Annotated in this window: 48 protein-coding genes and 2 pseudogenes (2 of these 50 running past the window's edge); 31 read left to right on the top strand and 19 right to left on the bottom strand. The window is 61.8% G+C overall.

From position 1 onward, the window contains the following. Window positions 1-324, top strand: the 3' portion of a protein-coding gene (locus tag BG841_RS04670) for a spermidine synthase (RefSeq protein ID WP_070056588.1). Its footprint begins 402 nt before the window's first position; only the last 324 of its 726 coding nucleotides appear in the window; the start codon falls outside the window, past its left edge; its stop codon occupies window positions 322-324. A gap of 4 nt (window positions 325-328) precedes the next feature. Further along, window positions 329-1,126 carry an ATP-binding protein gene (locus tag BG841_RS04665; protein WP_070056587.1) on the top strand — a complete coding sequence of 266 codons (798 nt, stop codon included), beginning with the start codon at window positions 329-331 and terminating at the stop codon, window positions 1,124-1,126. Here the strand turns inward: BG841_RS04665 and BG841_RS04660 are convergent. Together BG841_RS04660 and pdsR are read right to left on the bottom strand one after the other, a co-directional pair. Further along, complete coding sequence (locus BG841_RS04660) at window positions 1,123-3,114, bottom strand: ATP-binding protein (protein WP_070056586.1); 1,992 nt, start codon at window positions 3,112-3,114, stop codon at window positions 1,123-1,125. The two genes, BG841_RS04665 and BG841_RS04660, sit on opposite strands and share 4 nt — an antisense overlap. Window positions 3,115-3,117: 3 nt before the next feature. Then, window positions 3,118-3,819: a proteobacterial dedicated sortase system response regulator gene (gene pdsR, locus BG841_RS04655; protein WP_070056585.1), complete on the bottom strand. Its 702-nt coding sequence runs from the start codon at window positions 3,817-3,819 to the stop codon at window positions 3,118-3,120. A gap of 211 nt (window positions 3,820-4,030) precedes the next feature. Between pdsR and BG841_RS04650 the strand changes: the two genes are divergently transcribed. The 5 genes from BG841_RS04650 to BG841_RS04635 all read left to right on the top strand — a co-directional run bounded on the left by BG841_RS04650 (window position 4,031) and on the right by BG841_RS04635 (window position 5,897). After that, window positions 4,031-4,288, top strand: coding sequence for a hypothetical protein (locus tag BG841_RS04650; RefSeq protein ID WP_070056584.1), 258 nt, complete (start codon window positions 4,031-4,033; stop codon window positions 4,286-4,288). Next, entirely contained in the window at window positions 4,285-4,437 is a 153-nt protein-coding gene (locus tag BG841_RS17025; RefSeq protein ID WP_158007596.1) for a hypothetical protein, read from the top strand. Before BG841_RS04650 ends, BG841_RS17025 begins: the two co-directional genes overlap by 4 nt. A 46-nt stretch (window positions 4,438-4,483) precedes the next feature. Continuing rightward, a complete protein-coding gene (locus BG841_RS04645; protein ID WP_070056583.1) occupies window positions 4,484-5,194 on the top strand; it encodes a lysophospholipid acyltransferase family protein in 711 nt (236 codons plus the stop codon). A 61-nt stretch (window positions 5,195-5,255) separates the two neighbouring features. Further along, entirely contained in the window at window positions 5,256-5,492 is a 237-nt protein-coding gene (locus tag BG841_RS04640) for a GlsB/YeaQ/YmgE family stress response membrane protein (protein ID WP_070056582.1), read from the top strand. 3 nt (window positions 5,493-5,495) lie between these two features. Then, the gene (locus BG841_RS04635) at window positions 5,496-5,897 is read left to right on the top strand and encodes an MAPEG family protein (RefSeq protein ID WP_070056581.1); all 402 of its coding nucleotides are present in this window, start codon (window positions 5,496-5,498) and stop codon (window positions 5,895-5,897) included. 30 nt (window positions 5,898-5,927) lie between these two features. Here BG841_RS04635 and BG841_RS04630 read toward each other — a convergent pair whose 3' ends face one another. Then, window positions 5,928-6,290 (bottom strand): OmpA family protein, encoded by a 363-nt coding sequence (locus BG841_RS04630; protein WP_228141597.1) that lies wholly within the window; start codon window positions 6,288-6,290, stop codon window positions 5,928-5,930. Between the two features lie 298 nt (window positions 6,291-6,588). Here BG841_RS04630 and BG841_RS04625 point away from each other — a divergent pair, with 298 nt between their 5' ends. The 4 genes from BG841_RS04625 (at window position 6,589) to BG841_RS04610 (ending at window position 12,151) form a co-directional block, all read left to right on the top strand. Further along, complete coding sequence (locus BG841_RS04625; RefSeq protein WP_070056580.1) at window positions 6,589-8,034, top strand: rhomboid family intramembrane serine protease; 1,446 nt, start codon at window positions 6,589-6,591, stop codon at window positions 8,032-8,034. A 44-nt stretch (window positions 8,035-8,078) separates the two neighbouring features. Then, the gene (locus BG841_RS04620; RefSeq protein ID WP_070056579.1) at window positions 8,079-9,296 is read left to right on the top strand and encodes a polyhydroxyalkanoate depolymerase; all 1,218 of its coding nucleotides are present in this window, start codon (window positions 8,079-8,081) and stop codon (window positions 9,294-9,296) included. A gap of 130 nt (window positions 9,297-9,426) precedes the next feature. Further along, window positions 9,427-10,170, top strand: coding sequence for a 3-oxoacyl-ACP reductase family protein (locus BG841_RS04615; protein ID WP_070056578.1), 744 nt, complete (start codon window positions 9,427-9,429; stop codon window positions 10,168-10,170). A gap of 85 nt (window positions 10,171-10,255) precedes the next feature. After that, the gene (locus BG841_RS04610) at window positions 10,256-12,151 is read left to right on the top strand and encodes a PHA/PHB synthase family protein (protein ID WP_070056577.1); all 1,896 of its coding nucleotides are present in this window, start codon (window positions 10,256-10,258) and stop codon (window positions 12,149-12,151) included. 27 nt (window positions 12,152-12,178) lie between these two features. On the opposite strand, the gene BG841_RS04605 is transcribed toward BG841_RS04610, so the two are convergent. Then, complete coding sequence (locus tag BG841_RS04605; protein WP_070056576.1) at window positions 12,179-13,633, bottom strand: hypothetical protein; 1,455 nt, start codon at window positions 13,631-13,633, stop codon at window positions 12,179-12,181. A 254-nt stretch (window positions 13,634-13,887) separates the two neighbouring features. Between BG841_RS04605 and acnA the strand changes: the two genes are divergently transcribed. Continuing rightward, complete coding sequence (acnA, locus tag BG841_RS04600; RefSeq protein ID WP_070056575.1) at window positions 13,888-16,653, top strand: aconitate hydratase AcnA; 2,766 nt, start codon at window positions 13,888-13,890, stop codon at window positions 16,651-16,653. Here acnA and BG841_RS04595 read toward each other — a convergent pair. Beyond that, window positions 16,625-18,886 (bottom strand): HAMP domain-containing histidine kinase, encoded by a 2,262-nt coding sequence (locus BG841_RS04595; RefSeq protein ID WP_070056574.1) that lies wholly within the window; start codon window positions 18,884-18,886, stop codon window positions 16,625-16,627. The genes acnA and BG841_RS04595 overlap by 29 nt on opposite strands. A gap of 137 nt (window positions 18,887-19,023) precedes the next feature. Here BG841_RS04595 and BG841_RS16695 point away from each other — a divergent pair, with 137 nt between their 5' ends. The 6 genes and pseudogenes from BG841_RS16695 (at window position 19,024) to BG841_RS04570 (ending at window position 23,678) form a co-directional block, all read left to right on the top strand. Next, on the top strand, window positions 19,024-19,779 hold the full coding sequence (locus BG841_RS16695) for an Hpt domain-containing protein (protein WP_158007595.1): 756 nt from the start codon (window positions 19,024-19,026) through the stop codon (window positions 19,777-19,779). 40 nt (window positions 19,780-19,819) lie between these two features. After that, window positions 19,820-20,697, top strand: a pseudogene (locus tag BG841_RS16690) (GGDEF domain-containing protein). Between the two features lie 7 nt (window positions 20,698-20,704). Continuing rightward, window positions 20,705-21,883, top strand: coding sequence for an HDOD domain-containing protein (locus tag BG841_RS04585; RefSeq protein WP_070056573.1), 1,179 nt, complete (start codon window positions 20,705-20,707; stop codon window positions 21,881-21,883). Between the two features lie 67 nt (window positions 21,884-21,950). Further along, window positions 21,951-22,337: a response regulator gene (locus BG841_RS04580; protein ID WP_070056572.1), complete on the top strand. Its 387-nt coding sequence runs from the start codon at window positions 21,951-21,953 to the stop codon at window positions 22,335-22,337. A gap of 53 nt (window positions 22,338-22,390) precedes the next feature. Further along, a complete protein-coding gene (locus BG841_RS04575) occupies window positions 22,391-22,711 on the top strand; it encodes a DUF2288 domain-containing protein (RefSeq protein ID WP_070056571.1) in 321 nt (106 codons plus the stop codon). 61 nt (window positions 22,712-22,772) lie between these two features. Further along, complete coding sequence (locus tag BG841_RS04570; RefSeq protein ID WP_070056570.1) at window positions 22,773-23,678, top strand: lysine exporter LysO family protein; 906 nt, start codon at window positions 22,773-22,775, stop codon at window positions 23,676-23,678. Here the strand turns inward: BG841_RS04570 and BG841_RS04565 are convergent. Beyond that, entirely contained in the window at window positions 23,675-24,484 is an 810-nt protein-coding gene (locus BG841_RS04565; protein ID WP_070058686.1) for a TatD family hydrolase, read from the bottom strand. The two genes, BG841_RS04570 and BG841_RS04565, sit on opposite strands and share 4 nt — an antisense overlap. A gap of 176 nt (window positions 24,485-24,660) precedes the next feature. On the opposite strand from BG841_RS04565, the gene BG841_RS04560 reads away from it, so the two are divergent. Beyond that, the gene (locus BG841_RS04560; protein WP_070056569.1) at window positions 24,661-25,932 is read left to right on the top strand and encodes a D-amino acid dehydrogenase; all 1,272 of its coding nucleotides are present in this window, start codon (window positions 24,661-24,663) and stop codon (window positions 25,930-25,932) included. 21 nt (window positions 25,933-25,953) lie between these two features. Here BG841_RS04560 and BG841_RS04555 read toward each other — a convergent pair. Together BG841_RS04555 and BG841_RS04550 are read right to left on the bottom strand one after the other, a co-directional pair. Then, window positions 25,954-29,087, bottom strand: a pseudogene (locus BG841_RS04555) (efflux RND transporter permease subunit). A gap of 10 nt (window positions 29,088-29,097) precedes the next feature. Continuing rightward, a complete protein-coding gene (locus BG841_RS04550; RefSeq protein ID WP_070058685.1) occupies window positions 29,098-30,288 on the bottom strand; it encodes an efflux RND transporter periplasmic adaptor subunit in 1,191 nt (396 codons plus the stop codon). A 153-nt stretch (window positions 30,289-30,441) separates the two neighbouring features. On the opposite strand from BG841_RS04550, the gene BG841_RS04545 reads away from it, so the two are divergent. Together BG841_RS04545 and BG841_RS04540 are read left to right on the top strand one after the other, a co-directional pair. Next, window positions 30,442-31,074, top strand: a complete 633-nt coding sequence (locus BG841_RS04545) for a TetR family transcriptional regulator (protein WP_070056568.1) — start codon at window positions 30,442-30,444, stop codon at window positions 31,072-31,074. Next, window positions 31,071-32,291, top strand: coding sequence for a methyltransferase (locus BG841_RS04540; RefSeq protein WP_198929152.1), 1,221 nt, complete (start codon window positions 31,071-31,073; stop codon window positions 32,289-32,291). Before BG841_RS04545 ends, BG841_RS04540 begins: the two co-directional genes overlap by 4 nt. A gap of 20 nt (window positions 32,292-32,311) precedes the next feature. Here the strand turns inward: BG841_RS04540 and BG841_RS04535 are convergent, their stop codons facing one another. Further along, window positions 32,312-34,570 (bottom strand): ATP-dependent helicase, encoded by a 2,259-nt coding sequence (locus BG841_RS04535; protein WP_070056566.1) that lies wholly within the window; start codon window positions 34,568-34,570, stop codon window positions 32,312-32,314. 206 nt (window positions 34,571-34,776) lie between these two features. Here BG841_RS04535 and BG841_RS04530 point away from each other — a divergent pair, with 206 nt between their 5' ends. Next, window positions 34,777-36,819: a tRNA(Met) cytidine acetyltransferase TmcA gene (locus BG841_RS04530; protein WP_322853356.1), complete on the top strand. Its 2,043-nt coding sequence runs from the start codon at window positions 34,777-34,779 to the stop codon at window positions 36,817-36,819. A gap of 1 nt (window position 36,820) precedes the next feature. Here BG841_RS04530 and BG841_RS04525 read toward each other — a convergent pair whose 3' ends face one another. Both BG841_RS04525 and ppnN read right to left on the bottom strand, forming a co-directional pair. Beyond that, on the bottom strand, window positions 36,821-37,924 hold the full coding sequence (locus BG841_RS04525; RefSeq protein ID WP_070056564.1) for an enoyl-CoA hydratase/isomerase family protein: 1,104 nt from the start codon (window positions 37,922-37,924) through the stop codon (window positions 36,821-36,823). A gap of 28 nt (window positions 37,925-37,952) precedes the next feature. Next, entirely contained in the window at window positions 37,953-39,335 is a 1,383-nt protein-coding gene (gene ppnN, locus BG841_RS04520) for a nucleotide 5'-monophosphate nucleosidase PpnN (RefSeq protein ID WP_070056563.1), read from the bottom strand. A gap of 153 nt (window positions 39,336-39,488) precedes the next feature. On the opposite strand from ppnN, the gene thiI reads away from it, so the two are divergent. Further along, a complete protein-coding gene (thiI, locus tag BG841_RS04515) occupies window positions 39,489-40,943 on the top strand; it encodes a tRNA uracil 4-sulfurtransferase ThiI (protein WP_070056562.1) in 1,455 nt (484 codons plus the stop codon). Between the two features lie 6 nt (window positions 40,944-40,949). Here thiI and BG841_RS04510 read toward each other — a convergent pair whose 3' ends face one another. Beyond that, the gene (locus BG841_RS04510; protein WP_070056561.1) at window positions 40,950-41,966 is read right to left on the bottom strand and encodes a histone deacetylase family protein; all 1,017 of its coding nucleotides are present in this window, start codon (window positions 41,964-41,966) and stop codon (window positions 40,950-40,952) included. A 185-nt stretch (window positions 41,967-42,151) separates the two neighbouring features. Here BG841_RS04510 and BG841_RS04505 point away from each other — a divergent pair, with 185 nt between their 5' ends. Both BG841_RS04505 and uvrD read left to right on the top strand, forming a co-directional pair. Next, entirely contained in the window at window positions 42,152-43,606 is a 1,455-nt protein-coding gene (locus BG841_RS04505; protein ID WP_070056560.1) for an NAD-dependent succinate-semialdehyde dehydrogenase, read from the top strand. A 91-nt stretch (window positions 43,607-43,697) separates the two neighbouring features. Next, a complete protein-coding gene (uvrD, locus tag BG841_RS04500; protein WP_070056559.1) occupies window positions 43,698-45,863 on the top strand; it encodes a DNA helicase II in 2,166 nt (721 codons plus the stop codon). Window positions 45,864-45,867: 4 nt separating this feature from the next. Here uvrD and BG841_RS04495 read toward each other — a convergent pair whose 3' ends face one another. Next, on the bottom strand, window positions 45,868-46,281 hold the full coding sequence (locus BG841_RS04495) for an acyl-CoA thioesterase (protein ID WP_070056558.1): 414 nt from the start codon (window positions 46,279-46,281) through the stop codon (window positions 45,868-45,870). Between the two features lie 231 nt (window positions 46,282-46,512). On the opposite strand from BG841_RS04495, the gene BG841_RS04490 reads away from it, so the two are divergent. The 5 genes from BG841_RS04490 to phoU all read left to right on the top strand — a co-directional run bounded on the left by BG841_RS04490 (window position 46,513) and on the right by phoU (window position 51,905). Then, window positions 46,513-47,571 carry a substrate-binding domain-containing protein gene (locus tag BG841_RS04490; protein WP_416202614.1) on the top strand — a complete coding sequence of 353 codons (1,059 nt, stop codon included), beginning with the start codon at window positions 46,513-46,515 and terminating at the stop codon, window positions 47,569-47,571. A gap of 71 nt (window positions 47,572-47,642) precedes the next feature. Next, the gene (gene pstC / locus BG841_RS04485) at window positions 47,643-49,031 is read left to right on the top strand and encodes a phosphate ABC transporter permease subunit PstC (protein ID WP_070056557.1); all 1,389 of its coding nucleotides are present in this window, start codon (window positions 47,643-47,645) and stop codon (window positions 49,029-49,031) included. Next, the gene (pstA, locus tag BG841_RS04480; protein WP_070056556.1) at window positions 49,024-50,304 is read left to right on the top strand and encodes a phosphate ABC transporter permease PstA; all 1,281 of its coding nucleotides are present in this window, start codon (window positions 49,024-49,026) and stop codon (window positions 50,302-50,304) included. Before pstC ends, pstA begins: the two co-directional genes overlap by 8 nt. A gap of 24 nt (window positions 50,305-50,328) precedes the next feature. After that, window positions 50,329-51,138: a phosphate ABC transporter ATP-binding protein PstB gene (gene pstB, locus BG841_RS04475; RefSeq protein ID WP_416202626.1), complete on the top strand. Its 810-nt coding sequence runs from the start codon at window positions 50,329-50,331 to the stop codon at window positions 51,136-51,138. 35 nt (window positions 51,139-51,173) lie between these two features. Next, complete coding sequence (gene phoU / locus BG841_RS04470; RefSeq protein ID WP_070056554.1) at window positions 51,174-51,905, top strand: phosphate signaling complex protein PhoU; 732 nt, start codon at window positions 51,174-51,176, stop codon at window positions 51,903-51,905. A gap of 65 nt (window positions 51,906-51,970) precedes the next feature. Here the strand turns inward: phoU and BG841_RS04465 are convergent, their stop codons facing one another. The 6 genes from BG841_RS04465 to BG841_RS04440 all read right to left on the bottom strand — a co-directional run bounded on the left by BG841_RS04465 (window position 51,971) and on the right by BG841_RS04440 (window position 57,414). Next, window positions 51,971-52,336 (bottom strand): histidine triad nucleotide-binding protein, encoded by a 366-nt coding sequence (locus BG841_RS04465; protein WP_070056553.1) that lies wholly within the window; start codon window positions 52,334-52,336, stop codon window positions 51,971-51,973. 53 nt (window positions 52,337-52,389) lie between these two features. Then, window positions 52,390-53,628, bottom strand: coding sequence for a UbiH/UbiF/VisC/COQ6 family ubiquinone biosynthesis hydroxylase (locus BG841_RS04460; RefSeq protein WP_070056552.1), 1,239 nt, complete (start codon window positions 53,626-53,628; stop codon window positions 52,390-52,392). Window positions 53,629-53,724: 96 nt separating this feature from the next. Beyond that, the gene (locus BG841_RS04455) at window positions 53,725-54,279 is read right to left on the bottom strand and encodes an aminoacyl-tRNA deacylase (RefSeq protein WP_070056551.1); all 555 of its coding nucleotides are present in this window, start codon (window positions 54,277-54,279) and stop codon (window positions 53,725-53,727) included. Between the two features lie 183 nt (window positions 54,280-54,462). Continuing rightward, window positions 54,463-55,296, bottom strand: coding sequence for a mechanosensitive ion channel family protein (locus BG841_RS04450; RefSeq protein WP_070056550.1), 834 nt, complete (start codon window positions 55,294-55,296; stop codon window positions 54,463-54,465). A gap of 109 nt (window positions 55,297-55,405) precedes the next feature. Beyond that, window positions 55,406-56,509, bottom strand: a complete 1,104-nt coding sequence (gene mnmH, locus BG841_RS04445) for a tRNA 2-selenouridine(34) synthase MnmH (RefSeq protein ID WP_070056549.1) — start codon at window positions 56,507-56,509, stop codon at window positions 55,406-55,408. 506 nt (window positions 56,510-57,015) lie between these two features. Beyond that, the gene (locus tag BG841_RS04440; protein WP_070056548.1) at window positions 57,016-57,414 is read right to left on the bottom strand and encodes a VanZ family protein; all 399 of its coding nucleotides are present in this window, start codon (window positions 57,412-57,414) and stop codon (window positions 57,016-57,018) included. A gap of 95 nt (window positions 57,415-57,509) precedes the next feature. Here BG841_RS04440 and cysZ point away from each other — a divergent pair, with 95 nt between their 5' ends. Next, on the top strand, window positions 57,510-57,671 hold the 5' portion of the coding sequence (cysZ, locus tag BG841_RS04435) for a sulfate transporter CysZ (protein WP_070056547.1). Its footprint extends 615 nt past the window's final position; the window shows 162 of its 777 coding nt (coding positions 1-162); it begins with the start codon at window positions 57,510-57,512; the stop codon falls past the right edge of the window.

Below are 57,671 nucleotides of genomic sequence, written 5' to 3'. Positions count from 1 at the left end.
CTGGCGCAGGACGGCTTCGATCCCGCCGCCCCCGGACGGCTGTTTGACGCGATTTTGCTGGATATCGACCATTCGCCCCGGGCCCTGCTCAACGATGCCAACGCCAGTTTTTATACCATCGCCAGCCTGACCCGGATGGCACGCCAGTTGCGCGCTCAGGGGGTGTTTGCCATGTGGTCCAACGACCCCGAGGATGAATCGTTCATGGCGCTGCTGCGCCAGGTGTTCGGCCAGGTCGAGGCTTCGGTGGTGTCGTTTTACAACCCCTTTCAGAACATCGAGTCGTCGAACACGGTGTATGTCGCCAGAAAAACAGGAGATTGAATCTATGGCCTTTCCCACTCCCATCGATTGGACAGCGACGGTGGCAGCGGTGTGGCGCCGCCACCGGCAGGGCTTGCGGGTGATCCGGCGGCTGGATACGGTGTGCTGGACGGACCTGACCGGAATCGAGCGCCAGCAACAGGCGTTGTTCCATAACACCGAGCGTTTCCTGCGCGGCGAACCGTCCAATAATGTACTGTTGTGGGGTGCCCGAGGCACTGGTAAATCTTCACTGATCAAAGCCTTGCTTAATGAGTATCACCCCCGGGGGTTGCGGATGATCGAGGTGGATAAGGACGATCTGGTGCATCTGCCGGAAATTGTGGACGACATCTGCGACCTACCCTACCGGTTCGTGATTTTTTGTGACGACCTGTCGTTTGAAACCGGAGAAACTGCCTACAAGGCGTTGAAAAGTGTGCTGGAAGGCTCGCTGGAATTGCCGCCGGAGAATGTGCGCATTTACGCCACATCCAATCGCCGTCATCTGATGCCGGAATACATGGCCGATAACCTCGCCACCACCGTGCGGGGCGGCGAGCTGCACCCGGCTGAGGCGATTGAGGAACAGGTGTCGCTGGCGGACCGGTTTGGCTTGCAGTTGTCGTTTTACGCGTTTCCGCAAGAGGTGTATCTGCAGGCAATTGATGCCCTGTTCCCGCACGTGGCCGATCGTGAGGAGTTACACCGGCGGGCGATACGCTTTGCCACCCAGCGAGGCGTGCGCAATGGCCGCACCGCGCAACAGTTTTTCCGCCAGTATGGGGGCAGTGGCGGGCTGGACCCGGCCTGCACCGGCTAGCCCGGATCGGCGGGCAGGGTGACAGTGAAGACCACCCCACCGTCACGGTTGGCGGCGCTGACGGTGCCGCCGTGAAATTCGGTAATCAGACGCACGATGACCAACCCCTGGCCGAGATGGCCTTCCGGTTGGTGCGGGCGCAAGGACACAAACGGGTTAAAGATTTCGCCGCTCAAGTGCGCCGGCAGGGGCGGCCCGTCATTGCTGACGGTCAGCGTGCTTCGGCCTTGCTGGTCACGGGTCACGCCAATCTCGATGCGCCCTTGCGGCGGGGTGAAATCACGGGCGTTATCCACCAGTTTGTCGAGCAGCTGCACCATCAGTTCCGCTGAGCCCGTCACCGGGCAACCCTCCGAACGACCTCGAAAGCCGATGCGGTGCTCCGGGGTGAGGGCCTGATAGGCGGCCGCCGCTTCGGCGACCACCGCGGCCAGGTCAAACCGTTCCCTTTCCGCGTGATCAAAGCTCTGTTCCAGACGCGCCGCTTCGCTCATGCCCTGCAAAATACCGCTCAAACGCCCGCTCGCCTGCTGGGCCCGGTTGATATAAAGGCGCTGGTTGTCGCTGAGGGGAGTATGAGTGAGGTTCTCCAGTGAAGACCGCACCACGGTGAGAGGGGTCTTGAGCTCGTGGGACAAGCGCTTGGAAAAACTTTCCAGATAGCCCGTGTACTCCTGCAATCGCGCAATCATCATGCTGAACTGGTGCCCCAGTTCACCCAGTTCGTCGCGGTGGCGGGGGGCGGGCAGCAAACGGATGATGCGGCCATCGTCATCGATGCTGGCGCGCACCGCAGCTTGCAAACGGGTGATTCGCCAGGACAGCCAGCCGGCGTAACCGAGTACCGCCAGCATGAGCACCACCACCAGTAACGCGCTGCGGGCGATGACCCGGCCCAGGGTGCTGCCCGACAGGGTCAGCAGCTGATCGAGGGACTGGGTCAGTATCAGCGTGCGGTTGTGGCTCAGGGGGTGTAGCGCCATCAATCGGGGAGCGCCGCCGGGGCTGCGCACCAGGCCTTCCCGGGGTAGCTGGGAGAGATCAATGCGGGTGTCGGCGGTGGGCAAGTCGAGGGGCTCCGGCTGGAACTGGCGCACCAGCGCTCGCAGGCCGTTGAGGTTAATCTGCTCGAGGATTTGCAGCGGGCCGAGGCTGTCAAAATCCCTGGCGGGGGGGTCGGCCGTCATGGCCACCCGGGCGTCCGCCCAACCACTCGGAGTGAGCAGGGTGACTTCTTGCCCCGGCAGCAAGTGGGTGCTGAGCCGCGCTTCCAGCTCGGGCCGGCGGGTGATCAGACGGGGCAGGGGGTTGGTGCCGGTGCCCGCCACAGCCCGGATTCCCGTGCCGTCGGCCTGGGGGCGCATGACCTGAAAACCAAAATAGCCGTTGTCGGCAGGTCGGGGCAGTCTCAGCTCGAGCTGATAGCCGTTTGCGCGGGCCCGCCAGAACCCTTTGATGCGGTAATCCGGCGTTGGTTCCAGATCCGCCTGCCAGCCCGTGACCGGGCCGGGGGCCGCGGTGCGTATGGTGCGAATGGTGGTGTCCTCCCCATCTTGCCAGATCAGTAGCACCGATTCGTAGGGTTGCGACGTGCGGCCCGGATCAAAGTAAACCGGGTGTGCCTGGTTCACCCGCAGCAGCAGATACAGATAGTCCGGGTCAACGCCAATTTGCCAGCTGACCGCCTCGGTGTGGCCGCTGGGTTCGGTGCTGCCCTCGCCGTAGCCCGGCCAGTCGTCGCTGTAACCATCGATGGTCGGGGTGTGGGGGAGGGGGCGGGCATAGATCGCCGGGCCGTGGGCGGGGCCGGGCGACTCGTCCTCCAGGCCGGCTGCGGCTGCGGCGGCCATGCGTTCCGCCTGCTTGTGCAGCTGCTCCAGCGCCTGCTGCCGTAACGCGGTGTCCAGCTCCAGAACAAACTGCAGGCCGGCCCAGGGAATCAGCAGCATCAGCCCGGCGGCGATCAGTAACTGGCGCTTCAGACTCACGGTTTACAGCTCACGGGCGTTCCAGCGGTAACCCATGCCGTAGGCGGTCTGGATGCTGTCAAAATCGGGGTCTGCCTGCTGGAACTTGTGGCGGATCCGTTTGATGTGCGAGGTCACAGTGTTGGCATCGAGAACTGCGTTGGCGGCGCTCATCAACTGGTCGCGACTGCGGACATGCCCCGGATGCTGACTCAATGAGTGCAGCATCCAGAACTCGGTCACCGTCAGCTCGACCGGGGCCCCGTCCCACTGCACCGTCATGCGGTCAATGTTAAGCGTCAGGCGACCGCGTTGCAGGATGTCGTCGGGTCGTTGCAGAGCCTGAGCCCAGGCGTCGGCGCGCCGCAGCAGTGCGGTGATCCGGGCCAGCAGGTGGGCCATGCTCAGGTCTTTGGTGACGTAATCGTCCGCCCCCAGCCGCAGGCCGTGCACCGAGTCAATGTCGCTGTCCCGGGCGGTCAGAAAAATGATCGGCAAGGTCGCGGACAGTTGACGCAGTTCCTGGCACAGGTCAAAGCCACCGTCGGGTTCCTGCCCCAGCCCCACGTCGATAATGGCGAGGTCCGGCAAGGCGACGCGCAGCGCGCGCAGGGCCGCCGGTCGGTCCTGGTAGGTCGATACCCGGTAACCGCGACGCTCAAAGGCATCCCGATAATTTTCGCGGATGGCAGGCTCGTCCTCGATCAGAGCAATGTGGTGCTTCATAGCGGCATGGGTTCCCCAAGGGTGTGTGCGGTCGCTTCGTATTTAACCACGGACAGGCGGCACCGCAAGCGAAGCCGCCGTCATTGCCACAATTCATCACAATTCAGCGGCGGTTTGGCCCGGTTGCGCCACGGAAATGACGGGACGGTGCGTTGAAATAGGCCCACTTGCACATCATTGCCACAGCTCAGTGTGAACAGGAGTCGGACCCATGTTACCAGCCTTTACGCTACCGTCGCGCCACCGGCGCCGTTACCTTGCCTCCTCCCGGGGCCGGCTCCGGCGGGTTGGGGAGGCCGTCAGTCTCTGGCTGGCCATGCTGGTGGTGTTGGCACCACCCTTGCCCGTCGACGCCATCCGGGTTGACCGGGAGGGAGCCGTCGGGCTGAAGGTGCCAGCAGCGGTGCAAGAGGCGCCGCTGCTGGCGGTCGCCCCTGCGCACCTTCGACCGCACAGGGGGCGGGCATGAGCCGGGTGATGGCCGGGTCGCTGATCCTGTCGGCCTTGTTGTTGTACGGAGGGCTATGGATCCCGCTGCGGTACGTGGTTGAAACTCATCTGGAGGTGCCACCCGCCCCGGTAAAAGTGATGCCTTTGCTGTCTATTGCTGGTACCTGATTTGGCGTACACTTGTGCGCCCGAAATACTGCACAAGGTAATGTGGATGGCATTATTGCGAAAGGCGCTGGCGTGGCTGTCGGTACTCGTTATTTGTTTGTTTGGTCTGTTGATTTGTGTGGCGCGCCCGTTTAACCCGAACAACAACCGGGTCCTGGGGCGCGCTATCGCTGTGACCGGTCGCTGGATTCTGGGGTTGCAGCGGCCCGTGACCGGGCTCGAATACATGCCTCAAGACCGGCCGGTGGTGATTATTGCCAACCACCAGCACAACGATGATTTGTTTTTGATGGGCGATCTCATGCCGCCCCGCACTGTCACCGTGGGGAAGGCGATTCTGGGCTGGATTCCGTTCTTCGGGCAGGTGTTCTGGTTGGGCGGCAATGTGATGCTCAACCGTGCCCGCTCCCGCAAAGCGGTGGCCTTGATGAAGGCCACCAGCCATGCCATCACCAATGAGAACAAAAGCCTGTGGGTGTTTGTCGAAGGTACCCGCAGCCATGGCCAGGGGCTGGGGCGGTTCAAAAAAGGGGCCTTTCACACCGCCGTTGCTGCCCAGGTGCCGCTTGTGATGATTTGTGCAGAATCCTACCGGGATGACACCGAAGGCCGGTGGGGGCAGCGCACGCCGGTGCGGGTCCGGGTACTGCCCGCGATCGAAACCCGCGGTCTGACGGCGGACGACGTACCCAGACTGGTGGCGGATTGTCACCGCCAAATGGCCGCGGCCATCGAGGCCATGGCGGCACCGCAATGACCCCGCGCTGGAAGTGCATGCTATTCTTGGGTTTGTTACACAGCGTGTGGAGAAACGAACGATGATCCTGTTCCTGATTATAGGTGGTATCGCTGGCTGGCTGGCCGGACTGATCATGAAAGGTCGCGGCTTCGGCATACTCGCAAACATCGCCATCGGTGTGGTGGGATCGTTAATTGGCGGGCTCTTGTTTCGTCTGCTCGGGCTGGCCGCGCAGAGCACCATGGGCGAGTTGGTGACGGCAACGGCAGGCGCTGTTTTGCTGTTATTTGTGGTTGGTAAGTTAAAGAAGGGTTAGTTCATGATTGCGCCAGTGTCGGCAGTGATTGCCAGTGCGGTGACCGTGCTGTTGTTGTTCCTGTCTTACCGGGTGAGCGGGTTTCGCCTGAAATACAAGCAGGGCCTCGGGGTTAATGACGATCGTGACTTTGAGGTGGCGGTTCGCAGCCAGGCCAATCTGGTGGAGTATGCGCCGGTGGCGCTGATTGTGCTGGCCCTTGCCGAAATTAACGGAGTGTCTGCCACCCTGATTTACTGGGCCGGTATGGGGTTTTTCATTGCGCGGGTGCTGCACGCCTGGGGCATGTACAAGGGACGGGGCGGCACCCACCCGGCCCGTCTGGTGGGTGCGTTGCTGACCTGGCTGTCGATGCTGGCCATGGCCGTGTTGGCGGTATTCAACGTTGTGCAACTGAGCGTGTAATCCGGTGCCAACGCCAGGCGGGGGTATGGCTTATAACGCCTCCGTCGTGACTTCATTCTGGTACACCAGCTCCAGGCGACGGTTGGCGGCGTGGTCGTCCGGGCGGGCGAGGGGTTTACTGCAGCCCCAGCTGGTTGCGCGAACCTGGTCGTTCCGGGCGCCGGCCGAGCGCAACAGTTTGCGGGCGGTGCGGGCCCGCAATCTGGCCAGAAACAGGTTGTAATCAATCGACCCGAACCGGTCGGCGTGGGCGTGCAGGTGAACCACCACACCCGGATGCGCCGCCAGATAACTCCCGTGCTCAAGCAGAATGCGCACTTCCTCCGGTTTCAGGGTGTGCTTGCCAAACCCGTAATGAAATCGCCGCCGATGCGGTCGCGGGTGGCGCTTCACCGGGGGGGGCGCACAACATGGGAATCCCCTGTTTGGCGAGAATTTCGGGGTTGTCCAATACCAGCACAGTCATCTCAGCTTCCTTTTTTTCGGAGTTCCGTTGTCGTGCCACGTCACTATTCGTGGACGGGCGGGCAACGGCAATTGGCTTTTGGTCGGTAGCGGGTGAATCCGGTCTGCCGCACCGTGGTCTGGCTCACAAGGTTGAGCTGCAGTCTCCATTACAGCGGGAAAAGCTGGCGTCGCTGTGGTAAATAGCGGATTCTATAAGGCAGATAATGATGAATTGTGACCCCCCATGCTGATCATTCCCGCTGAAAATACCATCGACTGGAAACGGCCACCCTGGGTGACCCTGAGCCTGATTCTGGTGTGTCTGCTGGTGTTTCTGTTCTACCAGGGCGGAGACAGCCGCTTGATGGTGGCGGCGGTGGACCGCTACCTCGATTCCGGCCTGCTCGAGCTGGAAGCGCCGGTGTACGAAAACTATCTGCAACGACAGCTTGGCGATCAGAAGGCGGTCGAGCGGATGATGGATCTGCAGGCGTTTCAGCAGGCACGGGCCCGTAACGACCGTGCCGGGCTGGCGTGGCACCTGGTAATGGACCGGGACTTTTATCAATACATGGCGGGCAACCGCGACCTGCTCTGGTCAACGGCCGACCGCCAGCGCTGGCAGCAGCAACGGGGCACCATTGAACGCGACTATATCGCCATGCTCAGTGCCAGCCGGTCCGGGCTGATCCCGAGGGAGCCGGGCCTGGCACCGTTGATCACCTACCAGTTTTTGCACGGCGGTTGGGGGCATTTGGCCGGCAATCTGCTGTTTCTGTTTTTATTAGGGTTCACGGTGGAAAAAGCCCTGGGGGCGGGCCGTTTTTTATTGGCGTACCTGGCTTGCGGCGTGCTGTCCGGTGTGCTGTATACCTTGTTCTCGCAAAGCAGTGCGGTGCCCCTGATCGGTGCGTCCGGGTCCATTTCCGGTTTAATGGGCATGTATGTGGCCATTTACGGGTTGCGCAGCATCCGGTTTTTCTATTTTGTCGGCTTTTATTTCAATTACTTCCGGGCGCCGGCGTTGGCGGTATTACCGGTCTGGCTCGGCAAGGAACTCTATGATTACTGGTTTGCCGGGGCCACCGGTATCGCCTATCTGGCGCATGTGGGCGGATTGCTGACGGGGGCGGGGCTGATTCTGGTATTGCGCAAAAGCTGGTTTCAGGTCGAAGAGGTGTTTTTCGAGCCCGGCGACGCCGAGCAGGCGGCCCAGTTTGCCGCTGGGTACGCCCGGGCCATGGACAGCCTGGCGCGCATGGAGTTCGCGGTGGCCGAAAGCCAGTTTGTGGCCCTCTGGGCCCGATACCCCGACCGCCCCGTGCTGTTGACCCACCTGTACCAGCTGGCCAAATTGCGGCCCGATCTGCCCGGGTATCGGCGCCGCACACTGGAGCTTATGGAAATATGCCTGCATCAGCAGCAGCCCGAACGTTTGCTGGGCATCTGGCAAGAGTACCTGAACTACGGGGAGCAGCATGCGCCGCTGGCAGCGGCGGATCACAACCGGGCGCTGTTTGCCAGCCTGCGCACCGACAATCTGAGCCTGGCGGAGCGGGCGTTTGCGCGCCTGCGGACGGCGGGCGACGGCGAGCTGGTTGACGAAGCCTGTCAGTTACTGATTCGGGAATTTGACAAGCGCCAACAGGGAGCCAAGGCCAGTTATTACCGGCAGCAGTTGCGGGCCTGAGGGCGCCGTTGCTGTGTTCGATCTCATTCAAGCAGGATAACGCCATGATGTATCATGTCCATGAATTGACGCGTACCGCTTTGATGCCTCTGACTCTGCTGGCCGGAGCCCAGAGTGCGCTACTGCAGCATCCGCTGAATCCGCTGTCCCACCTGCCCGGCAGTCGCAGCGCTGCGTCCGCCTGGGGGGTGGTCACGGACCTGACCCGCCGCTACCCCAAGCCGAGGTTCGATCTTGAAACCACCGTTTGTGACGGCACCACGGTGGCGGTCACCGAGCGTATCGTGCGGCGCAAACCCTTTGGGCAACTGAAGCATTTCGAGCGCAGTGTGGCCCGTTCCGGGGATCCCCGGTTATTGATTGTCGCCCCGATGTCGGGGCATTTTGCATCCCTGCTGCGTGGCACGGTGGAGGCCATGTTGCCGGACCATGATGTGTACATCACCGACTGGCGCGATGCCTGCCTGGTCCCGGTCACCGAAGGTTGCTTTGGCCTCGACGATTATATTGATTACCTCATCGAGTTCCTCGCGCATCTCGGTCCGGATACCCATGTGCTGGCGGTTTGTCAGCCGGTCGTACCGGCGTTGGCGGCGGTTTCCCTGATGGCAGAAGATGAACACCCGGCGACGCCACGATCACTGACTTTGATGAGCGGGCCGGTCGATGGGCGGGTGGCCCCCACCCTGCCTTGCCAATTGGCTACCAGTCACGAACTGTCCTGGTTCAGGCACCATCTGATCCACCCGGTGCCCCCGCCTTACCCCGGTGCCATGCGCAGGGTGTACCCCGGATTTATGCAGCTGACCGGTTTCATCAATATGAACTTTGACCGCCATGTGGATGCCTATCGCGGCCTGTTCAGATCCATCCGGGACGACGACCCGGAAGCTGTGACGCGCCACCGGGATTTTTACGACGAATATCTGGCGGTCATGGACCTGCCAGAGACTTTTTACCTCGATACCATTCAGCGGGTCTTTCAGGAATTCCAGCTTGCCCGCGGGTGTTTTTACCACCGCGGACGGCTGGTCAATCCGGCGGCCATCAAAACGACCGGATTGATGACAATTGAAGGCGGCAAAGATGATATCTCCAGTCCCGGGCAAACCCGTGCGGCCCATGATTTATGCGTGAATGTACCCGAGTCGAAACGTTGCCACCATCTGCAGCCGGGCGTGGGCCACTACGGCGGATTCAACGGACGTCATTGGCGCAACGAGATTTCCCCGCGATTGAAACGGTTTATCCGCGCCGTTTAGCAGCCGACGTCGCAGGGCAGGCGAGACGCTTGTTAGAGCCGCAGACCTCTGCTACCGTGAAAGGAGGAAGGATTTTACGGCACCTGCCATAACAGGTGCTCAGCGTTAATTAAGGATGAGAGACAAACTTATGAAGGATCTAGCAGGGAAGGTTGCCATCGTTACCGGTGGTTCTCGTGGTATTGGTCGGGAAATTGCGTTGCAGCTGGCGCGTCGGGGCGCCGATGTGGCGATCAACTACCGCTCCCGCGCAGCCGATGCAGAAGACACCGTCAGCGAGCTAAAGGGCTTGGGGGTGCGCGCCCTGGCGATTGGCGCCGATCTGTCCGACATGTCCGCAGCCCGCAATTTGGTTCGTCAGGTGCACGAGCAGTGGGGGCGCATTGATATTCTGATCAATAACGCCGGCATCACCCGCGACAAGACCATGAAAAACCTCACGGACGACGATTGGAATGACGTCCTCGATACCAACCTCGGAAGTGTCTACGCGACCTGTTCGGAAGTGCTGGACATCATGACGGCGCAGAACTATGGGCGTATCGTTAATATCACCTCGTTTGTGGGTCAGGCCGGCAACTTCGGGCAGGCCAACTATGCCGCCAGTAAAGGCGGAATCATCGCCTTTACCAAAACCATGGCGATGGAAGTGGCCAGGCACGACATCACCGTTAACTGCATAGCGCCGGGCTTTACCGAGACTGAAATGCTGGGACAAGTGCCGGAAAAGATCCGCGAAAAAATCATTGCCGGCATCCCCATGAGGCGCTTCGGAAAACCGGAAGAAATCGCCAAGGCGGTGGTGTTTATTGCTGCCGACGCCGGCTACATCACCGGTCAGCAAATCAATGTCAACGGTGGCGTGTATATGTAACGGCATGCTGAACAGCCGGATTTTCAGTCACAGCAACCAGCCACGGCCCTGATTGTTGCGGGTGTGGCTAAACGGAGCGTGGCCCATGTCCAAACGATCTGGCGAAACCGACCTTCAGGTCGGTTTCGAGCCGCAAGATGTAACTACTTCTCTGGCCCGGGTGGCAAAGCACGGAAGCCGGTTGTTCGCCCGCTCAGTTGCCCGTCGCCTCCAAGGCGGGCGCCCCAATCCCGTCAGTCTTAAAAGTGTTGCCAAACCGTTTGTTCGCTTCACCGGCAAACTGGCGACCCAGCCGGATACCCTGGTCACGGCCCAGATGCGGCTGGTGCAGCAAGCCACCCTGTTGTGGACCTCCGCGCTCATCAGTGCAATGACCAAAGAGCCCGTGCGCGTTGCTGAGCCAGCGCGGGGCGATGGCCGGTTCCGCGATCCGGCCTGGCAGGAGGCGGGGCTGTTCAATCTGACCCAGCAAGCCTATCTGATGACCAGTAGCTGGGTGATGGATACCATTGCGGACGTGCGGGACCTCAATGAGCAGGACCGGCGCTCGGTGCGCTTTTTCACCGGACAGGTCGTTGATGCCGTTGCACCCAGTAACTTCATACTGACCAACCCGGAAGTGTTGCGGGCGACGGTGCGAACCCGGGGCACCAACCTGCTGCGTGGTCTCGCCAACCTGTTGCGCGACCTGGACGAGGCCGATGGCCATATGGCGTTTCGCATGACCGACCCGGACGCTTTTGAGGTGGGAAAACATCTGGCCAACACTCCCGGAGACGTGGTGTATCAGAACGAATTGATGCAGTTGATCCAGTATCGCCCCACCACCGAAACCGTGCACCGCCGTCCTTTGCTGGTTGTTCCCCCCTGGATCAACAAGTACTACATTCTGGATTTGGGTGAGAAAAACTCGTTTATCCGTTATTGGGTTGAGCATGGTCACACCGTGTTCGTGATTTCCTGGATGAACCCGGGGCCGGAACACGCCCACAAAGGGTTCGACAACTACATGCTCGAAGGGCCGGTGGCAGCGCTGGACGCTATTGAGCAAGCCACCGGTGAGCGCGAGGTCAACACCGTTGGCTATTGCATCGGCGGCACCCTGCTGGGTTCGACGCTGGCCTGGCTGGCCGCCAGGAATGACGAACGGATCAAAAGCGCGACTTTTCTCAATGCCATGTTGGACTTCTCCGACGTGGGCGATCTGGCGGTGTTTGTCGACGAAAACATGATCGCCAAGATTGAAAAAGCCATGAACAAACAGGGCTATCTGGACGGTGTCACCATGGCCGGCGCGTTCAACCTGTTGCGGGCCAACAGTCTCCTCTGGTCCTGTTTCGTCAGAAACTACCTGTTGGGGCAGGACGCACCGGCGTTTGATCTGCTCTACTGGAACGCCGACACCACCCGGTTACCCGCTGCCATGCACAGCTTTTACCTGCGCAACATGTACCTGAATAACAAATTGAAGGAGCCCGGTGGGATCGAGTTGGCCGGCACCCGGATCGATCTGGGCAAAGTGACGGTGCCCAGCTATTTCGCGTCGGCGATTGAAGACCATATCGCTCCCTGGACTTCCTGCTACCGGGGGGCGGGTTACCTGGCCGGCCCGGTGCGGTTTGTGCTGGGCGGATCCGGGCATATTGCAGGTATCATCAACCCACCCGCCAAAAAGAAGTACGGTTATCGGGTCAACGAAGACAACAGCATGCCTGCGGAAGTCTGGTTGCAGGGCGCGAAAGCGTTCGAAGGCTCCTGGTGGCCCGACTGGGTGGCTTGGGCCGAACAGTTTGGCGGTGGCAAGGTGCCGGCCCGCCAGCCGGGAGAGGGGGCGCTGCCGGTGATCGAGCCAGCCCCGGGCGCCTATGTGCGCAATGAACCGGCCCCGCCTACGCCAGCGGTGCCGAAGCCCCGGCGGGCCGCTGGTCGCAAGCCGGCGGCCGGCAAGAAAGGTACGCCCCGCAAGAAGCCGGCAACCTGAAGGGCGGGCCGTGGGGCTCCGGGTGTCTCATGAGTCGGTCATGAAATTCGCGCGCGGGCCTTTCAGCGGCTCGCGGTTTTTGGCCTGCTGCAGGTAGTCGGCAAGGTGCGGATGCTGCGGGCTGCCGGGGCAGTGCTGGTTGACGAAGTTCAAAAATGCGGTGGCTTTGTCCCATTGCTGCAGACGGTTGGCCAGAATCTGTGCCGCGAGAATATACGCCCCGGCCAGGTGTTCGCTGTCGGGAAAGCGCTTGTGAAAATCCCGCAGCAGCTTCAGGGCTGCTTTGAACTCGCCCGCCTGATCCAACGCCGACCCGCAGGCCAGAATCAACCCATCGTCGTCCAGCCGGAACCGGGGGTCCACCGCGGCCAGCCGGGACAACAAATCGGCGATACCGGCACCATTGCGACGCTCGGCCAGCCAGGTGAGTATGCGCGGGTGGTAGCGGTAGAGTTCCTCGTTGTTATTGCGGGCGGTTAGCAGGGCGTACAGTTGCCCCGTGCGCTCGCTGTTGGCGGGCTCATGTTTGAGCGCCGCCACCAGCAGTGCCTGCACCTTGTCGTAATTGCCGTCCTTGAGGTGGATGTCCAGGTCGGCGTCGAGCCGCTTACTGCGATCCCGCTGCGCCATCGCAACCGGCGCGTCGCCGTCTTGCAGGTCGCTGGCAAACCCCAGTTCTTCCTGAAACTGAAACACCACATAGCCCAGCAGGTGGAACAGCATCAGGGTAAAAGTACTGTTGAGGAAGCCGCTGAACGGCTGCGCCAGCCAGGGAGTGAAGTGCTGGAAGGCAAACTCCTGGGCAGCGCCACTGGCCAGGGAGAGCAGAATCAGATAACCGTACATGAGGAAATAAGGCCAGCCGATTCGGGCCATCAGCGAAGCCAGGTTCATGGGGTTGATGGCGGCGCCGACGGAGTGCTCCATGGCGAGAATCATGATGCTGGCGGGCAGCGCCAGCAGCACAAACGCCAGCATCAGCAACGCCAGTAAGGGCCCGCCAATCAGGCCGGCTGCGAACACCAGACCGCCCATGGCCACAAACACCAGCAATTGCAGCAATACTATGTTGAAACCGCTGCCCGAAAACGCCGTGGCCAGAGGTGGGGGCGTCATGTGGCCTTCCGCGGTGTGCCGAATGACGGCGTAGGTGTATTTCAGCAGCGCGACAAACAACAACAGGCTGACTATCAGCCCGATCAGGGAGGCGGAAATCAGCAGCGGCACCAGAGTGCAGATGCCGATGACCAATAACGGGTCCAGGTGCAAGGGGTAACGAAAAAAGGCCGACAACCGGTTCCAGAAGGGAACCACCTCCGTGGCAGCACCCAGATAACGCAGGGGGTGGTCGCATCCGGGGCAGATGCCCCTTTGTTTTTTGGTGTCGCCATCGGGCATGCAGCGTTGGCAATAATAGGTCTGACAGTGGCTACAGTGCCATTTCGCCGGAACCGCGGGGTGATAGTGGCAGTCGTTTTTCAAGAAGGCTCGCCATTTTTTGTTGAGGTGGAAAAGGGGTGCAGAGTGCTGGAATCATCGCAGAAGGCAGCGGCTTGGGCCAGCGATTCGGTCGCAAGTCGGAGCCTGCCGACAGCATTCGGCCCGGTACCCGGCGGTGCACGCCAACCGCGAGGTTGCAGCTGCAAGGTTGAAGTCCCGCCAATTGATGCGATAGTAGATAGAGGTAGTAAGAAGTGCCCCGATTACACTCTGGGGATCACGCAAAGGAGGAACGTATGTCGAATGACAGTTTAAATACCTTGTCCAGCCTGGAGGCTGGCGGCAAGACGTTTCATTATTACAGTCTGCCCAAAGCCGGAAATTCGCTTGGCGACATCAGCAAGCTGCCATTCTCGTTGAAGGTTTTGCTGGAAAACCTGCTCCGTAATGAAGATGGGGACACCGTTGATCAACGCCACATTCAGGCCATGGTGCAATGGTTGCAGGATCGTCATTCAGATACCGAAATTCAATTTCGTCCTGCCCGGGTACTGATGCAGGACTTCACCGGCGTGCCGGGGGTTGTTGATCTGGCGGCCATGCGTGACGCGGTTAAGGCGGCTGGCAAGGACCCGTCCATCATCAACCCGCTGACACCGGTGGACCTGGTAATTGACCACTCGGTGATGGTCGACGAGTTTGGCGACGCCACCGCGTTCGAGGCCAACGTGGCCCGGGAGATGGAGCGCAACCAGGAGCGCTATGAATTTTTGCGCTGGGGTCAGCAGGCGTTTGATAATTTCCGGGTAGTGCCCCCCGGAACCGGTATTTGCCATCAGGTTAACCTGGAGTATCTGGGTAAAACCGTGTGGAGCCATGAGCAGGATGGTCGCTGGTTCGCCTATCCGGACACGCTGGTGGGCACCGACTCCCACACCACCATGATCAACGGTCTCAGCATTCTCGGTTGGGGTGTGGGCGGCATAGAAGCAGAAGCGGCCATGTTGGGGCAACCTGTGTCCATGCTGATTCCCGAGGTGGTGGGGTTCAAAATCACCGGAAAATTACGGGAAGGCATCACCGCCACCGATCTGGTGTTGACGGTCACCGAAATGCTGCGCAACAAAGGCGTGGTGGGTAAATTTGTTGAATTTTACGGTGATGGCCTGAAAGACATGCCGGTGGCGGACCGGGCCACCATTGCCAACATGTCACCGGAGTATGGCGCCACCTGCGGGTTTTTCCCGATCGACGAACAAACCCTGGATTATATGAAACTGACCGGGCGCGACCCGGACCAACTCGATCTGATTGAGGCCTACGCCAAGGCGCAAGGGCTGTGGCGGGAACCGGGCCATGAGCCGGTGTATACCGACACCATGGAGCTCGACATGGCCACGGTAGAGGCCAGTCTGGCCGGACCCAAGCGTCCGCAGGACCGGGTGGCGCTGACGGATATGAAAGCGTCGTTTGAGTTGTTGATGGCCACTGCGGAAGGTCTGCCGACCGACGAGCAGGAAGAAAAATCCGAGGAAGTGGCCCAGCTGAAATCCGAGGGTGGCCAGACCGCGGTCGGTGTCGAGGCCAGCTACGAGCACGCTGCCAGCCAGACCTTTGACCTGGACGGTGCCAGTCACCGGCTGGATCCGGGCGCGGTGGTGATTGCCGCCATTACCTCCTGCACCAACACCTCCAACCCCAGTGTGATGATGGCGGCGGGGTTGCTGGCGCAAAACGCGGTCAAACGCGGTCTGGCGGTCAAACCCTGGGTCAAGACCTCGCTGGCTCCCGGCTCCAAGGTGGTGACCGGGTATCTGCGGGCGGCGGGGTTCCAGGACGACCTCAACGCGCTGGGTTTCAACCTGGTGGGGTATGGCTGTACCACCTGTATCGGGAACTCCGGGCCCCTGCTGGCGCCGATTGAAGAGGCCGTTATAGAGGGCGATCTCACGGTGGCGTCGGTGCTGTCGGGTAACCGTAACTTTGAAGGGCGCATCCACCCGCTGGTCAAAACCAACTGGTTGGCGTCACCCCCCCTGGTGGTGGCGTATGCGCTGGCGGGGAATGTGCGTGTGGACCTGACGACCGAGCCCCTGGGCAAGGACCGCGAGGGCAAGCCGGTCTATCTGAAAGATATCTGGCCCTCGCAGGTGGACATCGCCCACGCGGTCGAGAAGGTCAAGACCGACATGTTCCGCAAAAAGTACGGTCAGGTGTTTGACGGTGACCGGATCTGGCAGTCGATTGAGGTACCCGACAGCCAGGTGTATGACTGGTCCGATGGTTCCACCTATATCCAGCATCCGCCATTCTTTGAGGGCATGGGGCCCCAGCCCGAGCCGATCGCAGACGTGCAGAACGCCCGAATTCTGGCGTTGCTCGGGGATTCGGTGACCACGGATCATATCTCACCGGCAGGCTCGATTGCCGCCGACAGTCCCGCAGGCCGCTATCTGCAGGACCACGGCGTGCAACCGGCCAATTTCAACTCCTACGGGTCCCGACGCGGTAACCACGAGGTGATGATGCGCGGCACCTTTGCCAACGTGCGCATTCGCAATGAAATGCTGGACAATGTGGAAGGCGGCTATACCCGTCACATTCCCAGTGGTGAGCAGCTGGCCATCTACGACGCTGCCATGCAGTACGCCACCGAGGGAACGCCGCTGGTAGTGGTGGCCGGCAAAGAATACGGCACCGGCTCCAGTCGTGACTGGGCCGCCAAAGGGGTGCGTTTGCTGGGGGTGCGGGCGGTGATCGCGGAGTCGTACGAGCGTATTCACCGTTCCAACCTGATTGGCATGGGGGTGATGCCCTTACAGTTCCCCGAGGGTATCAACCGCCACACGCTCAAGCTCACCGGTGCCGAGCTGATCAGTATTGAAGGCTTGTCCGTGGCGGCCAGGCCCGGGGCCAGGCTGACTTGCACCATCACCTACACCGATGGCCGCAGCGAAACCTGTGAGCTGGTGTCCCGTATTGATACCGAGAAAGAAGCTCTGTACTTCCAGCATGGGGGCATTTTGCACTACGTCATTCGGGATATGATTGCGCAGAGCTGAGCACCTTCTGGGTAACCCCGTCATCGCAACGCTGCCGGCCCGGTTCATCGGGTTTCGGCAGCGTTGTCGTTTCCGGAAAGGGAAGCTCTACCCAGAAACAGGCGCCCTGGTTAGCTTGGGAGCGGTAGCCGACAGTACCGTGCATCTGCTCCGCCAGTTCCTTGCAGATGGCCAGACCCAACCCTGTACCTTCGGTGGTACCGCCGGGGCTGGTTTCGGCCTGGGCAAAGCGCTGAAACACGAAGGGGCGGAACTCATCAGGAATCCCTTTGCCTTGATCCGTGACACTGATGCGAACCCGGTTCTGTTGGGTGGCGGCCGCCAGAGTCACCACCCCGCCCGGCGGAGAGGCCTTGATCGCGTTACTGATAAAGTTGTCGAGAATCTGGCGCAGGCGGACCGCATCGGCCGAAATCAGCCAGGGGCCGCAGGCATCCAGCTGCAGGGCAACATCATGATTCATGGCGAGGGGCTGATTGCCCTGCGCGGTTTCCTCCAGCAGCGTCTGCAGGTCACAAGGGGACAGTGTGATGGCCATATGGCCGGCTGCCAGTTTGCTGAAATCCAGCAGGTCGTCGATCAGGGTCTGCAGGCGCAGGCCATTGCGCAGTCCCAGCTCCGCCATTTGCTGGGCCGTGTCCGGCAGCGCCCCGGAGGTGCCCGAAACCAGCAATTTGAGCGCGCCATTGATGGCCGTGAGCGGGGTGCGTAATTCGTGGCTGAGGGTGGCTATAAAACGCTCTTTCAGCGCCGCCAGCATGTTGCGTTCAGTCGCATCCCGCAGGTTCAGCATGATTTCGGCGTGGCTGGAAAACACCAGTCGGGTGGCGCTGATCTCCACCTCGATTGCGCTGCCGCTGGCGTCGTAAAGTTTGAACTCAGCGTGCTGTACGCCAGTGTCCTGTTCCACGTGTTGTAAAAAAGCCAACAGTTTGGTGGGTTCGGCAAACAGGCTGTCGTGGGGTTTTTGCCCCACCAGCGTCTCGGGCGGGTAGCCAGTCATCTCCGCCATGCGCCGGTTCAGCCGTAATATGGTCAGGCTATCCGAATCCAGGGTCAGGATACCGTCGCCGCTCTGCTGGAATTGCAGTTCAAGCCGGTCCCGCTGCGCACGGATCTGCTGGTCTTTTTGTTCACGGGAGTGAGCCAGAGCGTTAAAGGCGCGGGTCAGCCCTTGCAATTCGTGCACCCTGGAGGCCGGCAGGCGCGCGCCGGTTTGAGGTGCATCGGCCATGTGGGTAATTCGCTCGGTCATGGCGTTCAGCGGCTGGAGGGCGCGCCGGGTCAGCCAGAGTCCGAACAGCACCAGCAGGCTCGCCCCGCCAAGACTCCAGAGAAAAAAGCGCTGGAAGGAGGCCCAGGCTGGCGCAAGCGCCTTCTCGTAGGGGGTGGTTTTCACAAACAACCAGCCCAGCCGCTGTAAATGGGCGGTCGCGAAAATCTGCCGGTTGCCATGGCTGTCGTGCTCCGTACCGGAAGGCATGCCCGACAACACCGCATCCACCAGGCGACTTGCCCCGGGTTCCGGTAGCGGTTCCAGATGCAGGCCGGTGTGACTGCCGGAGACATATACCATGTTGCCGGAATCGATGATCTGCAGGTTGTCCCGTTCGGAGTCGATACGCTTGGCCAGTTCGTTGACCGGCAAAACAGACTGCTTCGACAGATCAAGAGAACCGCCCACACCACCAAGAAACACACCGTCGTCGCTCAGTATCGGGGCCATAAACACCAGTTGTGGTACCCCCGTGGTGCGCCCGATGAGCGGGCGACTGATCACCGGTTGGTGGGTTTTCAGCAGTCGCTGGGCGTAATCCCGGTCGCGGTAATTGGTACCGATACGACCTGTGGTGTGGGCGTCTCCGGCGATCGCCGTAGCGTTTTCGTCGAACACCGTCAGTCCGGGGGAAAACAGATTCTTGGTGCCACTTTGGCGTTCAAGAATTTGCCGCAACTGGTCCGGCGGCAGTCGCCGGGTGCCATCGGTGAGCACCGCGGCCAGGCTGGACAGGGCCTGCACACGTCGTTCCAGCTGCTGATTGACGGCATGAGCGAGGGTCTGCGAGGCGCTGATCTGCTCGCGGGTCAGCAGGGTTTCAAAATCCTTGATCAACGATTGGTAGGCGGTCAGTAAGACCAGCAGTACCGTAGCCAGACTGCTGCCAATGGTGATCAGCGCGATGCGGCGTTTGAGGGAGCGTTGCTTGATGCGGGGAGGCGTCGATGATGTCATGGGGCTGTGGGTCTGTATCGCGCGATGGTCGAAAACCGGTGTTTGTTGGCATGTTGCCAGTGTGGATGATGTCAAACCCTGCCGCAACCGGTACCCTGTCGGGGTGGTGAATGCCAAGCAAAAAGTTGGAGCCCGGGATGTCCAAACCCAAACACCAGGATGTTGCCGCAAAGCTGGATGAAATTAAAGCTCAGTATTTTCAGCGGGTACGGGGAGAAGTATCACAGTTGTCCGGTCTGTTTCGTCAGTCCCCGGGCAAGGTTGCGCTGGCCGATGCCAAATCCGCTTATGCGGTCTTGCATCGACTGGCCGGTTCCGCCGGGACCTTTGGTTTGCATGACCTGAGTCGCATGGCCGCCGAACTGGAGCAGCAGTTAAAACCGGTGGTCGAGGCCGGTTCTGCGGCTGATCTGGCGCATTTGCTCGACACCGGGTTCCGGTCCCGTCTGTCGGCGCTGGCGGCCAGCTTGTCCCCTGAACCGGCACCCTCGCGCCCCATACTCGACCCGGTCGCTGCCGAGGCAGCCCGCACCCGGTCCCGTAAATGGGTTCATCTGATCCGGCCCCGGGACCGGGTGGCTCAGGAATTGAGCGATGGTTTGTCGCGCTACGGCTTTGCATTGGCTTGCCATCCGGATGTTGACGCTTTTATGGCGGCGCTGGGGTGCTGCAGTGACGGTACCACGGCGGCGGTGATCACCGACGAGGTGATGGCCAGCCGGCTGGTGACGACCTTGCGCGCTCGCACTCCCCGGTGTCCGGACAGCGCCTTGCCTATTATCGTGTTGAGTACCAGCAACTCGTTTGCAGCACGGTACCGCAGCGCCGAGGCCGGGGCCGGCGGTTTTTTTTACGGAGCCCGCGGACATCCCCCGGTTGGCGGAGCGTATTGAACAACTGGCGGCCGAGACGGAGCTTTCCGGGGGGGGCAAGGTGCTGATCGTGGACGACGACGTTGAATTGGCCAGCCATTTCCAGTTGGTGTTGCGCAACGCCGGGCTGGAGGTGGTGGTGGTGCACAAACCCGAGCAGATCCGCGCCCGACTGCTCGAGTTCCAGCCGGATATCGTGTTGATGGATATCCATATGGGCGATTACTCCGGCATTGCGCTGGCGCGGATGATCCGCTTCCAGCCGGAATGGCTGGGCTTGCCCATTATCTACCTGTCGTCCGAGCAGGATCGCGATCAGCAAATTTCCGCAGTGGCCCGGGATGCGGACGACTTTATTGAGAAACCGATTACCGACCAGCGTCTGGTGAACGTGGTGCGGGGGCGGTGCCACCGCGCCCGCCAGCTGGCCAAACTGACGACTCAGGACAGTCTCACCGGGTTACTGAAACATTCCCGCATCAAACAGGAACTGGCCAAGTGGTTTGCGGTGTGTCAGCGAAGCTCGACCCCGACGGCGGTGGCGATGCTGGATCTGGATCACTTCAAACAGGTCAACGATACCCACGGACATGCGGTCGGGGATGTGGTGATCAAAGCACTGGCCAGCCTGTTGCGGCACCGGTTGCGCAAAACCGATATCGTCGGCCGGTACGGGGGGAGGAATTTGCGGTGATTCTGCCGCAGTGCGAGCTGGCTGAAGCGCGGGGAATACTGGACAACATATGCCGCCAGTTTTCCGGTCTGGCGTTCAGTGGTGCGCACGCCGAGTTTCAGGTTACCCTCAGCGCGGGCGTCGCCCGACTGAACGATTTTGCCGATGCCGACGCGGCCCTCAACGCGGCCGATGCGGCCCTGTACCAACGCAAGCAGCAGGGACGCAATGGGGTGACGGTGCACGGCGAGGGTCAGCTTACGTGAGGACACAGTGAAAGTATTGATTCTTGATGACGACCTGTTGATGGCGGAATTGCTGGCCACTATCCTGACCGGCCTGTGCGCGCCGGCCTCGGTGACCCTGGCCGGCTCGCTCGGAGCGGCCAAAACAGCGTGGCAAGGGGGGCAGTTTGACCTGTTGATTTGTGATTGGAATTTGCCGGATGGCAGCGGCCTGGAACTGGTGCGGCTGGTGCGCGCCGCCGATGGGAAGGTGCCCATATTGATGGTCACCGGCCGCGCCGACCGGGCGTCGGTGCTCACGGCGGCCCACTATCGAATCAACGGGTTCGTGACCAAGCCGTTCAGCATCGAAGAGATCCGTGAGCGCCTGCAAACCCTGTTGCCACCGGATACCGTGGCGGCCCGCGAACGGTTGCCGTTGGCGCAGTTGCTGGAAGAGGCGGTGCAGGGCAGTCTGCAGTTGCCTACGCGGTTACAACCGGGCGAAATCGTGCCCTTGCTGGCGCAACAGCAGCGGTTGAGCGCGCAGGATCTGGCGACCCGCTGGCAGGGGCAGGCCGGGTTGATCACACGCTTGCTGGATGTGGCGAATGGCAGCACTTTCAGACGCTCGGGCGAAGCGGTCAACACCTTGCTGGACGCGGTCAAGGTGCTGGGCATATCCATGACCCTGCAACAGGCCCTGGCCCTGGCATTTGATGCGACCCATGCGCTGACCGAGGCGCGTTTGCAGCAGCGCGCCGAAACCGTGCTCTCGCACTCCCGTGCGGTGGCCCAAACGGCGCGAACCATGGCCCACAGCATCGGTGTGGCGGCTGATGCAGCCTATACTGCCGGGCTCCTCAGTCAGGTGGGTGAGCTGGCGGTATTAACGGTGTTGCAGCGTCACCTCAATGGCGGCGAATCGTTAGAAGACCTGCAGGTGGAAGACGCCCTGACGACCTGGTCGCAACCCTATGGCAACCAGTTGAAGGTCCGTTGGCGCATGCCCATTGAGTTGCGCGATCTGATCGGGGCGGTGCATCATCTGGCGCACGACGACACCCGCAAAGAGCGCATCATGATGCGGGCGGCCGCCCTCACGGCCCGCGGCCAGGCCGACACCACGGAATGCCAGCGACTGCTGCGCCGCATCGGGCTTGACGGCGCCGACCCGACCGCCCCGAAGCCGGCCCCGGCGACAGTGGCCGCCGCCGACCCTGGGTGAGGAGCGCGTTAATTAGCAATGTGCCGCCTGCGGCGGTTCCTTATCGCACGGCATCAGGACCAACACTATGCCAGAGCTGAAAAGAATCATGTATGTGGAAGACGAACCCGATATCCGCGCCGTGGCCGAACTGGCGCTGGTGTCGATCGGCGGGTTTACCGTGAAGATGTGTGAGTCAGGGGCGCAGGCACTGGCTTGTGTGGAAGCATTCAACCCCGATCTGATTCTGTTGGATGTGATGATGCCCGGCATGGATGGTCGGGAAACGTTCCGGGCGCTGCGTGCCCTGCCGGCGCTGAGGGCCACGCCGGTGGTGTTTATGACCGCCAAGGCGCAGCCGGCGGAAGTGGAAGAATATCAACGGCTGGGGGCCGTGGGGGTGATCACCAAACCCTTTGACCCCATGGCGCTGCCAGACAGGGTGCGGGAGGTCTGGCAATCGAGCCGGCAGTAGGGCGATAATAGGCGGTTTCGTCTTGTTCGATCCAACGCTGTCAGAGGCCGCCCATGTCATCCTCCCAATCAACCGATGAACTGATAACCAAACTGAATCTGGAAACGTCGAAAATCGGCTGGCGTGAACTGCAGACGTATTACGCCCGTGGTCACGTGGTGCAGGTGGCTCCGGAACTGGATCTGCTCACCGTGGCCGTTGAACTGGTCGCGGACAACACCGCCCAGTTCGAGTCCTGGATGGCCACCGGCAAGGTCGGTGAAGTGTCCGCTGATCTGGCCCGAAGCTGGTACGACCGGGATACCGAGCTTTGGGCGGTGGTGATTGCCCCCTGGGTGTTGGTGCAATATCAGCACGATGACCCCTTGCACTGATCTGTGCCGTTGCCCCGCTCCTATTGCCCGGAGCGGACTGCTCACTCTTCCTGAGATCCCCATGTTGACCGATGCACTGTTGATTCTGGCCCCGCTGTTTTTGGGTTTTTTGTTTACTCTCCGGCAACCTGCCTTACTGAGTGTGATCCATCACAGCGTAGACGCTTTGGTGTATTTTATTCTGGCCATTCTCGGCCTGGGATTGGGGCAGATGGAGGGGTTATGGGGCCAGTTGGGTGCCATGGCCGGTCAGGTCCTGGGCCTGGTGACTGCGCTGCTGTTCGCCAACATGCTGGCGCTGTGGGGCTGGCACCGCTGGCAACCGATGCGGCCCGAGGTGGACGATACGGTCACCCCGGCGAGTTATGGGCGCCTGTTTATGGCCGCGCTGAAGCCTCTGGCAGCGGTCGTGGCGGGGGTTGTGATGGGGGCGCTGATATTGCCGGATCTGCCGTTAGTCGATGAAGTGGCTACCGGAGCATTGATGTTGTTGCTGTTTCTGATCGGGCTGCAGCTGCGTAACGCGGGTTTGTCGCTGCGTCGTTTGCTGATGAATCGTCAGGGCCTGGGCATTGCGGTGATGTTGATGCTGAGCTCGCTGCTGTGCGGGGTGCTCATTGCGCCGTTTTACGAGTTGTCCCTCCCGCAGATGTTGGCTCTGACCTCCGGGTTTGGCTGGTACTCTTTATCCGGCATCGTCATTGGTGATGCCCTCGGGCCGGCTTGGGGCGGGGTGGCGTTCCTCAATGACGTGCTGCGGGAAATCATCGCGTTGGCGGTGATCCCCCTGGTGATCACCGCCCGGCCCGCCCTGGCCATCGGCTACGGCGGGGCGACCTCCATGGACTTCACCCTGCCCATTATCCGCAGCAGTGGCGGCTTGCGGTGTGTGCCGGTCGCGATCGCTTCCGGGTTCATCCTGTCGTTTGCCGCCCCGGTGCTGATGGGTTTGTTCTTGTCGCTTTAGCCCGCGGGGAAGAAGGTCGCAAGACTGGCCTGGTAAGTGGCTTGCAGCACCTCGTCAATCCCCAACTGTTTTACCGCCGCCACCTGTTCGGCAATAAAAGGCAGGTAGTGGGGGGCGTTTTCCTTGCCCCGATAGGGCACCGGTGTCAGGAAGGGCGCGTCGGTTTCCAGCAAAATCTGTTCGATAGGGGTCATGCGGATGATGTCCCGCACGTTCTCCGCCTTGTTGAAAGTGGCTATGCCATTGAATCCCAGACGCCAGCCCTGGTCGATGGCATAACGGGCCAGCTCCGGTCCGGAAGTGAAGCTGTGAATAACCCCCCGTCGCGGCAGGGAGTGCTCGAACTCCTGCAGAATCGCGATGGTGTCCTCATCGGCCTCGCGGCTGTGGATAACCACCGGCAACCGGGTGTCGCAGGCGATCTGCAGTTGCTGGCGGAAAACCTCTCGCTGGACGCGGCGGTCGGAATTGTCATAAAAGTAATCGAGACCGATCTCACCGATCGCCACGATTTTGGGGTCGGCACTGTGCTGACGTATTTCCGCCTCCACGGCAGCGGTGTACAGTTCGGCATCGTGGGGATGAATGCCTTGGGTGCCGTAAACCCAGGGGGCAGCCTGGCTCAGCTCGCGCACGGTGGCCAGGTTGTCCGGGGTGACTGCAATGGTAATGATGCGCTCGATATTCACCTTGCGGGCGTTATCCAGCGTATCGGCCAGTGGGCGCTCTTTGAGGTAATCGAGGTGACAGTGGGTTTCAATGATCGGCAGATCGAATACGGGAATGTCGCGTTTTTTGGTGCTCATGGCAGGCTCACAGATACCGGTCATAGATTAGGGGGTGGGTGGCAGCGGCACAGTTTACCACCGGAGGTGTGGTGTTCGCACGGTGATGGGTATGATAGGGGCTGTGCCGGTGGCCCGGGTGAGTGGACCATCGGCGCAAATCAAACCTGCAGTTAAAAAACACGGGGAGGAAGGCGATGCACGTTGTCGTGATTGGTGCCGGTGTGGTGGGTGTCACTACGGCGTATGCCCTGCAACAACGAGGGCACCGGGTGACGGTGCTGGAGCGGCTGGAGGCCGCCGGCCTGGAAACCAGTTTCGGCAACGCCGGGCAGCGATCGTATGGCGTGGTGTACCCCTGGGCGGATGCGGACATGGTCCGCTACGCCTTACCCTGGTTGATCAAACAGGATGGCCCGCTGAAAATGCATTGGCCGCCGTCGCTGGCAGCCATGCGGTTTTTGCTGGCAACATTGAAATATGCCTACGCGCCCGGGGCTTATGGCTTGAACAAGCGGGCCATGCTGCGGCTGGGCACGCACAGCAAGGCCTGTTTCGAGCGGCTGGACAAGGAGCTCGGGCTGAAGTTCGATGGCGATACCGCCGGGCTGATTCAGTTGGCCAGTACCCCGGCAGAGTTGCGGGCGTACCAGCAACTGTCGGGGTTGCTGAAGGAGATGGGGGTGGCCCACAGTCTGCTAACCCCGGCCCAGGTGCGCGAGTATGAGCCCGGCATGACCGGCGGAGGGCCCCTGTATGGCGGCATCCGTTTTGACACCGACGCCACCGGCGATTGCCATCTGTTTACCCGGGCGTTGACCCGTGCGTGTGAACAAGCGGGTGTGGTGTTTCGCTACCACTGCGAGGTCACCGGGCTGGACGGCAACTCACAGCGACTCGACGCCGTGCGGTTCACCAATGCGCACGGCCAGACCGAGCGTCTCGAAGCGGACGCCTTTGTGTTGTCGGCGGGCTGCTGGTCGGCGGAGCTGGCTTCTGCGCTGGGACTGCGCTTGCCGATTTACCCCGTCAAGGGTTACTCGCTGACGGTGCCGCTGCAAGACCCGGAGCTGGCGCCCCGCTCCACGGTACACGACGATTACTACAAAGTGGTGTCCACCCGGCTGGGCAACCGGCTGCGGGCCACCGGCTTTGTCGAGCTGGCGGATTTCCGGCGCGACATTCCCAAGGCGCGTCTGGCGACCATTGCCAAGTCCGTGGCGGCGCGCTTTCCGGGTTGTGCGGATTTGACCCAGGCGTCCGCCTGGACCGGGTTCCGGCCGATGACACCGGATGGTCCGGCGATCCTCGGCCGGGGCTTGCAGGAGAATCTGTATCTCAATACCGGCCACGGCACCTTTGGCTGGACGCTGTCGGCCGGCAGTGCCGACCTGATCGCGCAGGTGATCGATGGTGAAGAACCGGCTCTGCCACTGGACGCCTTCCGCCCCAGCCGGTTCCAGGAATAGGCTCCGGCGGGGGCGGGCGGCTCACGGGACGGTGACCGGCTCCGTCACAGGGGCCGACTTGCGCCCAAACAGTTTCTGAACCACCACAAAAAACAGGGGGATAAAGAACAGCCCGAGGAAAGTGCCCACCAGCATGCCGCCGAGGACCCCGGTGCCAATGGCCTGTTGTGCACCGGAACCGGCCCCGGTGGCAATGGCCAGGGGTAATACTCCGAGACCGAACGCCAGTGACGTCATGACGATGGGGCGCAGGCGTTCGCGCACCGCTTGCATGGTGGCGGCCATCAGTTCCATGCCGCTGTCCAGGTTGGCCTTGGCAAATTCGACAATGAGGATGGCGTTCTTGCTGGTCAGCCCCACCGTGGTGAGCATGGCCACCTGGAAGTACACGTCCTGTTCCATGCCCCGCAAGGTGTTCGCCAACACTGCGCCCAGAATTCCCAGCGGCGCCACCAGCAGCACCGCCGTGGGCACGGTCCAGCTTTCATACAGCGCCGCCAGACAGAGGAACACGATCAGCAGCGACAGGGAATAGAGCAAGGGAGTCTGCGCGCCCGCCTGCCGTTCCTGATAGGACAGACCACTCCATTCGATTCCAAACCCAGGGGCCCCCGCCGCCACCAGACGTTCGATCTCCGCCATGGCTTCGCCGGAGCTTACGCCGGGAGCTGCTTCCCCCTGTATCTCCATCGCCGAGACCCCGTTAAACCGCTCCAGGCGCGGCGAGCCGTAGTCCCAGGAGGTGGAAGCAAACGCCGAAAAAGGCACCATCTCACCCTGCTGGTTCCGTACCGACCACAATTGCAGGTCCGTGGGGTTCATGCGGAAGCGGGCATCGGCCTGCAAATACACCCGCTTGATGCGGCCGCGGTCGATGAAATCGTCAATATAACGCCCCCCCAGGCCGTGGCCATGGTGTTGTTGATGTCGCTGATGGCCAGACCCAGGGTGGCCGCTTTCTCCATGTCGATATGGATGCGAAACTGCGGCGTGTCTTCCTGGCCGTTGGGACGGACCTTGGTCAGCAGCGGGCTCTGGTTGGCCGCCCCCAGCAACTGGTTGCGGGCCTGCAGTAAGGCGTTATGGCCCTGGCCGCTGTTGTCCTTGAGGAAGAACGTAAAACCGGCGGCGGTGCCCAGTTCCGGCATGGCCGGGGGCGCAAACGAGAACACCAGGGCGTCTTTGATGCGGCTCCAGGCACCCATGGATCGTCCCGCCACGGCATTGACGCTCTGGCTGTCGTCGGGGCGTTCCGCCCAGTCTTTCAGTTTGATAAACGCCATGCCGGCGTTCTGGCCGGACCCGCTGAAGCTGAAACCCTGAATGCTGAAGATGGACTCCACCGAGTCCTGTTCGAACTCGAGGAAATAATCTTCTACCTTTTCAATGGTCTGCATGGTGCGCTGCTGGGTTGCACCCACCGGTGCGCTGATCTGGGTAAACATGATGCCCTGATCTTCGGCCGGCAGAAACGCACTGGGCAGTCGCAGGAACAGGAACACCATGATTCCGGTGAGCCCCAAAAACAGCCACAAAAACCGGCCCCGGCGCGCCAGAATCCCGGCCACGCCGCGCTGATAGCTGTTGCTGGTGCGCTCAAAATTGCGGTTGAACCAGCCGAAGAAACCCCTCTGGCCGCGCTCCTCACCCGGCGTCGCCGGTTTCAGCATGGTGGCGCACAGCGCCGGGGTCAGCACAATCGCCACCAGCACCGACAGCCCCATGGCAGACACGATGGTGGCGGAGAACTGCCGGTAGATGACCCCGGTGGAGCCCGACATGAACGCCATGGGGACGAACACCGCCGACAACACCAGACCGATGCCCACCAGTGCCCCGGTGATCTGGTCCATGGATTTGCGGGTGGCTTCCAGCGGTGACAGACCCTCCGTGGTCATGATGCGTTCGACGTTTTCCACCACCACTATGGCGTCGTCCACCAGCAAACCGATGGCCAGCACCATGGCAAACATGGTGAGCATATTGATGGAGAAACCGAGCGAGGCGAGAATCCCAAAGGTCCCCAACAGCACCACCGGCACCGCCAGGGTGGGAATCAGGGTGGCGCGGAAATTCTGCAGGAACAGAAACATCACCAGGAACACCAGCACTATGGCTTCCACCAGGGTAATGACCACGCCTTTGATCGACGCCTTCACAAAGGGGGTGGTATCAAAGGGTACCACCGTGGCCAGGCTGTCGGGGAAGTAGGCCGACATATCGTCCAGCAGCTCGGCGACCCCCTTGGCAGTGTTCAGGGCGTTGGCACCGGTGGCCAGAGACACCGCCACCCCGGCCGCCGGCTGACCGTTGAAACGGGTGATGAAATCGTAATTTTCAGCGCCTATCTCCACCTCGGCGATGTCACCGAGTTTGAGAATGGAACTGTCCGGGTTGGCGCGAATGACAATGTCGCGGAACTGCTGTTCGGTTTGCAGGCGATCCTGGGCGGTGATGGTGGCATTCAGCTGCTGGCCCATCGCCGAAGGGGTACCGCCCAGCTGGCCGATGGCGACCTGGGCATTCTGGGCTCTGATGGCGGCGACCACGTCAGCGGTGGACAGCTGGTACGTGTCGAGTTTATGGGGGTCCAGCCAGATGCGCATGGCATATTTGGCGCCAAACACCTGCACGTTGCCGACCCCCGGTACCCGGCTGAGAGGTTCGGCCAGGTTGGTACCGACGTAATCGGCAATGTCCGCCTTGCTCATGCTGCCGTCGGTGGACACGAAACCGATCACCTGCAGGAACCCGCTGGAGGATTTGCTGACACTGATGCCTTGCTGCTGCACTTCCTGGGGCAACAAGGGCATGGCCAGTTGCAGCTTGTTCTGCACCTGCACCTGGGCGATATCCGGATCGGTGCCGTTCTGGAACGTCAGGGTGATGCGACTCTGGCCATTGCCGGAACTGTTGGAGGCAAAATAAATCAGCCCGTCGAGGCCGGTCATGTTCTGCTCGATGACCTGAGTGACCGAGTTTTCCACCACTTGAGCGGAGGCGCCGGGGTAACTGGCGCGGATGTCCACCGTGGGGGGCGCGATGGTCGGGTACATGGACACCGGCAGAGTGAATACTGCCAGCCCACCCGCCAGCATGATGATGATCGCGATCACCCAGGCGAATACCGGGCGATCGATGAAAAAACGAGCCATACCGGTCTCCTTAGGACTGGGTGTCGGTGTCGGGCTGGGCTTCCTGGGCGGTGTGTGCTGCACCGTCGTGCTCACTTTCTACCGCGACCACCTTGCCGCCCACGCGGATTTTCTGCAGGCCTTCGGTAATCACGCGATCGCCCGCCTGCAGTCCGGCGTCCACCAGCCACCGGTCCCCGATGGTCTGGTTGACCACCACCGACCGCTTTTCAACCAGTCCTTCAGGGTTGACCACCATGGCGAAGGTCTGCCCGGTGGGGTCCCGGCTGATGCCTTGCTGGGGGACGAGGATCGCGTTGTCCCGTTTGCCGGTGCTCACGATGGCGCGCACATACATGCCGGGGAGCAGCGTGCTGTCCGGGTTAGGCACTTCGGTGCGCAGGGCAAAGCTGCCGGTTGACGGATTGACGGTGACATCGGCAAAGGTGAGTTTGCCTTTGTGGTCATATTCGTCGCCGTTTTCCAACAGGATAGTGACCGGTACGTTACCGGTCGCTTGCAGTGCGCCGGCCTGCTGCTGCCGCTTGAGTTGCAGCCATTCACTGGCGGATTGGGTCAAATCGATGTACAGCGGATCCAGCCGCTGGATGGTCGCCAGCGGCGCAGCCTGGTTGGCGGTCACCAGGGCGCCGCGAGAGACTGACGATTTGCCGATACGGCCGGATACCGGAGCAGTTATGCGGGCGTAATCGAGGGTGACCTGATGGCGAGCCACGGTGGCTTCCTGCACCGCGACCCGGGCTTTGGCTTCCAGGTAGGCGGCGGTCGCATCGTCCAGCGCCTGCTGGCTGATGGCACCGGACTGGCTCAGGCGAGTGACCCGCTCAGACTTGAGGCGGGCGGATTCCAGGGCGGCCTGCGCCTGTTGCAGCGCTGCTTTGGCGCTGCTCAATTCCGCCTGATAGAGGGCGTCATCCAGCTGGTACAGGGGCTGACCTGCCTCCACCACACCGCCTTCCTTGAACAGCCGCGCTTTGACAATGCCGTTCACCTGCGGCCGTACTTCGGCGACCAGCGAGGGGCTGGTACGGCCCGGAAGATCCCGTTGCAGGGTGACGGTTTGGCCGGTCAGCGTCACCACGGTCACTTCGGGTACTGGCAGGGCGGGGGCGCTGGCGGGCTCTTCGCCACAAGCACTCAGCAGAACTGCAGCAAACGCCACCAAAACGCCGGTTATCGAGTGTCGGACTGGATTAGACATAGTGGTCTCTTTGTTGAGCGGTGGAGTGAACACAACGATCGCATTAAAAATGATCGGACCGCGCATTTTACATTCATGCATGAATGTATGTAAACTAATCTTTGATTGCACAATGCAAGCACTTTCGACCTCACTCCGACAGAGACGGTGGTTATGGCCAAACGCAGTAAAGAAGACGCGCTGGAAACCCGTGAGCGCATCCTGGATGCCGCCATCGCGGTGTTTTACGAGCACGGCGTTGCGCGGCCGTCTTTATCAGCCATTGCCAAGCTGGCGGGGGTCACTCGAGGGGCGGTATACGGCCACTTCCGCAACAAGGCGGACCTGTTCAATGCGCTCTGCGAGCGGGTGCGGCTGCCCGCGGAGACGCTGGGCGAGCGCGACCCGGTGAGCCTCGATGACCCGCTGGGCGAACTGCAGAAGCGCTGCCAGTCGTTACTGCACACGGTGGCGCAAAACCCGCAATGGCAGCAGATATTCGCGATTATTTTCCACCGGTGTGAGCAGGTCACCGAGAGCGGGGAAATCCGTGAACGCATGCTCGCCGCGCGGGCGGAGGGAGATGCGCGCATCGCCACATTGCTGGACAAAGCGGTGGCCCGGGGGCAACTGCCGGCGGATCTGGACATTCCGGTTGCCGCCGGTTTACTGCACAACGCGTTAACGGGCTTGTTGCAGGACTGGGTATTACGCCCCCACAGTTTCGACCTGCCGACCACCGGAATGCGGTACGTCGACGGCATTCTGGAAATGCTGCAAACCACCCGTACCATGAGGTGTGTGTGACGTCCCAAAGCGGTCATCTGACCCAGTGGCGCCAGCTGGATCGAGGGCTGGCGCAGTACACGGACCTGTGGCAGTGGGTGCCATTCGCCGACCGGCAACCGGCCTGGCGCCAGCAGCGCCCCGAGTTGGCCGGATTGCTGGACACCCTGAGCCCGGCGGAGTGCGATCATTTCGAGCAGCACCCGGTGGCGTTCGTCGCCTGCCTGGAGGCCGTGCTGCCCGGTCTGAGCGCGGTGACCGCCGCAGCCGACCTGCCGGACCGGGGCGGCGCCCCGAGAACCCTGCCGGAAGCGTTGGCGGTCGACATGCCGGGGCGCAAACGCCTGCAAGCCGGTGCTTTTGCGGGGGCGCTGGCTTCCCTTGACCCGGCTGCAGGAGCGGCGGTGCTGGACTGGTGCTGTGGCAAAGGGCATCTGGCGCGCACGCTGGCACGGGCCTTCCGACAGCCGGTGACCGGGTTCGAATGGGACGCCGCACTGGTGGCGGACGGCAACCGGCTGGCCCGGCGTTATCGGGATCCGGTGACGCTGGTCGTGCAGGATGTATTGGCGCCGGATCTGCACTGGCCGGATCACACCCACGGGGTGGCGTTACACGCCTGTGGCGATTTGCACCGCACCTTGCTGTGTCGGGCCAGCAGCGCCCGGGCACCGCGTATCAGCCTGTCCCCCTGTTGTTACGCATTGACCGCGGGAGATTACGCCCCCCTGTCAGCACGGGTCGGGGCGCAGTCCCGGCGCTGCGTGTTCGGGCGCAACGAATTGCGTCTGGCGGTGCAGGAAACCGTCACCGCTCCCGCCCGGGCATCGTGGCGCCGGGCACAGCTCAACCGCTGGCGCCTCGGGTTCGACGCTTTGCAACGGCACATGCGCGGGGTGGACGCATACCTGCCGGTGCCGCCGGCACCGGCCGCGCTGACGCGGGGCGATTTCAAGGGGTTTTGTGCCTGGGCGGCGCAGCAAAAACAGCTGTGCTTGCCCCCGGCGGTGGAGTACGACCGCTGGGAGCAGCAGGGCGAACGGTGCTGGCAACAGGTGCGCCGTGGCGAACTGCTGCGCCATGTGTTCCGGCGCCCGGTGGAAGTGTGGCTGGTGCTCGATTATGCACTCTTCCTCGAAGAACAGGGCTACGAGGTGGCGCTCGGTACGTTCTGCCCCCGCGAACTGACCCCGCGCAACCTGTTCATTGACGCCAGACTGGCACCCGCCGGTACCTGAATTCTGCCACCCGGCCTCGGTCAGTCTGCGGGCAGTGAAAAGTACAGGTGGGCGCTTTTTTTACTGAAGTTGAGGGTCTCGCCGTCGTCAAAACGTACCGCAAACGCACTTTCCTCTTCCGACACCACCGCGCCATGACCAAAAATGGCGTGCACCAGACGCGGCTTGGCCCAGACCGGGCCGTCAATCTCTTGGGATCTGGGCGCGGCCGTGGTGGTCAGCGACACACCTTCCTGTTGGGCGTAGCGGGCGGCGACGGTGGTGATGGGCCGGGACAGATTCAGGGTGCGTGCACCCTCGCCGGTGTCGGGCTGGTCCAGCCAACGGCCAAACTGGTCCGACAGGGTGAAACACAGCTCAGCAATGAAACGGCTGGGCCCCTGCTCGCCATCCAGATGGGGGCGCTGGCTGGGGGCGCGGCTGATCAGATGCAGACGCTGGCGTGCCCGGGTCATGGCTACGTACAGCAGCCGGCGTTCACTTTCGATCAACGCGCTCAGGTCGTCGGTCTGGCGGGGGCTGCCCGGCAGGTACTTTTCCACCACCCCGGGAATGATCACCTGGTGCCATTCCAGCCCCTTGGTGCGGTGAATGGTCGACAGCAGCACCCCGTGATGTTGTTCACGGGAGGCCTGGGCGGTCAGGGCGCGCAGGTGCACCAGCGCCTCGGCGGGGGCGACCTCCAGGGTGTGCAGATAGGTGACGAACCCGTTGAGGGTGTCAATGCGTTCGTCGGCCTGGTCGTGCGTCAGCGCCAGACTGCGCAGCCCGTCGTACAGCCCGGTCAATTCCGCGTAAGTCTTGACCAGGGCCGCGGCTGTGCCGGAGCGTGCGGCCAGTTTGACCAACGTCTCCCCCAGGGTGCGCAGCTTTTTGGCGGCCATGGGCGCCACCGCGCCGAAATCCAGCGACAACAGGTAGCGGCCCCAGTCCCGGGGGACACGGGCCAGTCCCTGGGCCAGTTGCTCCAGCTCGGCGGCCTTGAGGCCCACATGGGGAAAACGCAGCAACTGGCGAGCAAGGTCGACCCGGTCCAACTCCGGCAGTTGCGGCAGCTGATTGGCGAAAATCTGCAGCAGCGCGGTGACCGCTTTCACCTCGTGGCTGAACAGCGCGCCCTTACCGGCATCAATGCGATAGGGTATCTGGCGCGCCAGCAGGCGCAATTCTATGGCCACGCTCTGGCTCCACACCCGGAACAGGATGGCGGTGTTGGCGCGCTCCTCGGCACTCAGGGGGTCGAGCAGGCGCAACACCACCTCGCTGTCCTGCTCGTGTTCGTGCAAGTGGATTTCGGTAGCCGGGGTGGAGGGGTGGGCGTGGCACAGAATATCCCGGCGCCCGTTGTTCTGGGTAATCAGATGGTTGGCCAGCAGCGCCACTCGGTGTCCGTAGCGGAAGGTGTAGCTCAGGGTATGTTGCTGAGGTGCGCCAAACTCTGCGGCGAAACGGGTCAGAATGAATTCGGGCTTGGCCCCGCGAAACTCATAAATGGTCTGGTCCGGATCACCGACCACCGTCACCCGGGCCCGGTCGCCGGCCACGTAGCGCAGCAGCAGGTGCTGGATTTCATTGGTGTCCTGATATTCATCCACCAGAATCAGATCCATCTTGTTGGCCACCAGCCGTTGCAGGGGCGGGTGTTGATGGATGGCCAGCACCGGTTCGTAGAGCATGTCCGCGTAACTGATGCGGCCCTGGGATTTGCGCCATTGCTCGAAACTGTGGAACAGATCGATCAGATAATTGTGCTTGCTGGCGTAACCCAGGGCGGTAAAGGTTTCTGCCGCCGGCAGCAGGGAGGTTTTTACCCGGTCGATGAACCCCATGGCGGTTTCCACAAAATCTTTCTTGTTGCGGCGCAGCTCGTCCGCGAGGTCCTCCGGCGCCAGCCGGCGGGTCAGTTGCCAAACCTGGTAGCTGATTTCCTGTTCGCTCAGGATGGCCTCTGAAAACGCCGGCAGATAGCCGTCGCGGACAAACCGGCGGTACAGGCGCAGCCCCATGGCATGATAGGTACGCACTTCCGGTAAGCGTAGCCCGGTATGGTGGGTCACCTCCTGTAATGTGCGGGTGAAGTCGACGCGGGCACTGCGGTTGAACATCAGAATCAGCATCCGCGCCGGATCCTGCCCCTGTTGCAGCAGGTAGCGGATCCGCCACGCCAGCGTGGAGGTTTTGCCACTGCCGGCCACTGCGGTGATGACGGCATGGTCGCAGGGGGCGGTAATAATGGCACGCTGTTCGGCGGTGAGATAATCGGGCAGGTGGTTTGGCATCCGGCTATTGTAGTCGGCAACTGGCACGGGAGTAACCCGTCCACCATAATGAGCGGCTTGCACAGCGGTAAAAAGGGCCTTGGGGTGTGAACAGAGACGACACAGGATCATCAACGAGCGGTGCGGCCTGGGCTGACTTGCAAGAAAAGCTCCGCCGCGCCGGCCAGCGCCGGATGGTACTTTTGGAGGGCGATCGGAGCGCTGCGTTGAGCTGGCTGCAGCGGATCCTGCCGGCACTGGAGCGCAACACCGCGCTGTGGAGCGGCCCGCGCGCCGATGCACCGGTGGCGGGCCTGACGACCGTCAAAGCGGATGCCGGCCGGCGCTGGCTGGGGCAGGAAGTGAGTCTGGTGGTGTGGGACGGCTGGCAGGGCAATCCGCCCGACAGCATGGCCGCACTGAGTGGCACCGTGAGGGCCGGGGGGCTCTGGTTCTGGCTGATGCCGCCTTTGGACGGCTGGACGACCTTTGCCGACCCGGACTATCGCCGCACCGGTCTGGACAGTGCGCCGGAGCATCCATTCGCCGGGCGGATGGCCAAAGTGCTGGCGGAGGATCCCGCGGTGATCCGGCTGAATCCGGGGGCCGGGGTGTGGCCCGGCTTACCGGTAGTGGCCGAGCCTCCGGTCGACTTTGTCCCCGGCACCACCGAACAACAGCAGGCGCTGGTCACCGCGCTGGTGCGTATTGGCCAGGGACGCCGTCGGCGGCCGCTGGTGGTGACGGCGGACCGGGGCCGCGGTAAATCCGCTGCCTTGGGTATAGCGGCCATCGCGCTGTTGCGTGCGGGCCGCCGGCACATTGCCGTCACCGCCCCCGCGGCAGGGGCAGTGGCGACCCTGTTTGCCCACGCCCGGCAGGCGGCGGGGCTGGCGGAGCCCGGCTCGACTGGCGACACGGCGGTCAACGAAGTGATCCTCGCCGACGGCGCTTCGCTGCGCTATTACCCGCCGGATGTACTGGTGCAACAGCGCCCCCCCGCCGAGCTGGTGTTGGTGGATGAGGCGGCCGGCCTGCCGTCCGCGCGGTTGCGAGAGATTTTGCTGGGCTGGCCCCGGTGCGTGTTTGCGACCACCGTGCATGGGTACGAGGGCGCTGGTCGCGGGTTCGCGATCCGTTTTCGCGAGGTGCTGGAGCGGGAAACCCCCCAGTGGCAGCACACCAGTCTGAGCCAGCCGATTCGCTGGGCCGAGCACGACCCGCTGGAGCGGCTCACCGCGCGTCTGTTTTTACTGCACGCCCAGACTGCCGTGCCGGTCCACGGCAGGGGACAGGGGGTGCAGGTTGAACGCTGGGATCCGGCCAGCGCGCCGGAGTCCGAGTTGGCACAAGCCTTCGGGCTGTTGGTGGACGCCCATTACCGCACCACGCCGGGAGATCTGCGCCAATGGTTGGACGACCCCGGCGCCATGAGCTGGCGGGTGTTTTGTGATGGCACACTGGCGGGGGTGCTCTGGGCCTCCCGGGAGGGCGGTTTGAGCAGCGCTCTGGCCCGTCAGGTGATGCTGGGTAAGCGGCGGTTGCGCGGGCATTTGCTGGCACAGACGTTGGCCAACCACAGTGGCTTTGACGCCGCCGCCTGCTTGCAGTGGTTGCGGGTGGTGCGGGTGGCGGTCAACGACCGTTACCGTCGCCGCGGGCTGGGGGCTTTGTTGGTGGCGCACGCCCGGCAAGTTGCAGCTGCGGAGTCTCTGGACGGCATTGGCACCAGTTACGGGGCCAGCCCCGACTTGCTGGCGTTCTGGCAACGGTGTGGCTTTCAGCTGGTGCGCTGTGGCTTGCACCGGGAAACCAGCAGTGGCGAATACGCCGTACAGATGGTGCGGGGGATCAGCCCCGCGGCAGGGGAACTGGTGAACCGCTTGCGGCAGCGGTTCGCCGACCACTGGCTTACCTTGCTGCCCCTGCTGTGGAGGGATTTACCGGTGGAGGTGGCGCTGGCCCTGACCCGCTTGCTGCCGGCGGCCGCGCCTCTGAGCGGCGATGACTTGCGGGATCTGGCGTCGTTCACCGAGGGTTTCCGGGGGTTTGAATTGACTGTGCCGGTGTTGCGCCTGTTGGCCCGGCAACCGGGAGTGGTCGCCCGCCTGCAGTCCAGCCCCGGGGGGGAGCTGTGGTGCCGGGCGGTGTTGCAGGGCTGGAACTGGGCGGAGTTGCAGGCAGGCACGCTCTGTGCCGGACGGCGGGATGGCGACAGCCGGTTACGGGCGCTGACCGCCGAGCTGCGCCACCACCCGGCCAGCGGGTGAGTCAGGACAATGCCAGGGGGTCGTGGTGGTCGCTCCAGGGGGCCACAAAATGCTGCCCGATGTAGTCAGCAGGCACCTCGGCAACGCTTGGGTAGGACCAGACGGGCCGGCTGCCACGTTCGATCAGACGACTACGGATGCCGCTCACCAGATCCGGGTGTTGGCAGCAACGCACCGCCAGAATCAGTTCCATGGCCAGCACCTCTTTGAGGGGCAGGTGCCGCCCCCGCTGCAGTTGCTCGTAAGCCAGACACGCCGACACGGGGCAACCCGCCCGCAGGTTGGCCATGCCAGCCTGCCACCAGGCGCATTCGGCGGGCTCGGCCAGCAGCCGGGCCACGATATCGGTCAACCGGCCCTCGCCACACAACCGGGCAATGGTTTGTTCATGCCGGGCCAGCTCGCTGGCGGGCAGGCTATGGTAAGCGGGCGTGTCGAGCTGGTCGAGCAGTTGCGACAGCAGGCTGTCGTCCCTGAGGGGGTCACCACTCCAGTGTTGCTGCTGTAATGCTGCCAATAATGCCGGTTTGCCGCCGTTGTGTACCGGCTGGTCCGCCAGGCCGACCCGCAAGGCGTCGGTGGCATTGAGGCGCGCGCCGGTGAGCGCAAGAAACAGCCCCAGCCCATCGGGCAAGCGGTTCAGGAAGTAGCTGGCGCCCACATCCGGAAACAGCCCGATGCCAATCTCCGGCATGGCCATCATCAAATCCGCGCTGACCAGCCGGTAACGGCACGCCGACAGCAGCCCCATGCCCGCCCCCATGACCACGCGGTGCCCCCAGCCGATCACCGGCTTGGGATAGCGGTGCAGGTGGTACATCAGCCGGTATTCCTTGCTGAACCACCGGGTCGGCGTGTCGCTGGTGTCGCCCGCACTCAGGGCGGCATACAAATCAACGATGTCCCCACCGGCACACAAGCCGCCCTCGCCATTGCCGTCGATCAGGATCACGCAAACGCTGTCATCCACTGCCCAGCGCGCCAGCACTGCCGCCAGCTCATCGAGCATGCCCTCGGTCAGGGCATTCAGGCGGGCTGGCGCGTCCAGCGTGATCCGTCCGATGCGGCCCTGCCGGCAGGCCAACTCGGTGACCTGAAGGGTCATAAGCACGTCTCCCTGATGGGCCGGCCGGTCAGGCGGCTCCGCTGACAATGCGGTAGCTGGGACGGTAGACCGCACTGCCGGGCAGTTTCATACGGTTCTGGGCGACAAACGCGGCCAGCATTTCTTCCAGCGGTTCCAGCAGGGCGGGGTCGCCGGAGATTTCGAACGGCCCGTGCTTTTGCACCTGCAGTATGCCGTGGGCCTTGACGTTGCCGGCCACTATGCCACTGAAGGCCTTGCGCAGGTTGGCGGCGATCAGGTGTACCGGCTGGTCGCGGTGTAACTCCAGTTCGCGCATGCTGCGGTGATTTGGTTCAAAGGGCTGCTGGAACACCGGGTCAATTTTCAGCATCCAGTTGAAGTAATAGGCATCCTGCATAGAGCGGCGGAAACTTTGCACCTCGGCGATGCCGTTTTTCATGTACTGGGCGACCCTGACCGGGTCATCAATGATGATTTCGTATTTGCTGGCCGCCTCATCCCCCAATGCGTTGCGGATGAATTGGTCGATCATTTCGAAGTAGGGGGCGTTTTCCCGACGCCCGGTAAACACCACCGGGAAGGGCAGGTTGGCGTTGTCCGGGTGCAGCAGGATGCCCAGCAGGTAAAGGATTTCCTCGGCGGTGCCGACCCCGCCGGGCAGCACGATGACGCCGTGACCGGCTCTGACAAACGCCTCCAGACGCTTCTCGATATCCGGCATGATCACCAGTTCGTTGACAATGGGGTTGGGCGCTTCCGCGCCAATGATGCCCGGTTCGGTAATGCCGATATAGCGGCCGTCTTTGATGCGCTGTTTGGCGTGGCCAATGAACGCCCCTTTCATGGGGCCTTTCATGGCGCCGGGACCGCAGCCGGTGCAGATGCTCATGCCGCGCAGGCCCAGTTCATGGCCGATGTCCTTGCTGTAGACGTACTCTTCGCGGTTGATGGAGTGTCCTCCCCAGCAAACCACCAGATCCGGCTGACGGCCGGCCTGCAATACCCGGGCATTGCGCAGGATGTGAAAAATCAGATTGGTGGTGGTCTCGGAATTGTTGTCGCGGAATTTGCCGGCGGCGGCGGGGATGGAATAGGAATAAATAATATCCCGCAGCACCGCAAACAGGTGCTCACGAATGGCCCGCAACATGTACCCGTCCACAAATGCACTGGCCGGTGCATTGATCAGTTCCAGCTTGAGACCGCGGGGTTGCGGCACCAGACGCACGTCAAAATCCGAGTGGCTTTCCAACAGATTTTTGCAGTCGTCCATTTCAACACCGGTGTTCAACACCGCCAACGCACACTGCCGGAACAACTGATAGAGGCCGCCTTCGCTTTTGTCTTTGAGGCGGTTGACTTCATGATTGGAAAGAATCTCCAGACTGCCTTCCGGAGATACCAAGGTATTAATGGTGGTCTGGCTCATAAATGGAAAAACTCCTGAACGATAAAAACCGGCATGGTTGGCCTGTTACAATGGCCTGTCCGGGTAATGCCGGATTTTGTAGCATGAACTATACCCGTTACACTAAGCGCATTCCGTTAATTACGCTACCTTGCAAAAAAGTCGAACCCTGATATGAAACTGTTGATTCGCCCCGCGGCTGAAGTGGCCATCAAAAGCAAACCGGTCCGCCGTACACAAATGCGCCACTTGCGCCAGAATATTCGCAAGTTATTGTTGCAAATCGATGCCGGGGTGGTCGTAGAGGGCACCTGGGATCGTGTCGATGTCACCGTTCCGGACGAGCCGGGGCTGGCCGGCGCGGTGGTGGATGCATTGATGAGAATACCGGGGATCTCCAACATACAGGAAATAGCGTCCTTTGCTTTTTCCAGTATGGACGATATCGCCGCCAAAACCCAAGCGGCTTTTGCCGCCGAACTGGCCGGCAAGACCTTTGTGGTGCGGGCCCGGCGTCAAGGCAACCACGACTTCCGCTCCATCGATCTGGAGCGCCACGTCGGGGCAGTCCTGTTGGCGAACAGCGATGCCCGCGGTGTGGACCTGAGCAAGCCGGAGGTCACCGTACGCCTGGATATCGACGGCAACCAGTGCCACCTTGCCCGCCGGCGCTACCCCGGACTGGGCGGTTATCCGCTGGGCAGCGTGGAACCGGTGATGACGCTGATTTCAGGGGGCTACGACTCCTCGGTGGCGGCGTATCTGATGCTGCGGCGCGGTCTGCGCAACCATTTTCTGTTTTTCAATCTGGGGGGCACCGCACACGAAGTGGGGGTGCGTCAGGTGGTGCATTACCTGTGGGAGCGCTATGGTGCCTCCCACAACGCCAAGTTTATTTCGGTGCCCTTTGACGGCGTGGTCGCGGAAATCATGCGCAGTGTCAATCACCGTCACTGGGCGGTGGTGCTCAAACGGGAAATGTTGCGGGCGGCGGCCATAGTTGCCGAGAAAAACAACGTGCAGGCGCTGGTCAAAGGGGATGCCGTTGGTCAGGTGTCCAGTCAGACGCTCACCAATATCAATGTGGTCGACCGGGCCTGTGACCTCGTGGTGTTCAGGCCGCTGATCGCTATGGACAAAGGGCAAATAATCGACATCGCTACCGAGATCGGCACCGAGGCGTTCGCCCGCACCATGCCGGAGTACTGCGGGGTGATTTCCCAGCGCCCCGCCACCCGCGCCAAACTGACCCGGGTGGAGGCCGATGAGGCCCAGATGGACGCTTCGGTGCTGGAGCAGGCCATCGCCGAGCGGGAGGAATGCCAGGTTCGCGACCTGCTGGAAACCATCAGCACACCGGAAGACATTGAATTGGTGCAGACCCCGTCCGTGGGCGATGTCATCATCGACGTCCGGCACCCGTTTGAGGCCGAGCGGGCCCCGCTGGTGTTGACCAGCAACGAGGTGTTGCAGATCCCCTTTTATGAGTTGGGCCAGCATCTGCAGAACCTGCCCACCGACGGCCAATACCTGCTGTATTGTGACCGGGGCACCATGAGTCAGCTGCACGCCGGTCACCTGAAAGCTCAGGGCTACGCCCACATCCGGGTGTATACACCCCCGCGCTGAGCGGAATCAGGGGTTCAACCCGTTAAAAAACTGCTGCACGTTGGTGCTCAGGGTGGCCAGGTCATAACCGCCCTCCTGCACCACCAGGGTCGGCAGTCCCGCTTGCCGGATGCGCTCGCCCAGACGGCAGAACCCTTCGGAGCTGACCGACACCTTGGCCTGGGGGTCGTCCTTGTAGATATCGAACCCCAGGGCCAGCACCAGGGCGTCCGGCTGAAACAGGCGGATGGCCCCCAGGGCTTCTTCCACCCGGGTGAAAAAATCTTCTTCCGATGATCCGTGGGCCATGGGCAGGTTGATGTTGTAACCCGCCCCCGCGCCTTCGCCCCGCTCGTCTTCGAAGCCGCTGACCACCGGATAAAAATTGGTGGGGTCGCCGTGTACCGACACGTACAGCACGTCGCTGCGGTGGTAGAAAATTTCCTGAATACCCTGACCGTGGTGCATGTCGACGTCCAGCACCGCCAACCGGGGGAACCGGGTGGTCAGTCGCTGCGCGGCAATGGCGGCGTTATTGAGGTAGCAGAAACCGCCGGCGGCGTCCCGGCGGGCGTGATGCCCCGGTGGACGGCACACCGCATAGGCTGTGCGGTCGCCGGCCATCAGCGCATCCGCTGCCGCGATGGCGGTCTGTGCGGACCAGTAGGCGGCGGTCCAGGTATCGGGCCCCACCGGGCAACTGCCATCCGCCAGATAGTGCGCTGCTTCGGCCAGAATTCCCCGCAGCGGGTTGGGGGAACGGACAAATATGTTGGACATCACTTCCTCGCCCCAGTCGTCGGGCATGGCTGCCCAGCGCCGGTGGGCCGACTCCAGAAACCGCAGATACCCCAGATCATGCACCTGAGCGATGGGTTGGGCACCCTGATCGGCGGGTTGCAACACGGCAATGTCCATCGCCCTGAGCCCGTCCAGGATCGAGTCGGTGCGCTCCGGCACTTCCTGCGGCTGACGCATCTGGCCCCGGGTGAAATAGGATTGGGGCGTATGCTGCTCCTGTTGAGGGTGAAAAAAAGCTTTCATGTTGCGGCCTCCTGCTGCGCTGATCCTTGGAGTATAGGTGTCATTTGACCGGGGTCAAAAGCGGGTGCGAAACAACCCCTTAGCTTTACAGATCGGCCCCCGGCAGCCACTATGGGTAATGATGAACAGTCGTGACGAACCAGGCGCTCAGAACAACCATGACGGTGGAACAACAAGGAGCCGAGATGATCGAATCACCCCTTCTTCAGCAGCGGACCGGCTATATCAACGGTCACTGGGCAGACACCACTGATTGCGACACCTTCGCGGTGTTCAACCCGGCTACCGGCAAGGTGCTTGCCCGGGTGCCAGCGATGAACGCAGCCATGGTCACCCGGGCGGTTGAGTCAGCCCACGGGTCGCTGCGATTGACCCAGCCTTACCCCCTCAGTGAACGCCGTCGATGGCTGGAGGGGGTGCGGGACACGCTCACCGCCAACCGGGACGAACTCGGTCGCATTCTCTGTCTGGAACATGGCAAGCCGCTCCCGGAAGCCCGGGGTGAAGTCGATTACGCTGCCGGGTTTTTCGACTTTTGCGCGCGCAACCTTGATGCCCTGCAGCCCCGTGCACTGGACGAACGCCCCAAAAACTGCGATTGGACGGTGCACTACCGTCCGGTCGGCGCGGTGGGTTTGATCACTCCGTGGAACTTTCCCATCGGCATGATTGCCAAGAAACTGTCCGCCGCGCTGGCTGCCGGTTGCCCCGCGGTGATCAAACCCGCCAGTGAAACGCCGCTGACGATGATCGCCCTGTTTAGTCTGCTGCACGAGCAGTTGGCCTTACCCCCCGGGTTGGTGAACCTGGTGATGGGCAAGGCCCGTGTGATCGGCACGATACTGTGTCAGCACCCGGATGTGGCGATGCTGTCGTTCACCGGTTCGACCGAAGTGGGCCGGACCCTGATTGCCGACACCGCCGAGCAGGTCAAGAAGTTGTCCCTGGAATTGGGCGGCAACGCCCCCTACATCGTGTTCGAGGATGCGGATCTGGAGGCCGCCGCTGAGAATCTGGTGGCCAACAAGTTCCGCGGCAGCGGTCAGACCTGCGTGTGCGCCAACCGGGTTTTTGTGCACCACCGTGTGATGGACCGGTTCGGCGCTTTGCTGACGGACCGGGTTGCGGCAATGACCGTGGGGGATGGCCTCCGTGACGGAGTCGATCTGGGGCCGTTGATCAACCAGGCCGGTTACGACAAGGTTCAGCGTCATCTGCAGGACGCCCTCGAAAAAGGGGCCACCCTGCTGGCGGGCCAGCGGCCGGAAGACTTGAGCACCGACAACCTGTTTTTTCCGCCGACGGTGATTCGTGGGGTCACCGCGGACATGGACTGTTACCGGGAGGAAACCTTCGGGCCGCTGGTGCCTCTGGCCGGTTTTGACGGTGAAGAAGAGGTGGTCCGGGCCGCCAATGATACCGAGTTTGGGCTGGCCGCCTATGTGTTCACTGCCGATGCCGAGCGGGCCCGGCGGGTGGCCGCGGGTCTGCGGTTTGGCCACGTGGGCTGGAACACCGGTACCGGGCCCACGCCGGAAGCACCGTTCGGCGGGATGAAGGCGTCAGGCATCGGCCGCGAAGGCGGGCTTGAAGGGATGTTTGAATTTGTCGAGGCGCAAACCGTACCGCGCGGATTTTAGTGTGCTGGCGGGCGCTGGTCCGGGCAAAGCAGTTCGGGGTGAACACTGGTATACTTCGTGACCTGTTTATTTAACCAGTTGCGAATACCTTATGGACGTCTCCTACATTATTGATGCTCTTAACGACGCCCAGCGCGAAGCGGTGACGGCGCAGAACGACCACCTGCTGGTGCTGGCGGGTGCCGGCAGTGGCAAAACCCGGGTGCTGGTGCACCGGATTGCCTGGCTGATGCAGGTAGAGGGGGTGCCGCCATCGGGTATTCTGGCGGTGACCTTCACCAATAAAGCCGCCAAGGAAATGCGTTTCCGTATTGAGGAAATGATGAACATTTCGGCCCGCGGCTTGTGGTTCGGCACCTTCCACGGCATCGCCCACCGGTTGCTGCGCTCCCATGCCCGGGACGCCGGTTTGCCGGAGCAGTTCCAGGTGCTCGACAGCGACGACCAGTTGCGCATGGTCAAACGGGTCATGCGGGAGCTGGAGATTGACGAGAGTCGCTGGCCACCCAAGCAGGTGCAGTGGTTCATCAACGGTCAGAAGGACGAAGGCCTGCGCGCTGAACACATCCAGGCGAACCCCAGCGACCACTTCACATCGGTGATGCTGAACATCTACCGTCGTTATCAGACCCTGTGCCAGCAGAGCGGATTGGTGGACTTTGGTGAATTACTGCTGCGCTCCCACGAGTTGTGGCTGCAACGTCCGGAACTGCTGGCCCATTACCAGCGCCGGTTCAGGCATATCCTGGTGGACGAATTCCAGGACACCAACACCATTCAATACGCCTGGCTGCAGGTGCTGGCGGGGAACCGGGTGCCGTTGACCATCGTCGGCGACGACGATCAGTCCATTTACGGCTGGCGGGGCGCCAAAATCGAAAATATCCAGCAGTTCCAGCAGGACTTTCCCGAGCCCCGACTGGTGCGACTGGAGCAGAATTACCGATCGACCCAGCTTATCCTCAAAGCCGCCAACAGCGTGATTGCCAACAACCAGGGCCGACTGGGCAAAGAGTTGTGGACCGACGGTGAGGAAGGCGAGCCGATCAGTCTGTATGCGGCGTTCAACGAGCAGGACGAAGCCAACTACATTGCCGACACCATTGGCAGTTGGGTCAGCGAGGGCAACCGCCGCAGCGACGTCGCGATACTGTACCGTTCCAACGCCCAGTCCCGGGTGCTGGAAGAGGCGCTGGTGCGCCAGAGCATACCCTACCGGGTCTACGGGGGGCTGCGTTTTTACGACCGCCAGGAGATCCGTAACGCGCTGGCCTATCTGCGGCTGGTGTATTATCGCCACGACGACGCCGCCTTTGAGCGGGTAGTGAACGTGCCCCCGCGGGGCATCGGCGCGAAAAGTCTGGCCGAGGTCAGGGAGTTCGCCGTTGCGCAGGGCATTTCCTTATGGGACGCCGGGGAACGCCTGCTGGCGGCGGGGGCGATGAAGGGGCGCGCACGTACCGGCATGCAGGCGTTTCTCGAGCTGATCGGCGGTTTGGCGGCACTGGCCCCCCAGGCCAGTCTGCAGGGGTTGATGAAACAAACCGTGGAAGACAGTGGTCTCAAAGAGCACCACGGCAAGGAGAAAGGCGAGACCGCCCAGGCCCGGCTGGAAAACCTGGACGAGCTGGTCAACGCCTTGGCTGATTTCGAAGTGGAGGACGGGGTCGATCCGTTGGCGGAGTTTATTGCGCAGGCGGCGCTGGATGCAGGCGAGGCCCAGGCCGAGGCCCATGAAGACAGCGTGCAATTAATGACCCTGCATTCGGCCAAAGGCCTGGAGTTTCCCCTGGTGTTTCTGGCCGGGGCCGAAGAGGGCCTGTTCCCCCACAGTATGTCCCTGGAAGAGCCGGGGCGCATGGAAGAAGAGCGCCGACTGGCCTACGTGGGGATTACCCGGGCGATGCAGAAGCTGGTGATGACCTACGCCGAATCACGCCGCATTTACGGGCAGGAAAAGTTTCATTCGTTGTCGCGGTTCGTGCGGGAAATCCCCGGGGATTGTCTGCAGGAAGTGCGCCTGCGCAACACCGTCAGCCGGCCAGCGATGGTGCAGCGTCCCAACGAGAGCATGTTCAGCGCGGACGCGGCCCAAGAGGCCGGCATCAGCCTGGGGCAGCGGGTGCGCCACCCGAAGTTTGGCGAGGGCGTGGTGATGAATTGCGAGGGCAGCGGCCCGCACACCCGGGTGCAGGTCAACTTTGATGACGGGGCCAAATGGCTGGTGTTGGCCTACGCGCCGCTGGAAGCCTGCTGAAGGATCAGGATTCCGGCACTTGCTGTGCCGGCACCTGACGTATCCGGCCCTGTTCATCGATCGCCACGTACACAAACAGCGCTTCGGTTACTTTGCGCGGGCGTTCGGCGTTGCGATCCAGGGTCCACACCTCCACGTTGATTTTCATGGAGCTGCGGCCGATATCCACCAGCTGGCAGTAGCAACTGACCTGCGAACCGACCCGCAGGGGCGACAAAAACTCCATGCGATCAATCGCCACGGTGGCGTTGCGGCCCTGGGAAATTCGACCGGACAGGGTCGCTGCCGCCAGATCCATTTGTTGCACCAGCCAGCCCGCGTACACATCGCCATTGGCATTGGTGTCGGCAGGCAGCGGCACCAGTTGGGTGGTCAGTTCGCCACGGGGCGCAGGTCTGTCGTCATCAAACGCGGTCATGGACGTTACCCTTTATCATTGTTGCGAGCAGGTCGCGGAAGCAATTTCCCGCTAATTGGAGTCGTGACCCAGCATGGTAACGATCACGGCGTCTTCTGCAAACCCATAATCCCCTTTGCAGCGAATATTGCCACCTTTGTCATAAACCTGTCATCAAGTCTCCGTATTCTGCACTCATCGGCAAACGCGCAGCCGCTTACTGATGTTCAAGTGACCCGATGGAGATTCAACGTGATCAATCTGAAAACCGTCTTTACCAGTGTTGCCCTTGTTGGTGCCATGAGCGCTGTTGCCACTCCCACACTGGCCCGCGATACCATTAACGTGGTGGGATCCTCAACGGTTTACCCGTTTGCAACGGTCGTCGCTGAGCGGTTCGGCCGGAACACCGATTTCCCCACGCCCAAACTGGAATCGACCGGCTCCGGTGGCGGTCTGAAGTTGTTTTGTGACGGCATCGGTACCCAGCACCCCGACATCACCAACGCCTCCCGGCGCATGAAACCCAGTGAATTTGAGCGCTGTCAGCGCAACGGGGTCACCGACATCGTCGAGGTCAAGATTGGCAGCGACGGAATAGTGCTGGCCAGCTCCAAGCAGGCCGACAATCTGGACCTGAGCCTGCAGCAGATTTTTCTCGCGTTGGCCAAAGAAGTGCCCGCTGCGGACGGCAGCGAGACCCTGGTTGCCAACCCCTATAAAAACTGGAGCGATGTGGACAGCAGCCTGCCCAACAAACCAATCCGGGTAATGGGCCCGCCGCCGACCTCCGGCACCCGGGATGCGTTCAGCGAGCTGGCCATGGAGGGCGGTTGCAAGACCTTCCCCTGGATCAAGGCGATGAAAGCGCAGGACAAGAACGCTTATCGCGCAGTGTGCCACAGCATCCGGGAAGACGGGGCGTTTGTGGAGGCGGGCGAGAACGACAACCTGATCGTGCAAAAGCTGAACAGTGACGCCGGCTCTTACGGCATCTTCGGGTACAGTTTCTTGGAGGAAAACTCGGGCACCCTGCAGGCGGCCACCATCGGCGGCAAGCAGCCTACGATTGATAACATCAGTAATGAGGTGTACCCGGTGGCCCGCTCCTTGTGGTTTTACGTCAAGAAAGCGCACGTCGGTGTGGTACCCGGCATCGCCGAATACGTCACCGAATTCACCCGGGAAAGCACCTGGGGTGACAACGGGTATCTGGTCGATGTGGGCCTGATTCCGCTGGCGCGCAAGGCCCGAATGCAGGCTTCGCAGAACGCCGGCAATCTGGTCACCATGACTGGCAACGAACTGTAAGTCAGTACTTGCACAGGCAGGCCCCGCCAGTTGCGGGGCTTGCCTGTGCCTAACCAATGTAGAGAGAGTGCATGCAACCGGCTAATTTACTTCCGCTGATCGGGGTGCTGATCGCCCTGGTGTTTGCCCTGGGATACGGTAAGTCTCGGGCATTGGCGGCGCCCCTGGGCGGTATCCGTAATCTGAAGTCGCTGCCGTTTTATTACGGTGCCCGCGCCGCCATCTGGTGCGGACTGCCGGCGCTGGCGGTGTTGGCGTTCTGGTTGGGGTTCGAAAACAAGATCATTCAGACGTTGGTGATTGGCGGTCTGCCCGCTGAGCTGCAGCCCGACTCGGCGGGACGCGCCAGTCTGGTGTTGTCGCAGATCAGTAACGTGGCCTCGGGCGCCTTGCCGCCGGATTTTGTCCCACCCGGTATTGTCGCCGCGGCTGACCGTCTGCAGGGGTTGCGCGCCGACAGTCGCCTGCTGATGACCCTGCTGGTGATTGCCGTGGCGGTACTGGGCGGGTTCATCGCCTGGACCCGGATCGCGCCCTATATCAATGCCCGCGAGAAATATGAGGCCACGGTACAGCGGTTGCTGTTTGCCTGCGCGGCGGTTGCCATCCTGACGACCGTTGGCATTGTGTTTTCGGTAATTTTCGAGACCATCCGGTTCTTCGGCAAGGTGCCGTTCACCGAATTTGTGTTTGGCACCAGCTGGAGCCCGCAAACGGCGATCCGCGCCGACCAGGTGGGGGCCGAAGGTGCGTTTGGCATGATTCCGCTGTTTGTGGGTACCCTGCTGATTTCGGCGATCGCCATGCTGGTGGCGATACCGGTGGGCTTGCTGTCCGCGATTTACCTGGCGGAGTATGCCTCACCCCGCGCCCGCAAAATCATAAAACCGCTGCTGGAGTTGTTGGCGGGTGTGCCGACGGTGGTGTATGGCTTTTTTGCCGCGCTGACCGTGGCACCGTTTATTTCCGGCCTGGCGGCAGCGGTCGGGCTGGAAGCTTCGTCGGAAAGTGCGCTGGCCGCCGGTCTGGTAATGGGCATTATGATCATTCCATTTATTTCCTCACTGTCCGATGACGTCATCAATGCGGTCCCGCAATCCCTGCGCGACGGCTCGCTGGCGCTGGGCGCGACCCAGTCGGAAACCATGATCAAGGTAATCTTCCCCGCCGCCTTGCCCGGGATTATGGGGGGCATATTGCTGGCCGTCTCCCGCGCCATCGGTGAAACCATGATTGTGGTTATGGCGGCTGGTCTGGCGGCCAATCTGACCGTAAATCCGCTGGAAACGGTGACCACGGTCACCGTGCAGATTGTCACTCTGCTGGTGGGCGATCAGGAGTTCGACAGCGCCAAAACCCTGGCGGCCTTTGCCCTCGGCATGATGCTGTTCATCGTCACTCTGGCATTGAATGTTGTGGCGCTTCGCGTTGTCCGCAAATATCGGGAACACTATGACTGACTTGAATACCCAGGCGGAACTGGTCCGCCGGTCGCTCAAGCGACGCTATCGAAAAGAACGCCGTTTCCGTGCTTATGGGATCGTCGCGGTGGGGGTGGCCCTGCTGGCCCTGATCACCCTGTTCAGCGACATCATTGGCAAAGGTTACACCGGGTTTCTGAAAACCACGGTGACCCTGGAAGTGAATCTGGACCCCGAGCTGATGTACCTCGACGATGCCAGCGACAAGGACGCGCTGCGCATGGCCGACTTCAAAGCGCCGTTGTTGGCGGCCTTGCGGCAGGAGCTGCCCGATGCGACCACCAGCCGCGAGGACACCCGGGCCCTCGGTGGCCTGCTCAGCGGTTATGCCGCCAACGAGCTGCAGGACCGGGTGGCGGCCGACCCGTCTTTGCTGGGCACCCGCCAGGTGATGACGTTTCTCGCCCACGGCAATGTGGACGTCTACAACAAGCACGCCGGTGAGACCGCCTATTCCATCAAGCTCACCCCGCAGCAGCAGCAATGGGTCGACACTTTGAAAGCCAATAATGTGGTGAACACCGAGTTCAACGACATCCTGTTTGTGCACGGGGACAGCCGCGAACCCGCAAACGCCGGGGTGGCCGGCGCCATGGTGGGCTCCCTGTTGACCATGCTGGTGACTTTGTTGCTGTCGTTTCCCATCGGCGTGTCGGCGGCCATCTATCTGGAGGAGTTTGCACCCCAGAACCGGCTGACCGACTTTATAGAGGTCAACATCAACAACCTGGCCGCGGTGCCGTCGATTATCTTTGGTTTGCTGGGGCTGGCAGTGTTTATCAACCTGTTCGGCATGCCCCGCTCCATCCCCTTTGTGGGGGGGCTGGTGTTGACCCTGATGACCCTGCCCACCATCATCATCGCCAGTCGCGCGGCCATCAAAAGTGTGCCGCCGTCGATTCGTGAGGCGGCTGAGGGGATCGGCGCGTCGAAAATGCAGGTGGTGATGCACCATGTGTTGCCGTTGGCCATGCCCGGCATGCTGACCGGCTCCATTATCGGCATGGCCCAGGCGCTGGGGGAAACCGCGCCGCTGCTGTTGATTGGCATGGTGGCCTTTATAGTTGATGTGCCGGACGGCTTGTTTGATGCGGCCACGGTGTTGCCGGTGCAGATATTCCTGTGGGCGGGCAGCCCGGAATTGGGCTTTATCGAGCGTGCCTCGGCGGCCATCATGGTGCTGCTGGCTTTTCTGATCAGTATGAACGCCCTGGCGATCTGGCTGCGCAAGCGCCTCGAACGCCGGTGGTAAGGAGAAAAAACCTTGAACATGCACATGGAACACCCCGAGCTTGAGTACGGCAAAACCGTCGGTAACGCGTTTTCTGCGGACCCCAAATTCAGTCTGCGTGACGTCGAGGTCTATTATGGCGACACCCAGGCCATCAAAGGGATCAGTCTGGATATCGCCCGCAACGAAGTGATCTCGTTCATCGGCCCCTCGGGCTGCGGCAAGTCCACGTTTTTGCGCTGCCTGAATCGCATGAATGACAGCATTGATATCTGTTCGGTGCGCGGGCGGCTGGAGCTGGACGGCCGGGATCTGTACGACCCCAAACAGGACGTGGTCGAGTTGCGGGCGCGGGTGGGCATGGTGTTTCAGAAGCCCAACCCGTTCCCCAAGTCGATTTACGACAATGTGGCTTACGGGCCGCGCATCCACGGCCTGGCCAACCGCAAAGCGGAGCTGGACGAGATGGTCGAGAACAGCTTGCGCAAAGCCGGTCTGTGGAACGAGGTGAAGGATCGTCTGGACCGCCCGGCGACCGGGCTGTCCGGTGGCCAGCAGCAACGTTTGTGTATTGCCCGTACCATTGCGGTCAGCCCGGAAGTGGTGCTGATGGATGAGCCCTGTTCGGCGCTGGATCCGATCGCCACGGCGCGGATTGAAGAGTTGATCTCGGAGTTGTCGGAGAACTTCACCATCATCATCGTGACCCACTCGATGCAGCAGGCGGCGCGGGTCTCCGATCGTACCGCGTACTTTCACCTGGGGCATCTGGTGGAGGTGAATGAAACCAACAAGGTATTCACCGCGCCGGAGCATTCATTAACCGAATCCTATATCACCGGTCGCTTCGGCTGATACGGCTGACAGTTGCCTTGCGGGAGAGCAGCGTTATGACAACGAAACAGGAACAGGTATACGGCGATCACATTTCGCAACAGTTCAATGAGGATCTGTCGGACCTGAAAAGCGAGTTTTTGCGCATGGGCGGGCTGGTGGAGTCCCAGCTCAACGATGCGGTGCGGGCGTTGATCGACAACGACGGCCATCTGGCCGAGAAGGTCCGCGCGGGCGAGCGGGTCGTGGATCAGCTGGAGATGGAGATTGACGAAGAGGCGGCCCGCATCATTGTGCGCCGGCAACCGGCGGCCCGCGATCTGCGCCTGGTGGTGGCAGTGATCAAGATGGTGGCTGACCTTGAGCGGGTCGGTGACGAGGCCAAGAAAATCGCCGAGTTTGCGCTCAGCCTGTCAGAAGAAGGCCGGGCCCCGCGGGGCTATGTGGAAGTGCGCTATATCAGCAACCATGTGGCCACCATGCTTCATGACGCCCTCGATGCCTTTGCCCGGCTGGACTGGGAGCTGGCGTTGCGGGTGATGCGCGAAGATGAGCGGGTGGATGAGGAGTATCAGGCGGCCGCCCGCGCCTTGCTGACCTTTATGATGGAAGACCCGCGCAATATTTCCCGCTGTATGGCGGTGATGTGGGTGTTGCGTGCCCTGGAGCGGGTCGGTGATCACGCCTGCAATATCGCCGAAAATGTGATTTTCATGGTGAAAGGAAAAGACGTGCGCCACACGTCGGTGGAGGAAGCGGAGAAGCTTATCCACGCCAAGCGCAAGTAATTCGGGACGTTCGACGCCGCGGGCGGCACCTGCTGAGCTGCCCGCGGCTCGTTAGGTTATCCGGCTTACGCCTGTTTCCGCTTGTCGGAATAGGGCGGCCACCCCATGGGCTGTCCGGCGAGCAGATGCAGGTGGATGTGAAACACGGTCTGACCGGAGTTCTCCCCGCAGTTCATCACCGTCCGGTAACCGTCATCGGCAAAACCCATCTCGGCGGCCAGCTTGGCGGCCACCCAGTATAGGTGCCCGACCAGTTCCCGGTCGTCTTCCTGTATGTCGTTAATGGTCGCGATGGGCTTTTTAGGGATAATAAGCAGGTGCACCGGCGCCTGTGGGTTGATGTCGTTGAACGCCAGGCTCAGGTCGTCCTCATACACAATATCGGCGGGAATTTCCCGGCGGATAATTTTGCTGAAGATGGTTTCTGACATAGTGGTCGATCCTTGTTGAGTGAGTAATGGAGTACAACTGCAAGGTGGTTGGCTCAGCCATCGAGACCGATGGCGTAGCGCGCCACCCGGTTTTTGGCATACGGCAACGCCTGGGCCAGTCCCAGCCCCAGATTGCGGGCCAGATGCAGGGGCACCCGGCGGTTACTGAACAGGTGATAAAAGGCGTCCATGGCCAGCATCATGCGGCGGTTGGCCGGGCGGCGGACGCGCTCGTAGCGGTGCAGCAGGGCCGGCGCCGCCAGGTCTGCACCGGTGCGGCGGGCTTCGTCCAGCAGTCCGTGCAGGCAGGCCGCGTCCTGAAAGCCGAGGTTTACGCCTTGCCCGGCCAGCGGATTGATGGTGTGTGCGGCATCCCCCACCAGCACCACCCGGTCCGCAGCGTACTGGTGGGCGTGTTGGCGGGCGATGGGGAAGCTGGCCCGGCTGTCGACATGGGTCAATGGCGCCAGATCATTCGGAAAGGCCCGTTGCACCTCGGCTAAAAACTCCTCCGCGGGCAGCGCCTTGAGCCGCGCCAGTACCTCGGGCGCATCGTACCAGACCAGTGATGCCCAGGTTTCTCCCCCGTGGGCCGCTCCGGCGGCGTACAGGGGCAGGAAGGCTCTGGGTCCGCTGGGGAAGAACGCCTGCCAGGTAATGTCCTCCACCGGTCCCCGGTAACGGACGCAAGCCACCAGCGCTTGCTGGCTGTACTGGTCACGGCTGACGCTGATCCCCGCCAGGGTGCGGATCTGCGATTGGGCACCGTCCGCACCAATGACCAGTTGCCCTCTTAACCGACGGTGGTCTTCAAGGGTAACCGTCGCACCAACCTCTGCGCAATCCAGAGCCGCAACTCCGTTGTTCGCGTAGACCCTGACCGAAGGCAGGGCGCTGGCGACTTGCCAGAGCGCTTGTTGGGTGACGTTGTTTTCGACAATGTGGCCCAAGTGGGTGCTGCCCAGGTCCCGGGCCGCAAACACGGTGCGGGCCACGGTGTTTGGCAGCAGTCTGGCAAGCGGGTGCGGGGTGCCGTCCCAGACGGCCAGTCGGGCATAAGGGGTGGCGCGCATCGCCTGGATGGGCGCCCAGGCACCGATCCGGGTCAGGTAACGCTCGCTGCCCGTGCTCAGCGCCGAAACACGGATGCCGGGCGCGCTGTCGGGCTGAAAGCCGGGGGCGCTGCCGCGGTCGACCAGCGCAACGGAGAAGCCGCTGTGCCCCAGCCCCGCCGCCAGCGCGGCGCCGACCATGCCGGCCCCTACCACCACGATGTCATAGTCTTGAATCATATGAAGGAGTCCTGTCTGAGGCCCCCAGTTTACGCGACCGGGGGCACCAGACAAGTTTGCCGCGCAGGGGCAGACCCGCGGCGACGCCTGCCGCGCTCAATAGCCCGGCATGGCTCTACGTTCGTTCGAGGGGCGCAGATGGCGGGGTTTGGCGTTTTTGAGCCAGCTGGGTTTGGGGGCGCCGGGACGGATAAAACCCTGCCGGATCACGACAGGGTGCACCAGCGCCAGGAAGTCCTTGGTTTTCATGGTCAGGGACTCGGTCAGACTGCCCGCGCTGAAGGCAATGTCTGCTTGCTCGGTCAGTGCTTCGCTGCAGTATACAGTCATGCCAAACAGGTTCCCGAAGGGGGGTAAGGCGCCTGCTTCACAGCCCGGGAACAGGTGCAGGAACTCCTCTTCATCGGCCAGTTCGACAAAATCGGTATCGAGTACCCCGCTGAGCCGCTCCCACTTCACCCGCCAGGTGGCCGGCATCACCAGCATGGCCGGTTTGCCATCCAGATCGATGACCACCGCCTTGGCCATCTGCTCGCCGATGATGGGGGCAACCTGAACCCGCTGCCGGGCGGTCATGGCGGGGGGGTGTGTCAGACTGGAGTAGTCAACACCAGCCTGCTCCAGAAAATCTTTGATTTGCTGTACCGGCATAAAGACCTCCTACCAGCAAAAAACAGCCTCTTCCCGGCCGCAGGTTGGCAGAGCCAATCAGCCGGGCTGATCTGGAAGCGGCACCGCGCGGGTTTCTCGGGCTTCCTACCCGCTATCTTAGTTGAGGATTGGCAGAATGCGAGGCTCGCCCTTTGATTTCCCGAAGCAGCCAAGATGGCGTGTTCACTCGACTTTATACACATGCACGGCCCGCTGCGGGAAGGGGATGGAGATTCCTTCGGCGTCAAAGGCCTTTTTGACCCGCTCCTGCATGTCCCAGTAAAACGGCCACAAATCACCGGATTCGGTCCATGCCCGGACCTTCAGGTCCACGGAACTGTCACCCAGGCCGCCCACCACGATCATGGGCTCGGGGCTGCTCAGCACACGCTCGTCTTCCTCAATCAGCCGTTTCAGGATCGCTTTGGCCTGGTCGATGTCATCGTTGTAGCCGATGCCGAATTGCATATCGCAACGCCGGGTATCGTAGGCACTCATGTTGATCAGGCTGGAATTGGACAGGTCGCCGTTGGGGATCACAATCCGACGGTTATCGAAGGTGTTGATGATGGTGTAGAGAATCTGGATTTCGATGACCGAGCCCAGAAACCCCTGGGCCTCAATGGTATCGCCCACCTTGAAGGGTTTGAATATGAGAATGAGTACACCGCCGGCAAAATTCGCCAGGCTGCCTTGCAGCGCAAGACCGATCGCCAGACCGGCGGCACCAATAACCGCGATGAAGGAGGTGGTGGCTATGCCGATCATCGACGCAGCGGATATCAGCAGCATGATTTTCAGCGCGATGCCGATCAGACCACACAGAAACTTATTGAGGGTGGGGTCCTTGGCGCTCAGTTTTTTGTCCAGCACGCTGACAAAACGATTGATCAGCCACAAACCCACCATCAGGGTGACAATGGCCAGCAGCACCTTGGGGGCGTAGCTGATGACCATGGCGGTGGCTTGTTCAAACAGCTCTGAGGCTTTGCCGTCTGCTCCCAGTAGATCGTCCATAACAGCTCCTTGCGGTAGTGCGTTGCAGTGTGTTTGCTCGCAGGATACATGTGTGTATCTGTACGCTGTTATAGCAGAGGACGCCAATAAGGGTAAAATAATCAGCGCATTAAAATGGTTGCGCAATGGTTGAGGTGCCGGCGATGATGGTGTCTGGATCGCCCCTGAGCAAAATACGACCGGATTTCTGTTGCAGTTGGTAGTCGTACATGGGGTCGTAATAGTCCCTCAGCAGGCGTGCTATCCACCGCTCGTGCCCCGACAGATCACCATGTTGCTGGTGAGCACTCAGCGCTTCTTCCATCTCATGACGCAGGCGCCGGTAACGCTCGCCGCCCAGTCGGCGCTGAATACGCTCCAGTGCTCCGAGCAAGTACTCGCGGAAACTGTGCCAGCCCGCGGCGCCATCCCGGGTGCAGTAACCCGCCAGCATCTGCTCAATATAATCTTCCCGGATAATCCGCACCCGTTCCGCCAGGGGGCGCTCCAACACCAGCAGGGGCGCGTGCGCCATGCGCGCGCGCAGGGGTTCGGGCAACGCGCAGCGACCCACCAGTCGGCTTTCGTCCTCCAGGTAGACAGTCAGGCCATGGCGGTGGGTGGCCTGCAGCAGGGCAACCGCCAGCCGGTTCTCAAAATCAATCTGGCTGGGTTGGGGGGTTATCTGGCGTCCGAAGCTGGAGCCGCGATGATTGGCCAGGTGTTCCAGATCAACTGGGTTGGGCAACCGGGTCAGCACACGGGTTTTGCCGGTGCCGGTGCGGCCGCTGAGAAGGACGAAGTCCGCTTGGGCGGTCAGGGCTTCCAGGGTGTCGATCAGGTAGCGCCGCATGGCCTTGTAACCGCCGGTAACCAGAGGGTAATCAACCCCGGATTCCCGCAGCCATTGTTGCACCAGATGCGAACGCAAACCGCCCCGGAAACAATACAGGTATCCCTGCGGGTGCTGGCGGGTAAAACGGGTCCAGGCTGCCAGACGGGCCGTTTTGAGGTCACCGCAAACCAGTTGGTGCCCCAGCCGGATGGCCTGTTCCTGGCCCTGTTGCTGGTAACACAGGCCAACCCGGTGGCGCTCCTCATCGTTCATCAGCGGCGCGTTGCGGGCCTCCGGAAAACTGCCGCGGGCAAATTCCAGCGGTGCGCGGACATCCATCAGTGGGGTGGCGTGCAGAAACAGGGCGCGGTAGTTACTGGTATCCGGTCGCGATGGCATATCGACGTTCCAGGGGGCGGCAGAAGGAAGCACCCAGTATAACGGAGGTGCCGCAGGGAGAAACCGGAGGCAAATAAAAAGGCAACCTGGGGGAGGTTGCCTTTTGTCGGAACAGGTTAGCGCCTTCCTTGCGCGCGCCGCAACAGCCCTGTTATGCGGTATCCTTCTGCCAGCTCCATGGCGCCGGCGTCCTGGCCGGCCAACTCACTTTCCCTAAGCAGCGTCCTCTGTCCTTGCTTCTCTTCACTTCCTGTGAAGGTGCATCCGTTGCGTCGTCCGTTTCCTTGTCATCCTGACACCCCCACTATAGCAAGCCGGCGGTCAAAATGGGGGGGGCAGTACCGCGTTGGGGAAGTGTTCAATCACTCGGCGCCCCTTATTAAGTTCTCTGGTATCAATAGCTTATGTGGTTTTTGGGAGAGCTGGAAGCGCCCCGCGCACGCACGTTGCCGAAAATGCCTACGCAGCGTGTAGGAAATATCTCACACGGAAGGTGGCGGATTTCGCTAATTCGCGGGAGGCGCGGAGGGTCGGTCTGAGGCGCGGGAACCTACGCCAGGCCAGGGCAGGCAGCCAATGGCGATGCCAACGGCGTCTGCCAGCAGGTCGGCGAGGGAAAAATACCGGTAGGGCAGCTGCCCCTGGATCAACTCAATGGACAGGCCGTACCCCAGCAACACCGCCACGAGTATCCCCGGGCGCGCCCCGGGCCAGGCCAGCCGACTGACCAGGGTCAACTGAACAAACGCCAACACGTGATTGATTTTGTCATTGCCGGACGAGGGAATGGGGTAAGGCTGGCTGGTCGTGGCCAGAAACAGAATACCGATCAGTGACAGGATCAGAATCAGGCGCCATAAATAGGTATTGCGCAGCAAAGCGTTCATCAGGGTCATCGCGCTCATCTTCGCATCGGGCTGTGGTGGTGTTTGCCGACATGATATGCTTTGCGCCCCGTCACTGTCATTGTTTACGCGCGCGAACGGAGTTGTTGGTCACCATGTTCAAGGGTAACTTTTTTCACGGTTTGGGTTATCTCGGCGAAGGTTTCCGGTTGATACGCCAGCCCGGCTTGCGCCTGTTCGTGATCATCCCACTGCTGCTCAATAGTGTTCTGTTCGCGACCCTCTTCTACCTGCTGGCGGGTTGGGTCTCCACCCTG

This window comes from Marinobacter sp. X15-166B, assembly GCF_001752365.1.
In the GTDB taxonomy this organism is placed as follows: Bacteria; Pseudomonadota; Gammaproteobacteria; order Pseudomonadales; family Oleiphilaceae; genus Marinobacter.
The sequence above is the reverse complement of the archived record's forward strand: the minus strand, read 5'-3'. Positions and strand labels throughout refer to the sequence as shown.

What these genes read in the sequence shown, in the direction of transcription:
- BG841_RS04665 (WP_070056587.1), top strand. Translation starts at nt 329, where the DNA reads ATGGCCTTTCCCACTCCCATCGATTGGACAGCGACGGTGGCAGCGGTG.
- pdsR (WP_070056585.1), bottom strand. Translation starts at nt 3,819, where the DNA reads ATGAAGCACCACATTGCTCTGATCGAGGACGAGCCTGCCATCCGCGAA.
- BG841_RS04650 (WP_070056584.1), top strand. Translation starts at nt 4,031, where the DNA reads ATGTTACCAGCCTTTACGCTACCGTCGCGCCACCGGCGCCGTTACCTT.
- BG841_RS17025 (WP_158007596.1), top strand. Translation starts at nt 4,285, where the DNA reads ATGAGCCGGGTGATGGCCGGGTCGCTGATCCTGTCGGCCTTGTTGTTG.
- BG841_RS04645 (WP_070056583.1), top strand. Translation starts at nt 4,484, where the DNA reads ATGGCATTATTGCGAAAGGCGCTGGCGTGGCTGTCGGTACTCGTTATT.
- BG841_RS04640 (WP_070056582.1), top strand. Translation starts at nt 5,256, where the DNA reads ATGATCCTGTTCCTGATTATAGGTGGTATCGCTGGCTGGCTGGCCGGA.
- BG841_RS04635 (WP_070056581.1), top strand. Translation starts at nt 5,496, where the DNA reads ATGATTGCGCCAGTGTCGGCAGTGATTGCCAGTGCGGTGACCGTGCTG.
- BG841_RS04625 (WP_070056580.1), top strand. Translation starts at nt 6,589, where the DNA reads ATGCTGATCATTCCCGCTGAAAATACCATCGACTGGAAACGGCCACCC.
- BG841_RS04620 (WP_070056579.1), top strand. Translation starts at nt 8,079, where the DNA reads ATGATGTATCATGTCCATGAATTGACGCGTACCGCTTTGATGCCTCTG.
- BG841_RS04615 (WP_070056578.1), top strand. Translation starts at nt 9,427, where the DNA reads ATGAAGGATCTAGCAGGGAAGGTTGCCATCGTTACCGGTGGTTCTCGT.
- BG841_RS04610 (WP_070056577.1), top strand. Translation starts at nt 10,256, where the DNA reads ATGTCCAAACGATCTGGCGAAACCGACCTTCAGGTCGGTTTCGAGCCG.
- acnA (WP_070056575.1), top strand. Translation starts at nt 13,888, where the DNA reads ATGTCGAATGACAGTTTAAATACCTTGTCCAGCCTGGAGGCTGGCGGC.
- BG841_RS04595 (WP_070056574.1), bottom strand. Translation starts at nt 18,886, where the DNA reads ATGACATCATCGACGCCTCCCCGCATCAAGCAACGCTCCCTCAAACGC.
- BG841_RS16695 (WP_158007595.1), top strand. Translation starts at nt 19,024, where the DNA reads ATGTCCAAACCCAAACACCAGGATGTTGCCGCAAAGCTGGATGAAATT.
- BG841_RS04580 (WP_070056572.1), top strand. Translation starts at nt 21,951, where the DNA reads ATGCCAGAGCTGAAAAGAATCATGTATGTGGAAGACGAACCCGATATC.
- BG841_RS04575 (WP_070056571.1), top strand. Translation starts at nt 22,391, where the DNA reads ATGTCATCCTCCCAATCAACCGATGAACTGATAACCAAACTGAATCTG.
- BG841_RS04570 (WP_070056570.1), top strand. Translation starts at nt 22,773, where the DNA reads ATGTTGACCGATGCACTGTTGATTCTGGCCCCGCTGTTTTTGGGTTTT.
- BG841_RS04565 (WP_070058686.1), bottom strand. Translation starts at nt 24,484, where the DNA reads ATGAGCACCAAAAAACGCGACATTCCCGTATTCGATCTGCCGATCATT.
- BG841_RS04560 (WP_070056569.1), top strand. Translation starts at nt 24,661, where the DNA reads ATGCACGTTGTCGTGATTGGTGCCGGTGTGGTGGGTGTCACTACGGCG.
- BG841_RS04550 (WP_070058685.1), bottom strand. Translation starts at nt 30,288, where the DNA reads ATGTCTAATCCAGTCCGACACTCGATAACCGGCGTTTTGGTGGCGTTT.
- BG841_RS04545 (WP_070056568.1), top strand. Translation starts at nt 30,442, where the DNA reads ATGGCCAAACGCAGTAAAGAAGACGCGCTGGAAACCCGTGAGCGCATC.
- BG841_RS04535 (WP_070056566.1), bottom strand. Translation starts at nt 34,570, where the DNA reads ATGCCAAACCACCTGCCCGATTATCTCACCGCCGAACAGCGTGCCATT.
- BG841_RS04525 (WP_070056564.1), bottom strand. Translation starts at nt 37,924, where the DNA reads ATGACCCTTCAGGTCACCGAGTTGGCCTGCCGGCAGGGCCGCATCGGA.
- ppnN (WP_070056563.1), bottom strand. Translation starts at nt 39,335, where the DNA reads ATGAGCCAGACCACCATTAATACCTTGGTATCTCCGGAAGGCAGTCTG.
- thiI (WP_070056562.1), top strand. Translation starts at nt 39,489, where the DNA reads ATGAAACTGTTGATTCGCCCCGCGGCTGAAGTGGCCATCAAAAGCAAA.
- BG841_RS04510 (WP_070056561.1), bottom strand. Translation starts at nt 41,966, where the DNA reads ATGAAAGCTTTTTTTCACCCTCAACAGGAGCAGCATACGCCCCAATCC.
- BG841_RS04505 (WP_070056560.1), top strand. Translation starts at nt 42,152, where the DNA reads ATGATCGAATCACCCCTTCTTCAGCAGCGGACCGGCTATATCAACGGT.
- uvrD (WP_070056559.1), top strand. Translation starts at nt 43,698, where the DNA reads ATGGACGTCTCCTACATTATTGATGCTCTTAACGACGCCCAGCGCGAA.
- BG841_RS04495 (WP_070056558.1), bottom strand. Translation starts at nt 46,281, where the DNA reads ATGACCGCGTTTGATGACGACAGACCTGCGCCCCGTGGCGAACTGACC.
- pstC (WP_070056557.1), top strand. Translation starts at nt 47,643, where the DNA reads ATGCAACCGGCTAATTTACTTCCGCTGATCGGGGTGCTGATCGCCCTG.
- pstA (WP_070056556.1), top strand. Translation starts at nt 49,024, where the DNA reads ATGACTGACTTGAATACCCAGGCGGAACTGGTCCGCCGGTCGCTCAAG.
- pstB (WP_416202626.1), top strand. Translation starts at nt 50,329, where the DNA reads ATGGAACACCCCGAGCTTGAGTACGGCAAAACCGTCGGTAACGCGTTT.
- phoU (WP_070056554.1), top strand. Translation starts at nt 51,174, where the DNA reads ATGACAACGAAACAGGAACAGGTATACGGCGATCACATTTCGCAACAG.
- BG841_RS04465 (WP_070056553.1), bottom strand. Translation starts at nt 52,336, where the DNA reads ATGTCAGAAACCATCTTCAGCAAAATTATCCGCCGGGAAATTCCCGCC.
- BG841_RS04460 (WP_070056552.1), bottom strand. Translation starts at nt 53,628, where the DNA reads ATGATTCAAGACTATGACATCGTGGTGGTAGGGGCCGGCATGGTCGGC.
- BG841_RS04455 (WP_070056551.1), bottom strand. Translation starts at nt 54,279, where the DNA reads ATGCCGGTACAGCAAATCAAAGATTTTCTGGAGCAGGCTGGTGTTGAC.
- BG841_RS04450 (WP_070056550.1), bottom strand. Translation starts at nt 55,296, where the DNA reads ATGGACGATCTACTGGGAGCAGACGGCAAAGCCTCAGAGCTGTTTGAA.
- mnmH (WP_070056549.1), bottom strand. Translation starts at nt 56,509, where the DNA reads ATGCCATCGCGACCGGATACCAGTAACTACCGCGCCCTGTTTCTGCAC.
- BG841_RS04440 (WP_070056548.1), bottom strand. Translation starts at nt 57,414, where the DNA reads ATGAGCGCGATGACCCTGATGAACGCTTTGCTGCGCAATACCTATTTA.